55 protein-coding genes, 1 other RNA gene, 2 pseudogenes and 2 other annotated features (1 of these 60 running past the window's edge) are annotated in these 57671 nt (G+C 38.8%); of the genes and pseudogenes, 55 read left to right on the forward strand and 3 right to left on the reverse strand.

The features are described 5' to 3' along the window. Positions 1–145 precede the first annotated feature (145 nt). Positions 146–1243 (reverse strand): N-acetylmuramoyl-L-alanine amidase family protein, encoded by a 1098-nt coding sequence (locus DES38_RS04345; protein WP_110250881.1) that lies wholly within the window; start codon positions 1241–1243, stop codon positions 146–148. Between the two features lie 180 nt (positions 1244–1423). Then, positions 1424–1649, forward strand: a binding site (T-box leader). Positions 1650–1709: 60 nt separating this feature from the next. Here DES38_RS04345 and hisS point away from each other — a divergent pair. From hisS to ssrS, 3 genes are all read left to right on the forward strand, one after another. Next, the gene (hisS, locus tag DES38_RS04350; RefSeq protein ID WP_110250882.1) at positions 1710–2975 is read left to right on the forward strand and encodes a histidine--tRNA ligase; all 1266 of its coding nucleotides are present in this window, start codon (positions 1710–1712) and stop codon (positions 2973–2975) included. 18 nt (positions 2976–2993) lie between these two features. After that, positions 2994–4769 (forward strand): aspartate--tRNA ligase, encoded by a 1776-nt coding sequence (gene aspS, locus DES38_RS04355; protein ID WP_110250883.1) that lies wholly within the window; start codon positions 2994–2996, stop codon positions 4767–4769. A gap of 56 nt (positions 4770–4825) precedes the next feature. Further along, a non-coding RNA gene (gene ssrS / locus DES38_RS04360) (6S RNA) lies at positions 4826–5009 on the forward strand. A gap of 506 nt (positions 5010–5515) precedes the next feature. Here ssrS and DES38_RS04365 read toward each other — a convergent pair. Beyond that, positions 5516–6787 (reverse strand): replication-associated recombination protein A, encoded by a 1272-nt coding sequence (locus DES38_RS04365; protein WP_110250884.1) that lies wholly within the window; start codon positions 6785–6787, stop codon positions 5516–5518. A 230-nt stretch (positions 6788–7017) separates the two neighbouring features. Between DES38_RS04365 and cymR the strand changes: the two genes are divergently transcribed. The 27 genes and pseudogenes from cymR to holA all read left to right on the forward strand — a co-directional run bounded on the left by cymR (position 7018) and on the right by holA (position 32120). Further along, positions 7018–7437, forward strand: a complete 420-nt coding sequence (gene cymR / locus DES38_RS04370; protein ID WP_110250885.1) for a cysteine metabolism transcriptional regulator CymR — start codon at positions 7018–7020, stop codon at positions 7435–7437. A gap of 33 nt (positions 7438–7470) precedes the next feature. Continuing rightward, positions 7471–8622: a cysteine desulfurase family protein gene (locus tag DES38_RS04375; protein WP_110250886.1), complete on the forward strand. Its 1152-nt coding sequence runs from the start codon at positions 7471–7473 to the stop codon at positions 8620–8622. Positions 8623–8634: 12 nt separating this feature from the next. Continuing rightward, a complete protein-coding gene (gene mnmA / locus DES38_RS04380) occupies positions 8635–9744 on the forward strand; it encodes a tRNA 2-thiouridine(34) synthase MnmA (protein ID WP_110250887.1) in 1110 nt (369 codons plus the stop codon). Between the two features lie 16 nt (positions 9745–9760). Beyond that, a complete protein-coding gene (locus DES38_RS04385) occupies positions 9761–10423 on the forward strand; it encodes a tetratricopeptide repeat protein (protein WP_110250888.1) in 663 nt (220 codons plus the stop codon). Positions 10424–10435: 12 nt separating this feature from the next. After that, the gene (recD2, locus tag DES38_RS04390) at positions 10436–12757 is read left to right on the forward strand and encodes an SF1B family DNA helicase RecD2 (protein WP_110250889.1); all 2322 of its coding nucleotides are present in this window, start codon (positions 10436–10438) and stop codon (positions 12755–12757) included. Positions 12758–12837: 80 nt separating this feature from the next. Then, positions 12838–13050: a binding site (T-box leader), on the forward strand. Positions 13051–13147: 97 nt separating this feature from the next. Next, positions 13148–15781: an alanine--tRNA ligase gene (alaS, locus tag DES38_RS04395; protein ID WP_110250890.1), complete on the forward strand. Its 2634-nt coding sequence runs from the start codon at positions 13148–13150 to the stop codon at positions 15779–15781. Between the two features lie 90 nt (positions 15782–15871). Beyond that, positions 15872–16138, forward strand: coding sequence for an IreB family regulatory phosphoprotein (locus DES38_RS04400; protein ID WP_110250891.1), 267 nt, complete (start codon positions 15872–15874; stop codon positions 16136–16138). Between the two features lies 1 nt (position 16139). Beyond that, positions 16140–16556, forward strand: coding sequence for a Holliday junction resolvase RuvX (ruvX, locus tag DES38_RS04405; RefSeq protein ID WP_110250892.1), 417 nt, complete (start codon positions 16140–16142; stop codon positions 16554–16556). Positions 16557–16572: 16 nt separating this feature from the next. Continuing rightward, positions 16573–16854: a DUF1292 domain-containing protein gene (locus DES38_RS04410; protein WP_110250893.1), complete on the forward strand. Its 282-nt coding sequence runs from the start codon at positions 16573–16575 to the stop codon at positions 16852–16854. A gap of 434 nt (positions 16855–17288) precedes the next feature. Continuing rightward, positions 17289–18497, forward strand: coding sequence for an endolytic transglycosylase MltG (gene mltG, locus DES38_RS04415; protein WP_110250894.1), 1209 nt, complete (start codon positions 17289–17291; stop codon positions 18495–18497). Between the two features lie 56 nt (positions 18498–18553). Continuing rightward, positions 18554–19201 (forward strand): O-methyltransferase, encoded by a 648-nt coding sequence (locus tag DES38_RS04420; RefSeq protein WP_110250895.1) that lies wholly within the window; start codon positions 18554–18556, stop codon positions 19199–19201. A 2-nt stretch (positions 19202–19203) separates the two neighbouring features. After that, positions 19204–19851, forward strand: coding sequence for a uridine kinase (udk, locus tag DES38_RS04425; RefSeq protein WP_110250896.1), 648 nt, complete (start codon positions 19204–19206; stop codon positions 19849–19851). 164 nt (positions 19852–20015) lie between these two features. Beyond that, positions 20016–20492, forward strand: coding sequence for a transcription elongation factor GreA (gene greA, locus DES38_RS04430; protein ID WP_110250897.1), 477 nt, complete (start codon positions 20016–20018; stop codon positions 20490–20492). 143 nt (positions 20493–20635) lie between these two features. After that, a complete protein-coding gene (locus tag DES38_RS04435) occupies positions 20636–21406 on the forward strand; it encodes a YrrS family protein (RefSeq protein WP_110250898.1) in 771 nt (256 codons plus the stop codon). A gap of 29 nt (positions 21407–21435) precedes the next feature. Then, positions 21436–22131: a 5'-methylthioadenosine/S-adenosylhomocysteine nucleosidase gene (gene mtnN, locus DES38_RS04440; RefSeq protein WP_110250899.1), complete on the forward strand. Its 696-nt coding sequence runs from the start codon at positions 21436–21438 to the stop codon at positions 22129–22131. A 194-nt stretch (positions 22132–22325) separates the two neighbouring features. Continuing rightward, positions 22326–22841: a YqeG family HAD IIIA-type phosphatase gene (locus DES38_RS04445; protein WP_110250900.1), complete on the forward strand. Its 516-nt coding sequence runs from the start codon at positions 22326–22328 to the stop codon at positions 22839–22841. Next, positions 22829–23941, forward strand: coding sequence for a ribosome biogenesis GTPase YqeH (gene yqeH / locus DES38_RS04450; RefSeq protein WP_110250901.1), 1113 nt, complete (start codon positions 22829–22831; stop codon positions 23939–23941). Before DES38_RS04445 ends, yqeH begins: the two co-directional genes overlap by 13 nt. 17 nt (positions 23942–23958) lie before the next feature. Next, positions 23959–24792, forward strand: coding sequence for a shikimate dehydrogenase (gene aroE, locus DES38_RS04455; protein WP_110250902.1), 834 nt, complete (start codon positions 23959–23961; stop codon positions 24790–24792). A gap of 13 nt (positions 24793–24805) precedes the next feature. Further along, the gene (gene yhbY, locus DES38_RS04460; protein ID WP_110250903.1) at positions 24806–25096 is read left to right on the forward strand and encodes a ribosome assembly RNA-binding protein YhbY; all 291 of its coding nucleotides are present in this window, start codon (positions 24806–24808) and stop codon (positions 25094–25096) included. A gap of 12 nt (positions 25097–25108) precedes the next feature. After that, positions 25109–25678 (forward strand): nicotinate-nucleotide adenylyltransferase, encoded by a 570-nt coding sequence (locus DES38_RS04465; protein WP_110250904.1) that lies wholly within the window; start codon positions 25109–25111, stop codon positions 25676–25678. Beyond that, positions 25665–26216 (forward strand): bis(5'-nucleosyl)-tetraphosphatase (symmetrical) YqeK, encoded by a 552-nt coding sequence (yqeK, locus tag DES38_RS04470; RefSeq protein WP_110250905.1) that lies wholly within the window; start codon positions 25665–25667, stop codon positions 26214–26216. Before DES38_RS04465 ends, yqeK begins: the two co-directional genes overlap by 14 nt. Before the next feature lie 14 nt (positions 26217–26230). Beyond that, positions 26231–26584 carry a ribosome silencing factor gene (gene rsfS / locus DES38_RS04475; RefSeq protein WP_110250906.1) on the forward strand — a complete coding sequence of 118 codons (354 nt, stop codon included), beginning with the start codon at positions 26231–26233 and terminating at the stop codon, positions 26582–26584. 4 nt (positions 26585–26588) lie between these two features. Next, positions 26589–27329 carry a class I SAM-dependent DNA methyltransferase gene (locus tag DES38_RS04480; RefSeq protein WP_110250907.1) on the forward strand — a complete coding sequence of 247 codons (741 nt, stop codon included), beginning with the start codon at positions 26589–26591 and terminating at the stop codon, positions 27327–27329. A 175-nt stretch (positions 27330–27504) separates the two neighbouring features. Further along, positions 27505–28143, forward strand: a complete 639-nt coding sequence (locus DES38_RS04485) for a helix-hairpin-helix domain-containing protein (protein ID WP_170114330.1) — start codon at positions 27505–27507, stop codon at positions 28141–28143. Between the two features lie 16 nt (positions 28144–28159). After that, positions 28160–28603: pseudogene (locus DES38_RS04490) on the forward strand (ComE operon protein 2); the annotation flags it as partial. 93 nt (positions 28604–28696) lie between these two features. Beyond that, positions 28697–30949, forward strand: coding sequence for a DNA internalization-related competence protein ComEC/Rec2 (locus DES38_RS04495; protein ID WP_110250910.1), 2253 nt, complete (start codon positions 28697–28699; stop codon positions 30947–30949). 109 nt (positions 30950–31058) lie between these two features. Then, positions 31059–32120 carry a DNA polymerase III subunit delta gene (holA, locus tag DES38_RS04500; RefSeq protein ID WP_245881958.1) on the forward strand — a complete coding sequence of 354 codons (1062 nt, stop codon included), beginning with the start codon at positions 31059–31061 and terminating at the stop codon, positions 32118–32120. 92 nt (positions 32121–32212) lie between these two features. On the opposite strand, the gene rpsT is transcribed toward holA, so the two are convergent. Next, positions 32213–32479, reverse strand: a complete 267-nt coding sequence (gene rpsT, locus DES38_RS04505) for a 30S ribosomal protein S20 (protein ID WP_110250911.1) — start codon at positions 32477–32479, stop codon at positions 32213–32215. 325 nt (positions 32480–32804) lie between these two features. On the opposite strand from rpsT, the pseudogene DES38_RS04510 reads away from it, so the two are divergent. The 25 genes and pseudogenes from DES38_RS04510 to glyQ all read left to right on the forward strand — a co-directional run. Next, positions 32805–33418: pseudogene (locus tag DES38_RS04510) on the forward strand (IS1634 family transposase); the annotation flags it as partial. Positions 33419–34050: 632 nt separating this feature from the next. Beyond that, positions 34051–34335, forward strand: a complete 285-nt coding sequence (locus tag DES38_RS04515) for a hypothetical protein (protein ID WP_110250913.1) — start codon at positions 34051–34053, stop codon at positions 34333–34335. Positions 34336–34384: 49 nt separating this feature from the next. After that, the gene (locus DES38_RS11970; RefSeq protein ID WP_170114331.1) at positions 34385–34531 is read left to right on the forward strand and encodes a hypothetical protein; all 147 of its coding nucleotides are present in this window, start codon (positions 34385–34387) and stop codon (positions 34529–34531) included. Between the two features lie 30 nt (positions 34532–34561). Continuing rightward, complete coding sequence (locus DES38_RS12170; protein ID WP_281267683.1) at positions 34562–34687, forward strand: hypothetical protein; 126 nt, start codon at positions 34562–34564, stop codon at positions 34685–34687. Between the two features lie 814 nt (positions 34688–35501). After that, positions 35502–37316: a translation elongation factor 4 gene (gene lepA, locus DES38_RS04520; protein ID WP_425450530.1), complete on the forward strand. Its 1815-nt coding sequence runs from the start codon at positions 35502–35504 to the stop codon at positions 37314–37316. A gap of 266 nt (positions 37317–37582) precedes the next feature. Next, entirely contained in the window at positions 37583–38752 is a 1170-nt protein-coding gene (gene hemW, locus DES38_RS04525; RefSeq protein WP_110250915.1) for a radical SAM family heme chaperone HemW, read from the forward strand. 91 nt (positions 38753–38843) lie between these two features. Then, positions 38844–39863, forward strand: a complete 1020-nt coding sequence (hrcA, locus tag DES38_RS04530; RefSeq protein ID WP_110250916.1) for a heat-inducible transcriptional repressor HrcA — start codon at positions 38844–38846, stop codon at positions 39861–39863. Positions 39864–39911: 48 nt separating this feature from the next. Further along, positions 39912–40484 carry a nucleotide exchange factor GrpE gene (gene grpE, locus DES38_RS04535; RefSeq protein WP_110250917.1) on the forward strand — a complete coding sequence of 191 codons (573 nt, stop codon included), beginning with the start codon at positions 39912–39914 and terminating at the stop codon, positions 40482–40484. A 47-nt stretch (positions 40485–40531) separates the two neighbouring features. After that, positions 40532–42355 (forward strand): molecular chaperone DnaK, encoded by a 1824-nt coding sequence (dnaK, locus tag DES38_RS04540; protein ID WP_110250918.1) that lies wholly within the window; start codon positions 40532–40534, stop codon positions 42353–42355. A 169-nt stretch (positions 42356–42524) separates the two neighbouring features. Next, on the forward strand, positions 42525–43655 hold the full coding sequence (dnaJ, locus tag DES38_RS04545) for a molecular chaperone DnaJ (protein ID WP_110250919.1): 1131 nt from the start codon (positions 42525–42527) through the stop codon (positions 43653–43655). A 25-nt stretch (positions 43656–43680) separates the two neighbouring features. Continuing rightward, positions 43681–44622 (forward strand): 50S ribosomal protein L11 methyltransferase, encoded by a 942-nt coding sequence (gene prmA, locus DES38_RS04550; protein ID WP_110250920.1) that lies wholly within the window; start codon positions 43681–43683, stop codon positions 44620–44622. 19 nt (positions 44623–44641) lie between these two features. After that, positions 44642–45391, forward strand: coding sequence for a 16S rRNA (uracil(1498)-N(3))-methyltransferase (locus DES38_RS04555; protein WP_110250921.1), 750 nt, complete (start codon positions 44642–44644; stop codon positions 45389–45391). Between the two features lie 5 nt (positions 45392–45396). Then, positions 45397–46737, forward strand: coding sequence for a tRNA (N(6)-L-threonylcarbamoyladenosine(37)-C(2))-methylthiotransferase MtaB (gene mtaB, locus DES38_RS04560; protein ID WP_110250922.1), 1341 nt, complete (start codon positions 45397–45399; stop codon positions 46735–46737). 147 nt (positions 46738–46884) lie between these two features. Next, on the forward strand, positions 46885–47058 hold the full coding sequence (gene rpsU / locus DES38_RS04565) for a 30S ribosomal protein S21 (RefSeq protein WP_090794468.1): 174 nt from the start codon (positions 46885–46887) through the stop codon (positions 47056–47058). Between the two features lie 46 nt (positions 47059–47104). Further along, positions 47105–47551 (forward strand): GatB/YqeY domain-containing protein, encoded by a 447-nt coding sequence (locus DES38_RS04570; RefSeq protein WP_110250923.1) that lies wholly within the window; start codon positions 47105–47107, stop codon positions 47549–47551. A 143-nt stretch (positions 47552–47694) separates the two neighbouring features. Continuing rightward, positions 47695–49032 (forward strand): NfeD family protein, encoded by a 1338-nt coding sequence (locus tag DES38_RS04575; protein ID WP_110250924.1) that lies wholly within the window; start codon positions 47695–47697, stop codon positions 49030–49032. 3 nt (positions 49033–49035) lie between these two features. Continuing rightward, entirely contained in the window at positions 49036–50037 is a 1002-nt protein-coding gene (gene floA, locus DES38_RS04580; RefSeq protein ID WP_110250925.1) for a flotillin-like protein FloA, read from the forward strand. A gap of 32 nt (positions 50038–50069) precedes the next feature. Beyond that, positions 50070–50540, forward strand: coding sequence for a hypothetical protein (locus DES38_RS04585; RefSeq protein WP_110250926.1), 471 nt, complete (start codon positions 50070–50072; stop codon positions 50538–50540). Positions 50541–50681: 141 nt separating this feature from the next. Further along, positions 50682–51641: a PhoH family protein gene (locus tag DES38_RS04590; protein ID WP_110250927.1), complete on the forward strand. Its 960-nt coding sequence runs from the start codon at positions 50682–50684 to the stop codon at positions 51639–51641. Positions 51642–51807: 166 nt separating this feature from the next. Continuing rightward, positions 51808–53991 carry an HD family phosphohydrolase gene (locus tag DES38_RS04595; RefSeq protein ID WP_245881959.1) on the forward strand — a complete coding sequence of 728 codons (2184 nt, stop codon included), beginning with the start codon at positions 51808–51810 and terminating at the stop codon, positions 53989–53991. Then, positions 53981–54451: an rRNA maturation RNase YbeY gene (gene ybeY / locus DES38_RS04600; protein WP_110250929.1), complete on the forward strand. Its 471-nt coding sequence runs from the start codon at positions 53981–53983 to the stop codon at positions 54449–54451. The genes DES38_RS04595 and ybeY overlap by 11 nt, the downstream gene beginning before the upstream one ends. Then, positions 54426–54806: a diacylglycerol kinase family protein gene (locus DES38_RS04605; RefSeq protein WP_110250930.1), complete on the forward strand. Its 381-nt coding sequence runs from the start codon at positions 54426–54428 to the stop codon at positions 54804–54806. The genes ybeY and DES38_RS04605 overlap by 26 nt, the downstream gene beginning before the upstream one ends. A gap of 18 nt (positions 54807–54824) precedes the next feature. Then, entirely contained in the window at positions 54825–55730 is a 906-nt protein-coding gene (gene era, locus DES38_RS04610) for a GTPase Era (protein ID WP_110250931.1), read from the forward strand. Positions 55731–55759: 29 nt separating this feature from the next. Further along, the gene (recO, locus tag DES38_RS04615) at positions 55760–56503 is read left to right on the forward strand and encodes a DNA repair protein RecO (protein WP_110250932.1); all 744 of its coding nucleotides are present in this window, start codon (positions 55760–55762) and stop codon (positions 56501–56503) included. 294 nt (positions 56504–56797) lie between these two features. Then, a protein-coding gene (gene glyQ / locus DES38_RS04620; protein WP_110250933.1) for a glycine--tRNA ligase subunit alpha crosses the window boundary here: on the forward strand, positions 56798–57671 show its 5' portion. The gene runs 14 nt beyond the window's last position; only the first 874 of its 888 coding nucleotides appear in the window; the start codon lies at positions 56798–56800; its stop codon lies off the right edge, out of view.

Raw genomic sequence — 57671 nt, forward strand, 5'->3', positions numbered from 1 at the left:
TTCCGTAGGAAGAAAAAAGACTTATGCGATAGGCATAAGTCTTATACAACAAAGTTTTTATTTTTAATACTGTCTACTTGACACGTATCAGTTCATATTCTGATGACGTCTTTTTAATGCCGTTGGGTTGCTTTTAAAAAAGTTTTTATCTAGAAAAGTATTTTTCAACACCATTGCTGATGCCTTCAGCTAGTTTATCTTGGTAGCTACGTTGTAAGATTAAACGCTCCTCTTGAGTGTTGGATAAAAACCCAAGCTCAAGTAACAATCCTGGACGGCGATTATTACGTAAAACACTGTAGTTCCCTGAAGCAACGCCCCGGTCATTCGCACCAGTCTCTGTTAGTATCGCTTGGTGAACATCGTTTGCTAACTCAATCCGCGACGCGTTTCGATAATAAGTGTCGATGCCGTTAGCTGTCGGGTAACTGGGTTCAGAGTTGTAGTGTAAGCTTAAAAATAAATCAGCTTTCAAATAATTAGATAGCGTTGCGCGTGGTGTTAATGGGTAATAAAAGTCGTCATCACGAGTCATGCGTATCGTTGCACCACGAGCTTCTAATTTGTTTTTTAGGTGATTTGCCGTAATAAGTGTATGAATGCTTTCGTATTCATCATCTAAACTAATCGCACCAACATCGATGCCTCCATGGCCGGGATCAATGACAATCGTCTTTCCTACGAATGGTGAAACACCGATCGGTTCGGTTTGCTTTAAATCGAGAATCGCTTGCTTAACGTAACCAACTTCTTCGTCGGTTTCAACGTGATACCATTCACCGTCTACTTGATCAATGACTGTTACGTTCGTTTTCTTTTTGAGTTTTGCGATGCGCTCAGAGAAGACATCTGGTTCAGCCCGCAAATGAATTACGGCTAGTTCAACCGTTGTTTCATAAGGGAAAGAGACGGAGTCACTCTTGGATGTTTCTATTACCGTATCGTCCGTACTTGAAGTTTCTTCATCAGGATTAGCTCCGTCATCACTGACTGAAAGAACAAAATCTTGGTGGACCCAGCCGGTTGATCCTTGATAATTGATTTGGATCCAGCCGTCCTCCAGGTCTAACTGTTCAAAGGTATCACCTGTATTGACATGGCCAATCGGATCAAAGTTTGTCCCTGGGCCACTTCTTACCCGTAAGTCATCCGCATTAATTTTAATACTGTCTGCGGTGAGTACGAGTGGGGACATGAAAAGAATAAAAACGATAAGTATTACTAATGGCTTGATGTAGCGCATATGTGAGTGCTCCTTTTAGCGTGCTTTTGAATGATTGGATATGTTCATGATACTCAATGTTGACACCAAAAGTCAAAGACTATCGATCAATCAGACCATATTGAAAAAAAGTCTCGATTGCTACTTGACATTAAGTCTGTTAATCAGTAATATTATAAACAATTCTAACAATTTGATCGTGTCAAACTGATGAAGAGAAAAGTAGTTAAAAGAAGCGAATGAAGAGAGGAGATCTCCTAGGCTGTAAAGATCTCTATGGCGCATTTTAATGAAAGACATCTCCGAGGTGCTATATTGAAGCGTATGTGTAAATATAGCCGCTAGCAGGCGTTATTGTGTAAAGTGGAGGATAAGGCTTGTTTATCCTCAACTAGGGTGGCAACACGGGTAATCGCTCGTCCCTTTTCAGGGAGGCGTTTTTTTTATGTCTAAATTGTAAAAATATAACATAACAGGGGGATTTACTATGATTCGATTACCGAGAGGTACACAAGATATTTTGCCAGGAGATTCAGAGAAGTGGCAATATGTTGAACAAGTGTTTGTTGATCTATGTCGACGTTATAATTATCAAGAAATTCGCACGCCAATTTTTGAACACACCGAATTATTTGAACGTGGTGTCGGTGATACAACGGACATTGTTCAAAAGGAGATGTATACATTTACTGACCGTGGTGATCGGAGTCTAACACTACGTCCAGAAGGAACTGCTTCTGTTGTGCGGGCCTTTGTTCAAAATAAACTATTTGGTTCAAATCAACAGCCGCAAAAATTATTCTATAATGGACCGATGTTTCGCTACGAACGTCCGCAACAAGGACGGATGCGTCAATTTGTCCAACTGGGTATTGAAGCACTCGGTAGCAAAGATCCAGCTATTGATGCCGAAGTCATTAGCTTAGCAATAAATTTTTATCAAAGTTTAGGTTTAAAATCTTTACGCTTAGTGATTAATACATTAGGCGATAAAGAGAGTCGTGAACAGCATCGTCAAGCGTTAGTTAATCACTTTCATCCCTATCGGGAAGAACTTTGTCAAGATTGTCAACTGCGTTTAGATAAGAACCCAATGCGTGTACTAGACTGTAAAAAGGATAAAGAGCATCCTGCAATGCAGACTGCACCAAAAATTTTAGACTACTTAACACCTGAAGCGAAAGATTATTTTGAGAAAGTGACAGCGTATCTTGATGCGGTTGGTGTTGAGTATGTGATTGATAGCAACCTCGTGCGTGGTTTAGATTATTATAACCATACTGCATTCGAGATTATGAGCGCTGCTAGTGGTTTTGGATCGATTACGACACTTTCAGGTGGTGGTCGATATAACGGACTTGTAGAAGACCTCGGGGGGCCAGAGACAGCGGGGATCGGTTTTGCATTGAGTGTCGAACGCTTGCTGATGGCTTTAGAGGCAGAAGACGTAGAATTACCACTAGAACAATCATTAGATGCGTATGTTGTTGCGATTGGTGAAAAAGCCGAAGCGAAGGCTTTTGAAATCACACAAACATTACGCACAAATGGTTTAAAAGCAGATAAAGATTACCTTAAGAAAAAAATTAAGGCGCAATTTAAAGCAGCTGATCGTAATCAAGCAGCCTATGTTATTGTGATTGGTGAAAATGAATTAACGAATGGTCAAGTTTCGATTAAAACAATGACCACGGGCGAGCAGGAAAATATCGCATTTGATCAAATCGTATCATATATCAAACAAAAGGGTTAAGAAGAGGGGATGAGTGTAATGGAAAGAACCAGGCAGCTTGCAGGTACAATTAGAGAATCAGATGTTGAACGTGCAGTTATATTAAAGGGGTGGGTGCAAAAACGCCGTGACTTAGGTGGACTAATTTTCATTGATTTACGTGACCGTTCTGGCGTTGTCCAAACTGTATTTTCACCAGCACAAAGTGAAGATGCATTAAAAATTGCTGAATCGATTCGTAGTGAATATGTTGTTGAAATACATGGTCAAGTTGTTAAACGTCAGGCAGGTACTGTTAATGATAAAATGGACACGGGTACGATAGAAGTACTTGTTAGTGACGTCACGATACTTAACGAAGCAAAAAACCCGCCGTTTACTGTTCTTGATGGTGCAGAGATTTCTGAGGATGTGCGCTTGAAATATCGTTACCTTGATTTACGTCGTGAATCAATGCAAGAAACATTTAAACTAAGACACAAAGCATCACAAGTTATGCGTCAATTTTTAAATGACGAAGGGTATTTAGAAATGGAAACGCCGATGTTAACGAAATCAACACCAGAAGGCGCAAGAGACTATTTGGTTCCTTCACGCGTTCATGAAGGTCATTTTTATGCCTTGCCGCAGTCTCCACAATTATTTAAACAATTAATTATGGTGTCCGGCTTTGAACGTTACTTTCAGTTTGCTCGTTGTTTCCGTGATGAGGACTTACGCGCTGATCGTCAGCCCGAATTTACCCAAATTGATATTGAAACGTCATTTATGACTAGCGATGAAATCATGGCTATGACTGAACAAATGATGGTCAAACTGATGAAAGAAGTGAAAGGTGTCGATATTGAAACGCCTTTACCACGCATTTCTTACGATGATGCGATGAATCGGTTTGGATCTGATAAACCAGATACACGTTTCGGATTAGAATTGGTTGATTTATCAGAACTTGTTAAAGATGCTGGATTTAAAGTCTTTAGTGATGCGGTTGAGGGTGGTGGTAAAGTCAGTGCAATTAATGTTAGCCAACAAGCTGCTGCCTTTTCACGAAAAGATATTGATAAACTAACCGAATTCGTAAAAATTTACGGCGCGAAAGGCTTGGCATGGCTTAAAGTTGAAGATGAAGGGATTAAAGGTCCAATCGCTAAATTCTTCACTGAAGCAGCAAGTAATGCAATTGTGCAATCGATGGACGCAAAACCAGGTGATTTACTTGTGTTTGTTGCTGATAAAACCCAAGTGGTTCATGATAGTTTAGGTGCATTGCGTCAGAAGTTAGCAAAGGAGCTTGATTTAATTGATCAAAGCCTATTTAATTTCTTATGGGTTACGGACTGGCCATTGTTAGAGTATGACGAAGACCATGGGCGTTACTTTGCAGCACACCATCCGTTTACATTACCTGTAGAAGAAGATTTAGAAAAATTAACATCAGATCCTGCTAACGTCAAAGCAGCAGCTTATGATATTGTTTTAAATGGATTTGAACTTGGTGGTGGTTCACTGCGTATTTATAAAAAAGAATTACAAGAACGCATGTTTGAAGTGTTAGGCTTCACTAAAGAAGAAGCTCAGGAACAGTTTGAGTTCTTAATGCAAGCTCTTGAATACGGGGCGCCACCACACGGTGGGATTGCACTAGGTTTTGATCGCTTAGTGATGTTATTGGCAGGGAAAACAAACCTTAGAGACACGATTCTCTTCCCTAAAACAGCGTCAGCATCAGACCCTCTAACGAATGCACCAGGTACGGTCAGTGAAGCACAACTTGATGAATTACATTTACAACTGAAGAAAAGTAAAGGCATGTAACCCCTTTCAAAAATGGTTGCAGGTTTTGATGAGATATGCTATTATAAGTGTACAAGTTAATCCTGATGTGTCCGTTGATAATTATTAATGTTTTGACCGAACATTTTAAAGTCGGGAGCCTGTGTTTCCTTGCAGATTACATGCCCCATTCGTTGAGGACGTAAAAACCAAGGGGCAGGGCACCCACCTGCCTAGAGCGGGATCAAAACTTTCTATTTAGACGGCACGATCGGGATTACTTAACACATTGCTAAACAAACCCTTACTCATGCGAGTGAGGGTTTTTTCTGTGTGTCCGGCAGGGGCGAACAGTCGTAAAGGATATTGGCGTCTTTCTAAAAGTCCTATATGACACAGAAACCTTTGGAACGCCTTCTGGCGTTCCAAAGGTCTTAAAAGTCTGCATAATCGGTATGAAACTTTGCGTCAGCTATCTTAATTGAACCGCCATATACCGAGCGGTACGTACGGTGGTGTAGGCGGACGGGAGCTAGTCACTCCCTCCTACTCGATTGATCATTGTTAAGTCAGTTTAATCAGTTATTTCAAGTCTTTAACAGACACGATTTCATGCACTCAAGCTGTAGAAATAAAACAGTAAAGACAAGGAACCGAAAGGCTGTAGACTAATCCTTATGTTAAGTGTATAAGGTCAAGAAACCAGTAACTCATAATACTCGATACTGTCGTTGTTTTTCTGTATGCCACCCCTTTCGGTTGCGAGCAGCTATGCGTTTTGTGAAGACTTAATCTTGTCTTTCAATAAATGTGTACATTTGCTTTAAAGCGCGCTCAAATTTCCCTGTTTCTAATGGTTGGTAATATTTTTTTTGCTTGATTTTATCAGGTAAATATTGCTGCTTCACCCAAGCGTTTTGATAGTTGTGTGGGTATTTATAAGTCGTCCCTCGCCCTAGCTTCTCAGCACCCTTGTAGTGACTATCTTTTAGGTGAATTGGAACTTCACCCGTGTCAGTCTTACGAATATCTGTTAAAGCTGCATCAATGCCTTTATAGGCTGAATTAGATTTTGGTGACAAACATAGTTCTACGAGTGCAACGGCAAGTGGAATGCGCGCTTCTGGGAAACCAACGCGCTCAGCCGCTTCAATTGCAGCTAGTGTCCGAGGTGCTGCTTGTGGATTAGCAAGACCAATATCTTCGTAGGCAATAATCAGCATTCGTCGCCCAATGCTTTCTAAGTCACCCGCTTCAATTAATCGGGCAAGGTAATGCAAACCAGCATTGACATCTGATCCGCGGATTGATTTCTGAAAGGCAGACAAGACATCATAGTGAAGATCACCATCTTTGTCATGTGTGAAGCTTTTCTTTTGCATGCATTGTTCAGCAACTGTTAAATCAACCTGTGTCAGTCCATCAGCATCGGGTGCAGTTGAATACGCAGCAAGCTCTAGGCCGTTTAAAGCTGCGCGCAAATCTCCACGAGAAGATGTTGCGAAATGATCAATCGCTTCATCCGTAATCTGAATGTCGAGCTGTCCTAATCCCTTTTTTTGATCAGCAATCGCCCGGTGTAAAGCTATTTTCACATCTTCTTCTGTGAGGGATTCTAGTTCAAACAAATGGACACGACTTCGGATGGCCGGGTTAATTGAGTGATACGGATTACTTGTTGTACAGCCAATTAAAGTAATGATGTTGCTTTCTAAATGCGGTAATAAAAAATCTTGTTTTGCTTTATCTAAACGATGAACTTCATCCATAATTATGACTAACGTGCCAGAAAACTTTGCTTCTTCGACGGCAATTTCCATATCTTTCTTCTTATCAATCACAGCATTTAACACTTTGTATCGTAACCCTAACGTTTCACAGATCGCGATTGCCATCGATGTTTTACCGGTACCAGGAGGACCGAATAGAATCATTGAGCTAAGCCGCTTGGCATCAATCATTCGATGAATCATCTTATTTTCCCCAACCAAATGACTCTGTCCTAGAACATCTTCAATATGTGTCGGACGCATCCGATAGGCTAAAGGTTGTTGTGCCATTAAAATTCCTCCTTCTTGCTAAAATTGCTAAAGGTGTTTACTTGACGAATCTTTTAGCTTTCATATAAAATATACTACATTTGCAATGAACATTATAGCAATTAGACTGTCCATGGATAGGTTGAAGCAATTCACCTACAAGACCACTAGTCTTCATGCTATAATGGTACGTATTCGGGTAAGAATTATATTAATTAATAATGACAAATATAACATAGGAGTGGCGTATCGTGAAAATTTCAACAAAAGGACGTTATGGATTAACAGTGATGATTCAATTGGCAAAGCATGTCGGTGAAGGCCCACTTTCATTAAAACGGATAGCTAAGGAACACGATTTATCGGAGCACTATTTAGAACAACTTGTACCCCCACTGAGAAATTCGGGACTTGTTAAGAGTGTGCGCGGCGCATACGGTGGCTATGTTTTAGCAAAGCCTGCCAATGAAATCACTGCGGGTGATATTATTCGTATTTTAGAAGGGCCGATTACACCGGTTGAAGGCATTGAAGATGAAGAACCTGCCAAACAACATTTATGGATTCAAATTCGAGATGCAGTGAAGCATGTGTTAGATACGACAACATTAGATGATTTAGCCAATTATGAAACAAATCAAGAAAATGAACCGTATATGTTTTACATCTAAAGCATTTTGAGGTACGGAAGGGGGATAAGAACGATGAATGGAATCTATTTGGATCATGCAGCCACTACACCAATCCATCCTGAAGTGGTAGCAACAATGGCCACATTTTTAGCAACGGACTTTGGCAATCCGTCAAGCATCCATAGCGCAGGTCGACAGGCGCGACACCGTTTAGATGACAGTCGTCGACAAATCGCTAAAACAATAGGTGCCAATGAAAAGGAATTAATTTTCACAAGCGGTGGCACTGAAGCTGATAATTTAGCAATCATTGGGACAGCGTTACAACAGCAAACATTTGGTAAACATATTATCACAACACAGATTGAACACGCTGCGATTCTTGATGCCTGTAAGTATTTAGAGAGCATCGGCTTTGAGGTGACTTATTTACCGGTTAATAAGGATGGTATTGTCAGTGTCGACGCACTTGTTGATGCGTTGAGACCTGACACCATTTTAGTTTCGGTTATGATGATTAATAATGAAGTTGGCTCAATCCAACCCATTCAGGCAATTGGTGAGCGGTTGCTGTCACATCCTTGTTGTTTTCATACCGATGCTGTGCAGGCCTACGGCATTACGGATATTGATGTAAATGCTTTGCAGGTCGACTTATTATCGATTACAGCACATAAAATAAACGGACCTAAAGGGATTGGTTTGCTTTATAAACGTGAGCAAGTCAAAATTAAACAACGCCAATTTGGCGGGTCTCAAGAACGTTTAAAACGACCTGGTACCGAAAACATGCCAGGGATTATCGGCTTTGAAAAGGCTGCCGTGATGGTTTACGGTAAAGAAAACGAACGGTCCAGCTATTATCACCAATTAAAAGCATTAATGATTTCATTATTGGATGAAGCGGCAATCGATTTTACCGTCAATGGTGCGGTCACCTTAACAACGCCACTGATTTTAAATATTAGCTTTAAGGGAACAAAAGTCGAACAGTTACTAATGAATTTAGATTTAGCTGGTGTGTATGTATCGAGTGGAAGCGCCTGTACCGCAGGTTCAATTGAGGCATCACATGTATTAACGGCAATGTTTGGGGAAAAACATGAGCGGACCACTAGTGCAGTACGGTTTAGTTTTGGGTATGACATTGATGAAGCAGCAATCAAAGAGACAGTACGACGAGTGACTGAAGTGGTGAAGCGACTTCGGACACTCAACGAGTAGGGGGAAGATAGAATGAATGAAAATAGTAAGACACGCGTTGTGGTCGGCATGAGTGGAGGGGTCGATTCATCAGTTACTGCGTTATTATTGAAACAACAAGGCTATGAAGTCATTGGTATTTTTATGAAAAATTGGGATGATACAAACGATGAAGGATTTTGTACCGCAACCGAAGACTATGACGATGTGGTCAGAGTATGTAATCAATTAGATATCCCTTATTTTGCGGTAAATTTCGAAAAACAATATTGGGATAAAGTCTTTACCTACTTTTTAGATGAATATAAGTTAGGACGGACGCCGAATCCTGACGTGATGTGTAATAAAGAAATAAAATTCAAAGCATTTTTAGACCATGCGCTTTCACTCGGCGCTGATTATGTGGCAACCGGTCACTATGCACAAACACGTACGGTCAATGGCGAGGTCCAATTATTGCGCGGGGTTGATGACAATAAAGATCAAACCTACTTTTTGAATCAATTATCAAGTGACGTTTTAAAAAAGGTGATGTTCCCACTTGGACATTTGCCTAAAAAAGAAGTTAGACAGATTGCCTTAGATAATAATTTAGTTACAGCAACAAAAAAAGATAGCACGGGTATTTGTTTTATTGGCGAACGTGATTTTAAAACGTTCCTTAGCGAATTTTTACCAGCTCAGCCAGGACGGATTCAAACGATGACTGGTGAAGATAAGGGTGAACATGATGGCCTAATGTATTACACGATTGGTCAGCGTCAAGGCCTTGGAATTGGTGGACCGGGTGGCCCTTGGTTTGTTGTGGGGAAAAACTTAGCGACAAACGTTTTATATGTAGAAGCGGGTTACCACAATCCTTACTTGAAGTCAGATGCCTTGTTAGCAACAGAGATGAACTTCATTCAACCCATTGATGCTCAAACCTTTGAATGTACCGCTAAGTTTAGATATCGGCAAAAAGACAGTCCAGTTATTGTTGAGCAATTGGAAAATAAGCAAATCATGGTTCGGTTTGTCAATGAAGAACGAGCAATCACCCCGGGACAAGCTGTTGTTTTATATCAAGGTGATGTTTGTTTAGGTGGCGGCACCATCGACCAAGTCTTTAAAGACAACCAAACACTTAATTATTTAGGGTAAGACAAGGGAGGACGTTATGACATTTATTGAACAAGGCATTGCCCATATGAAAAAAGATGAGCTTGAAGAGGCGGCAACAGCCTTTAATCAAGCCATTGAAACGGAACCAAACAACCCGGCAGGGTATATCAACTTTGGGAATCTCTTGGTACACATGAAAGATTACCAGCGAGCCGAACGATTTTTTATGCGTGCATTAGTGAAAGATTCTAACGCCGCCACCGCTTATTATGGACTAGGCAACCTCTATTTTGAATCAGAACAATATAAACGCGCCATCGAACATTATCAACAGGCACGAACACTCGGTTTAGATGAAGCGGATGTACACTTTATGATTGGGCTAAGTCACTTAAATCGTCACGATTCTACCCGTGCACTACCGTTTATGATGCGCGCGAAAGAACTAGCACCAACCGATCAAGATATTTTAATGCAATATGGTATTTTACTAGCCGAAACAGGTGAATATAAAGAAGCGTTGCAACAATTTCAGGCGGTATTAAACACGGATCATTTTCATAGTGATGCACGTTATAATCTTGCCTTAGCATACTTGTATTTAGAAGAAACCGATCAAGCAATCAAAGAATTGGATCAAACGATCGCCATTGATCCAGAACATGTCCTTGCCAAGCAAACAAAAGCACAAATTAATCAAATACTCGATCAAAATTAAGGAGTTAGGCTAATGGAAGAGCAACAAGTGGACAAATTTATACGCGGTGAATTAATCCATACGATTTATTCAAACCCAGCTGAGCACTTTTCCATTGCAAAGGTTAAAGTGTTGAAAACGAATGAAGATTTTGATGAAGACGACTTAGTAATTAAAGGCTACTTTAGCGAACTTTATCCTGGTGAAGTCTATCAGTTTACCGGTAAATTTATTGACCATAAGAAGTTTGGTCGTCAGTACCAAGTTGATTTTTATGAGCGCTATGTACCAAAAACAGAAGATGGGTTAATGAGCTATTTATCAAGTGAACTATTTCCTGGCATCGGAAAAAAAACGGCAGCGCGTATTGTAGATAAGTTAGGACCAACGGCCATTAATAAAATCATTGATCAACCGGTCTTACTCGATGACATTAAAGGATTAACTGCAGAACGGAAGAACACCTTGGTTGAGCAATTACGGGCCCATCAAGGTTTTGAGTCGATTGTTGTTAAGTTAGCTGAAGTTGGCATTGGTCTAAAGCTAGCTCAAAAAATTTACCAAGCGTATAAAGATGAAGCATTGACATTATTAAAAGACAATCCTTATCAGTACGTCTTCGATATTGAAGGTTTTGGTTTTCATCGTGCGGATTTGATTGCAACACGTGAAGGCATTGCAATGAATCACCCCTCACGTCTCCGGGCTGGGATTCTTTACTGTCTAAATGATGCGATGAATGACGGTCATGTCTTTTTACCGAAGGAAACGTTAATCAAACAAGTGTTAGAAGTACTAGAGGGTAGACGTTATCAGATTGAAACTGATGCACTCAATCAACAAATCACCGAAATGGATGAAGAACATTATCTCGTTGAACGCGACCCGAATATTTATTTGCCTGTGCTCTATTATGCTGAAGCGGGTTTTGTTACTCAACTCAAACGGATTTCAGAGACAGAGATAGAAGAAACGGTTGTTGAAGCAGATCTTTTAAAAGTTGTTGGTGAGATAGAAGAAGAGGATCATCTTACTTATGGCAAGGAGCAGTATGAAGCGATTAAACAAGCCCTGAATGAGAAAGTTATGATTTTAACTGGTGGACCTGGGACAGGTAAAACAACGGTTATTAAAGGGATATTAAAAGCTTACAGCACCATTTACCAAGTCAGTATGAACGTGAAAGATTATGATTCAAAAGCGAAATTTCCTTATATTTTAACGGCACCAACGGGGAGAGCGGCAAAACGGATGACAGAATCGACAGGCTTACCCGCTTATACGATTCATCGCCTGCTTGGTTGGGATGGTCATGTTGGTTTTGATAAGAATGAAGAGAATCCGTTAACCGGTAAAATTTTGATTATTGATGAGTTTTCTATGGTCGATATTTTCTTAGCAAATCAATTGTTTAAAGCGATTCCTAATGACATGCAAGTGATTATTGTCGGCGATGAAGACCAACTACCATCAGTCGGACCAGGTCAAGTGTTAAGTGATTTACTAGAAAGCAAGCAAGTATACGCTGTGAAACTGGATGAGGTCTATCGTCAAAAAGAAGGATCAAAAATCATTACCTTGGCGCATCAAATTAAACATGACACGTTAACCAAAGATGATTTAGAAAAAGCAAATGATTTTAATTTTTTAGCATGTCATCATGATCAGTTAATTGATGTGGTTGAAAAAGTAGTCATGCGGGCACTTGAGCGAGGCTTTGATATCCGAGATATTGAGATACTCGCACCGATGTATAAAACGGAAGTAGGCATTCATCAAATTAACCAACGGATCCAATCAATTGTGAACCCTAAGAAAAAAGACGTGCGGGAAATTCATGCCAAAGATACCGTGTTTCGCACGGGTGACAAGGTGATTCAATTGGTTAATCAACCAGAAGATAATGTGTTCAACGGTGATATTGGGCAAATCACTGCCATTTTTCGTGAAAATGAAAACATTGATAAACAAGAACAAGTCGTTGTCACCTTTGATGATGAAGACGTTGTTTACTTGCGCAATGATTTATTGAATATTACTCATGCTTACTGTATCTCAATCCATAAATCTCAAGGTAGTGAGTTTCCGATTGTGGTTATGCCAGTTGACTATACTTACCGGCGCATGTTGCGAAAGAATTTGCTTTATACGGGAATGACCCGCGCTAAGCAATCACTCATTCTTTGTGGAAATAAAGAAGCTTTTTTAAGTGGCATACATCAAAAGGATACGCATGAACGGCATACAACCTTGGTTGAGAAATGTGTTCAGGTCTTTACTGATAATGCTTACCGCGAAGCTTTAGAAGAAGCAATTGAAGAAGAAGAGAAGCTATCGCCATTTGATTTTATGTGATCAGAAGGTGTTTTATGCTTCGGTTAAAAAACAATTGACAGCAAGGCTATGATTCTCTATAATATCGATAGAATAATATCATGAAAACGTAGAAAAACATGAGTACATATCAGCCCCTTTTAAGAGAGACTTATCCTTTGGCTGCAAGATAAGTTAAATGAAGAGATATGGAAGCTAGTTTATGAGTGTGAGTCAATCCTCACCGGTGAGATACCGTTATCAGCTTTTAAGGTGATAGTTACGACGTAACTATAATCAGGGTGGTACCGCGATGTTAGACTCTCGTCCCTGCAATTATTGCAGCGATGGGAGTTTTTTGTTTTTTAAAGCGCCTTGAAGCCGATTTAAATGAAACTAAACGTAAGATAAAACAATAGAGGAGCGAGTTAAATGAAAAAATTAACATCTAGCGAAGTAAGACAAATGTTTTTAGATTTTTTTGAATCAAAAGGGCATCGGATTGAACCTAGTGCCTCACTTGTACCAAAAGATGACCCGACCTTGCTGTGGATCAATTCTGGTGTGGCAACACTAAAAAAATATTTTGATGGTCGGATTGTTCCTGATAACCCAAGACTAGCAAACGCACAAAAATCTATTCGAACCAATGATATCGAAAACGTGGGTTACACACCAAGACACCATACTTTCTTTGAGATGTTGGGTAACTTTTCAATTGGTGATTATTTTAAAGAAGAAGCGATTCAGTACGCTTGGGAATTCCTCACGAGTGAGCAATGGATTGATTTTGATGCTGATAAAATCTCAGTCACTGTTCATCCAGAAGATGATGAAGCATTTCATTACTGGAAAGATGTCATTAAGTTGCCAGAAGAACGAATTATTCGTTTGGAAGAAAACTTTTGGGATATTGGCGAAGGCCCAAGTGGTCCAAATACGGAAATTTTCTTTGATCGTGGCGAAAAATATGGCAATGATCCCAATGATCCAGAATTATATCCAGGGGGCGAGAACGATCGCTACTTGGAAATTTGGAATTTGGTGTTCTCGCAATATAACCACAATCCAGATGACAGCTATACCCCATTACCCAAACAGAACATTGATACAGGTATGGGGCTTGAACGAATTGTTTCAGTTATTCAAGAAACGGAATCCAATTTTGAAACGGATTTATTTTTACCAATCATCAAAGAGATTGAAAAGTTAACGCCGTATAACTATGGAGATGATGTGCAGCACGATACAGCTTTTAAAGTTATTGCTGACCACATTCGCACAGTCAGTTTTGCAATTGGTGATGGTGCATTACCATCGAATGAAGGACGGGGATATGTACTAAGACGACTCCTCCGTCGTGCAGTACGTTATGCGAAACAATTAGGTATTAACCATACATTTATGTCCGGACTTGTACCAACAGTGGCACGAGTCATGGATGCTTTTTATCCAGAAGTGACAGCAAAATTAGCGTTCATCAAAAATGTCATTGAAACGGAAGAAGATCGCTTCCATGAAACGTTAAATGATGGATTGACAATTCTTAATACAATTATTGAAAAAGAAACAGAAAAAGGCTCATCGGTATTTCCTGGTGTAGAAGTCTTTAAATTATACGACACCTACGGTTTCCCTAAGGAACTAACTGAAGAATATGTCGAGGAACAGGGCTTTACAATTGATGAAGTAGGGTTTCAAAAAGAGATGAAAAACCAACGGGATCGCGCTCGTCAATCGCGACAAAAAGTAGATTCAATGCAAGTCCAATCCGATGTTTATCGTAATCTTGACGTTGAAAGTACCTTTGTTGGCTATCAACAGCTAACCGTGGAAACAACGATCGAAGCAATTATTGAAAATGAACAACTCGTTGATAAGTCAACGACAAACCATGTATATGTCGTACTGAAAGAAACACCATTTTATGCAGAAAGTGGCGGACAAGTGGCTGATATTGGTCAACTGGTCAACCCGACCACCGCGGCTGAAGTAAGTGATGTTAAACGTGCACCTCTTGGCCAACACCTTCATGACGTCAACATCGAAGAGGGCCAGCTTAAAGTCGGTGAAACAGTCTTAGCAACGGTAACCTTTGGGCACCGTCAAGCTGTAATAAAAAACCACACAGCAACACACTTATTGCATCAAGCATTAAAAGACATTGTGGGCACGCATGTTAATCAAGCAGGTTCATTGGTTAATGCAGAGCGCTTGCGTTTTGATTTTTCGCATTTTAATGCGATGACTGAAAGTGAGTTAAAAGAAATTGAAACAACGGTTAATCAAAAAATATGGGATGGATTAATTGTTAACATCGGTTCGTACCCAATTGAAGAAGCGAAACAAATGGGGGCAATGGCATTATTTGGTGAGAAATATGGCGATGTTGTCCGCGTGGTACAAGTTGATGACTATAGTTTAGAACTTTGTGGCGGTTGTCATGTAAAAAACACTGCTGAAATTGGGTTGTTTAAGCTTGTTTCTGAATCAGGGATAGGTGCAGGAACACGTCGGATTGAAGCTGTGACAGGAAAAGCTGCTTATTTCTATACGGCCGAAAAAGAAGCGCGCTTAAAAGAGGTAAGTCATTTGTTGAAAACAAATGAAGTGACAATCACTGATAAAATTGGTCAATTACATTTAGAACTAAAAGCATTGCAAAAAGAGAATGACCGCTTAAATCAAAAAATTTCTAATCAAGAGGCTGCAAATATTCTTGACCATGTCGAACAAATAAATGGTATTGATACTTTAATTGAAGCTGTCAATGTCAAAGACATGAATCAACTTCGTACGATGGTTGATGAGTTAAAACAAAAAATGGGTTCAGGTGTGATCTTATTAGCAAGTGTGAATGATGGAAAAGTCCAACTGGCAAGCGGCGTTTCAAAAGACTTGATCGATAAAGGGTATCATGCTGGAAAGCTGATCAAAGAAGCGGCCATGATTTGTGGTGGCGGCGGTGGAGGTCGTCCGGATATGGCTCAAGCAGGTGGTAAAGATCCTGACAAAGTAACTCAAGCTTTAGCCAAAGCAAAAGAATTTATTTCTTCTATTGGATAACTTGTACTTTATCCCTAAGTAACGGTATAATGTAGACAAGTCTTTATAAGATGAACCAAGGTAAACAAAGTTAAGGATGGGGTGTTAAGCGTGGATGAAATGGATAAAACCATGAAATTTGACTTTACAGAGGAAGTTGTAGAGTACAACGTCAAAGATGTATTATTAACGGTGTACCATGCCCTTGAGGAAAAAGGCTACCATCCAATTAATCAAATTGTTGGTTACTTATTATCAGGAGATCCAGCCTACATTCCGAGATATAAAGATGCGAGAAATCTGATTAGAAGATTAGATCGTGATGAGCTAATTGAAGAATTGGTCAAACACTATATCGACCAACATAAAGAGGTATAAGATGAGGAAAATGGGTTTAGATGTCGGTTCCAAGACAATTGGTGTCGCAATGAGTGATTTAATGGGATGGACAGCACAAGGGATTGAAACGATTCGTTGGAACGAAGCAGAAACGCAATCAGCTGATGAACGTTTACAAGCTTTGATTGATGAGTATGAGGTTACAGAAGTCATAGTCGGGTTACCGAAACATATGAACAATGATATCGGTGAACGTGGCGAAAAAGCCATTCTATTTGCGAAGCATATTGAGGATAGTTTTGGGTTGAAAACCGTGATGTGGGATGAACGTTTATCCACAATGGCAGCAGAGCGCGTCTTGTTAGAAGGTGATGTCAGTCGCAAAAAACGCAAAAAAGTGATTGATAAACTGGCTGCAGTGATGATACTACAAGGCTATCTTGATAGTCAAAAATAAAGGGAGGCACTACATTATGGCATTAACAGAAAGCGAACGTATTATTATACCGGACGAAAACGGCGAAGAGCATTTATTTGAGGTGATTTTCACCTTTGATATTGACGTCAATCAACAATCGTATATTGCTGTTGTTCCAGTTGAGCAAGCAGAAGATGAAGAACAAGAAGTCTTTGCTTTTCGTTATGAAGAAAAAGAAAATGAAGACGACCTAGCATTATTCGCCATTGAAACGGATGAAGAATGGGAAATGGTTGAAGAAATGTTAAACACCTTAATTGATGAAGAAGACCTCTAAAGAGGATACGCCCCCTGCCAAATATGGTGGGGGTGCTTTTTTTGACGCCTTTTATTAATCCTGACTTCTTTCGTATAAACGTCAAATCATAGGTTGGTCGGCAATGCAAATAGTCGTTGCTACAATGCTAAGTGTAGTAACGACTATTTGCATTGGGTCTAACCCTTACCCTTCCAACATGGAAGATGTTTTAAAATTTCCGCAGTGGAATTTTCTTGATCGGGCAGTTTTTCAAACACTTATATAAATGTTTGAAAAGTGTCGAAGCAATTGGCTTTCACTGTTTGATCAGGTGAGGAATGAAGGACTGAATTGAGAATCACTGCTACTCGGTGAAAATCACCTAACCAAAAACCGTTCGTGAGAATATAATAAAAAGAATGGAAATAGTAGAGTGGTTTGTAGTATAATGTACCGGATGAGGAGGTAGAACGTTGACAAATCAAAATGATGAACAAGAAAATAAACCAAATAACTTAAAAGAAAAAAATGAGCAAGACCCCGTTGTATCAAATGAAGAAACAACAGACCAACCGAGCTTTAAAGCTAACTTTTTAGTGCGGGCAAAAGAAGCAAGTGTTGTTCGTAAAATTGTCTTTGTTGCAATTATCTTACTAATTGTGGGGATGTTCTTTGCCGGACGTTTTATTTACGATTATATCACCGATGGATTAAATCCTGTTGACCCTGATAGCAATGAACAGATCAGCATCGAGATTCCTTTAGGCTCCTCTTCTGCTAACATTGCGGAAATTTTAGAAGAGAATGGGATCATCAATAATTCATTGATGTACCGTATCTATATTAAAGTTAATAATGTGACAGGTTTCCAAGCGGGTGAATATACGCTGTCGCCATCAATGTCCTTGGATGAAGTTTCAAGTGAACTTTTATCAGGTGTAATTATGGAGGAAGCACTTTATAATGTGACCATACCTGAGGGGAGGACAATTGAACAGATTGCAGAACTTTTAGAAAATGGAGCGAATATCGATCAAGAAGAATTTCTAGACTTGATGCAAGACGAAGAATATATTCAATCGTTAATAAACTTGTACCCAAGTATTTTGTCGGATGTTATATTAGATGATGATATTCGTTATCCACTAGAAGGTTATTTGTTTGCTGCCACATATCCAATATATTCAGAAAAACCTGCAGCAGATAATGTAATCCGTCAAATGTTAGATCGTACGGAACAAGTTTATCAGACACATTTTGCTGAGATCGATGCTTTAGAACAATTCTCTTTCCATGAAATTATGACGTTCAGTTCACTTGTTGAGCGAGAAGCCCGTGACGAAGAAGAACGAAGGTTAATTTCAGGTGTCTTTTACAACCGTTTAGAAGAAGGCATGCGGTTAGAAACGGATCCAACTGTACTTTATGCTTTAGGTGAGCACAAAGATCGTGTTTTATTCTCTGATTTAGAAATTGACTCACCTTACAACACATACGTTGTTTTTGGCTTACCTATTGGTCCGATCTCAAACTTTGGAGAAAGTTCTCTTGAAGCGGTCTTAAATCCAACAGATACGAATTACTTATTCTTTGTTGCTGCACCAGATGGTAACATTTATTATTCAGAAACATTTGAAGAGCATCGCAGAAAAGCAAATGAATATTTAGATCGTGATATTTAAAAAAAATCAGGGAATCTTCTTCCCTGATTTTCTCTGTAAACAAAGGGGTAATTCAGATGGATGCACTAATTAATCAATATATTTTAAACCTAGTTGGTCAACAATCGGATCATGTATTTGCAAGCATGGAAAAAGAAGCACAAGAGACATGTGTACCGATTATGGAACGCGACGGCATTGAGTTTTTGAAACAGTTGATTCGTCTGCATCAACCGGCGCGCATCTTAGAGATTGGAACGGCCATAGGCTACTCAGCACTACAAATGGCTGATGCTAATAAACGGGCTGAGATTGTAACGATTGAACGTGATGAAGAACGTTTTCAACGGGCGGTTGATTATGTGGGACAGTTTGATGTTGATCAGCAAATTGATCTCTTATTCGGCGATGCGTTTGAACATCAAGAGCTGTTAATAAATAAAGGGCCTTATGATATGATTTTTATTGATGCAGCTAAAGGACAGTATCAACGTTTTTTTGAAACATTTGCTGTGGCGTTAGGTGAAAAAGGGGTTATTATTACTGACAATGTTTTATTTAAAGGTTACGTTGTCGATGATGGCGCAGCTTCAAAACGTTTAAAAAAGTTGAGTGAAAAAATTGACCGCTACAATCAATGGTTAATGCATTTAGAACAATATCATACAGTCATTGTCCCCGTAGGAGACGGGGTCGCAATAACTTGTAAAACTAAAGGGGTATAACTATGACAGAAATTAGTGATCGACCAATTGTAATCGGCGTAGCAGGGGGATCTGGTTCCGGAAAAACATCAGTAACACGTGCAATTTGTGATCGTTTTGAAGATAAATCAGTCCTCGTTATTGAACAAGATTTTTACTATAAGGATCAATCTGAGTTGCCGTTTGAAGAACGATTAAGAACGAACTATGATCACCCATTCGCATTTGACAATGATCTATTGATTGCACACCTTAAGCAGTTATTAAAGCATGAACCGATAAAGAAACCTGTCTATGACTTCAAGCGTCACACGAGAAGTGAAGAAACAATGGCGATTGAGCCTAAAGAAGTTATTATTGTAGAAGGTATACTTATTTTGGAAGATCAGCGCTTGGTTGACATGATGGACATTAAGGTATTTGTTGATACGGATGCTGATTTACGTATTATTCGTCGGCTATTGCGTGATATTAACGAACGCGGGCGTACGATTGATTCGGTAATTGAGCAATACTTAACAGTCGTAAGACCCATGCATCTTCAATTTATAGAGCCAACAAAACGTTATGCAGACATCATTATTCCTGAGGGCGGCGAAAATCATGTCGCAATTGACTTGATGGCAACTAAAGTTGAAACAATTCTGCAAAAAAAGCAGAAAAATCTTTAATAAATATGTTGAATTTTAAAATATCTTTACAAAACTATTGAAATCACATCTAAAATCTGCCATAGTATGGATTAGTATCATTTCATTTTTTATGAAATGACATACAGATATAGATAATGAAAGCTATCGAAGTGGTAGTTTTGTTGTTAAAGGAGTGTAAGGAAATGGCTAGTGATAAAAGCTATTATATGACACAAGAAGGTTTAGAAAAATTAAACAAAGAATTAGAGCACTTGAAATCTGTAAGACGTCCAGAAGTAGTTGAACGTATCAAAGTTGCCCGTGATTTTGGCGATTTATCTGAAAACTCCGAGTATGATGCAGCTAAAGATGATCAAGCATTTGTCGAGGCTCGTATAACACAAGTGGAAACGATGATTCGCAATGCGAAGATTATTGAGAAAAATGATGCTGATTCAACCACCGTTCAATTGGGACGTAAAGTGATCTTTCAAGAATTACCGGATGGTGATAAAGAAGAGTATGTCATCGTCGGAAGCGCTGAAGCTGATCCGTTTGAGGGTAAAATATCAAATGATTCACCGATCGCAAAAGCTTTAATCGGTTGTGAAGTGGGGCAAGAAGTAAGTGTTCCAACTCCCGGTGGCGATATGCGCGTAAAAATAATTGAAGTAAAATAGCAAAAAAGTGGCCAAAAGGTCACTTTTTTTATGTTATGATATTGTATAATAGAATGACTAAACAGTTAGAGTAGGTTGAGCTGTTTAAGGTTGATTTTCTAATGACGTAAAGGCGCGTTAAAAAACGTTTGGAGGTACATGATATGAATGATTATGATTCAACGTATTCTCGTTCGAGACGGTTCGAAAAAAAACGCAAAAATCGCAAATTGCTTATTATTTTCGTATCCTTAGCAGTCATCGGCATCCTACTTTTTATTGGTTCACAAGTGACAGCATACTTAATGTTTCAAGACACAGACGCAAACGATGCTGTAGAAGAAACGGTGACGGATGAAAATGTAGAAACGAGTGAAAGCTCTAGTGAGGATTCGGAAGGTGAGAGTCAATCAGGATCAAATGAAAAAACGATTGATGAAGGTGATGAGGAAGAAGTGTCTGCGCCTGAAACAGAAGAGGCAGTAGAACCTAGTTTAAATCCAAATGACTATGAATTAACATTTCAAGAATCAAATGAAGACGAAAATGTAATCTCAAGTTATTCTTCTGCATGGCCAGCGATTGAAACTGCACAATCAGAACCGCATGTCACAAGTTGGGAACAAGACTCGGTTGACTGGCAAGAGATGCTGGAAGCTGCTACTTTAGCAACTGATATTAAGGCAGCAGATATGCTTTATTTATGGGTGTCTGGTAACGGTGCTGATTCAGTAAGTGCGACTTTTACCAAACGAGGAACGGATGAACATTTCCGTGTTGACATTGACTGGGTAGAAAATCAAGGGTGGCAACCTCAAAAGGTCGATCTATTAGTCGAACATGATCAGATGGATCGGTTTAACTCTGATTCTAATGAAGACGGAACGAATACTGAAGCAACCGAAGAAACAGACACATCTGAAACAGCCGAATAACGAATTGAAAGAGAAGGGACGTAACTTGCGTGACTATTGGAATTATTGGAGCGATGGACCAAGAGGTTCAGCTATTAAAAGATCATATGAACATCTCGAAAGAAACAACGATTGCAAACTGTCTATATATTGAAGGTCAACTCGATGGAATTGAGGTTGTTTTATTAAAATCTGGTATTGGAAAAGTGAATGCTGCACTGGCCACAACAATTTTACTTGATCGCTTTAAGGTTGAATGGGTAATTAATACCGGTTCTGCTGGTGGTTTAGATCAATCCCTATCTGTTGGTGATGTGGTGATTGGAAAGGAAGTAGTGCATCATGATGTTGATGTCAGGGCATTTAATTATCAGTATGGCCAAGTGCCTGGCATGCCTGAACGTTATCTGGCAGACTTACGATTGATCGAAGCAACAGAAGCAGCCATCAAAGATAAGAATGAAGTGACGGCTAAACAAGGATTAATTGCAACAGGTGATAGTTTTATGCAAACAGAAGCTCAGACCTATGTTGTCTTAAATCACTTCCCGGAGGCAATGGCAGTTGAAATGGAAGCGGCAGCGATTGCTCAAGTCTGTTATCAATACCAGGTGCCATTTGTGATCATACGTTCTTTGTCTGATATTGCCGGTAAAACCTCATCGGTATCTTTTGATCAATATCTAGACCAGGCAGCGACCCATGCGGCTACGTTAATCATGCGTGTAATTAAAAAAATCAAATAAACATATTCAAGCTATGTCATTCATTGCAGTGACATAGCTTAAAATATGCGTTAATCTCTGTTGTGTTGATAAACAGTGTTTGTCGTACGTTTTAAGGCGTGTTATGATAGTATAATGATAAAATGACCGTTTGTGTGTTTAGTCCCAGTAGATTGATAAAACCAAATGGATTTAATAGTTGAGGTGAGTATAACGTGTTAAAAAGATTTTTACCCGATCAACATGTCAAAGATATATTTGAAATCACACCAGAGTCGTTAAAAGAAAAGAACATTAAAGGTGTGATTACTGACTTGGATAATACACTTGTTGCTTGGAACGAGCCACATGCAACCGACAAAATAAAAATCTGGCTTAAAAGCATGGAAGATAGCGGAATTAAAGTGACCATTGTTTCGAACAATGATAAAAAGCGGGTCAAACTTTTTTCGTCCCCGTTAAATCGTCCTTATGTGTATCGTGCAAATAAACCGTTACGTGGTGCTTTTTTAAAGTCTAGCAAGAAAATGGACTTAAATAAAGAGGAGATTGTCGTCATTGGGGATCAAATCATGACAGACATTTGGGGTGGTAACCGGAGTGGCTTCCACACCATTCTTGTGGTGCCGATTTTACAAAGTGATGACAAGGCGACAAAATTAAATAGAAAAATAGAACGATTTATTTTACGTAAGTTAGAAAAAAGGGGTTGGATGAAATGGCAGGGATAGAAGAAAAATTGGTATGTCAAGGGTGCGGTGTAACCATTCAGTCAGACAATAAAGAAAAACCAGGTTTTGTGCCACAATCAGCACTGAGCAATGAACCAGTTATCTGTCAGCGTTGTTTTCGATTGAAGCATTATAATGAAGTGCAAGATGTGCCATATACTGACGGTGACTTTCTTGAGATGATCAGTCAGATTGCTAAAACAAAAAGTCTGGTTGTTAAAATCGTTGATGTGTTTGATTTTAATGGTAGTTTTATCAAGAGTTTGCATCGCCTGACGGGTAATAATCCGATTATATTAGTTGGGAATAAAATTGATTTGCTTCCGAAATCAACAAACCTTAGTCGTTTAAAACAGTGGATGAAAAAGTCTGCAAAAGATATGGGTTTAACTGTACAAGATGTCTTTTTAGTGTCTTCTAAAACAGGACGTGGATTCGATCAAGTGAAGCACGGAATAGAGTCATATCGCAATAAGCGCGATGTATATGTGGTAGGTTGCACCAACGTTGGTAAATCGACCTTTATTAATTATCTTATTAGTGAATCAACAGGTGCAAAAGATGCGATCACAACCTCCTACTTCCCGGGAACAACACTTGGTTTTATTGATATTCCCTTAGATGAGCGTTCAAGTCTGTATGACACCCCAGGGGTAATCAATCGACAACAGTTAACCCACTATTTATCAAGTGAAGACATCAAAATGATTACACCGACCAAAGAAATTAAACCACGGGTCTATCAAATCAATTCACAACAAACGCTCTTTGTCGGTGGATTAATTCGGATTGATTATATTAAAGGTGAAAAACAGCCATTTGTCTTATATTTTGCAAATAGTTTAAGTATTCACCGAACTAAATTGGAGAAGGCAGATCAGTTGTATTACACCCATTTAGGTGAGTTGTTGACACCTCCTTCAAAAGATTCAAGGGGAGAATATCCCCCCCTTCAAGAACGTACGTTTAAGCTTTCGGGTGAGAAAACCGACATCGTTTTACCGGGGCTTGGTTGGATTGCTGTGCCTGCAGAACCGATAACGATTACAATCTCTTCACCTGCTGACGTATCTGTTTCCATTCGGACCGCATTGATTTAAAGAAAGGACTGTGCCAGATGCGCTTATTATTAATCGGGTATCCGTTAGGGCATTCGATGTCGCCATGGATTCATCAACAATTTATTTCACAACATCAATTAAATGCAAGTTATCACTTAAAAGAAATTAAACCAGATCAGTTTGCACAAACAATTGCAGCACTGAAACAATCAGGAATTGATGGTTTTAATGTGACGATTCCTTATAAAGAAAAGATCATTGACTATTTAGATGATATGGATGAAACGGCGAAACGGATTGGGGCTGTGAATACTGTGGTTTGTAAAGATGGGAAATGGTCCGGCTATAATACAGATGGTGCTGGTTACTTGGCTTCTTTAAAACAACACTTCCCAGATGCTTTACACAGTGATACACGGATATTGATTATCGGCGCTGGTGGTGCAAGCCGAGGAATTGTGTTTGCATTACTTAACGAACCATTCCAGTCACTGACTGTGACGAACCGAACCGAGGCGCGTGCGCAGACGTTAGTTGAGCAATTAGAAAGTGATCGTTTGATTACCGTACAATCGATTACAGAAGCGGAACATAATCTAAAGAAGTTTGATCTCATTATTAATACGACATCTGTTGGCATGGACCCCCAAAGTGACGAACTACCACTTGACTTGGCTCAGCTCCAACCACAAGCGATCGTAAGTGATATTGTTTATAAGCCACTAAAAACGAAGTTTTTAACAGAGGCTGAGTCCATTGGTGGACAGATTCACTACGGCCATGAAATGCTAATTAATCAAGCAAAATTAAGCTTTCAACTATGGACGGGTAAAATTACAGACTTAACACCAATCTTACCTGAATACACGAAAAAAATTAAATTAAAGTAAGGATGACTAAATCATGTTAACGGGAAAACAGAAACGCTATTTAAGAAAAACGTCTCACCCACTACGTCCGATTTTTCAGGTTGGAAAAGAAGGCGTCAATGAAAATATGCTGATTCAAATAAATGAAGCATTAGAAAAACGCGAACTAATTAAGGTAAATGTATTACAAAACTGTCCGGAAGATAAAGATGACGTTAAAGAAGCGATACTGGAAGGTACTGAAGCTGAACTTGTTCAAATGTTAGGTAACGTGATAACCTTATACAAACTGTCAGCAGAGAATAAAACCATTCAACTTCCTTAAGGTGGCTTTTAAATGAAACGAATAGGAATTTTAGGCGGTACCTTTGATCCGCCACATATCGGACATTTAGTGATAGCTGATGATGTCTATCATGCATTGAATTTAGATGAGATTTGGTTCATACCGTCACAAGTACCACCGCATAAGCAGGCTGCAAGAGTTTCAGCAGCAGAGCGTTTATCAATGATTGAAGCTGCGATTCAAGACACGTCGTATTTCAAAGTGAATCCCATCGAACTAGAACGAAGTGGCAAGTCTTATACTATTGATACAATTGATGTTTTGAAAGCAATGCATCCAGATATTACGTTTTATTTTATTATTGGCGCTGATATGGTTGAATATTTACCGCACTGGCATCAAATTGATCAACTTGTTAAATCTGTCCAGTTTGTCGGTGTAAAACGCCCAGAATATCAACTGCAAAGTACGTATCCTCTCATTTTTGTTGAAAGTGTCGGAATTGATCTGTCATCGACGATAATTAGAGAAAGAATTCGGGATGATAAACCGATACGTTATTTGCTACCAACACCTGTTTATCAAAGAATTAAGGAGCGACAACTCTATGAAAAAACGTGAAGCATTAAATTTAGTTAAACCACATCTAACTGAACAACGTTTTCTACACACAGAGCGTGTCACTGAAACAGCGCTTGATTTAGCAGCGCGTTTCCATGTTGATGCCCAAAAAGCAATGCTAGGGGCAGTCTTTCATGATTATTGTAAATACCGTAATCTTGAAGAAATGAAACAGGTCATTCTGCAGTCAGCGTTACCTGATCTGCTATTGGAATTTCATCATGAACTTTGGCATGGTCCGGTTGCTTCAATCCTAGTTAAGTCAGAGTTAGGTATCGATGATGATGCCGTCTTATCAGCGATCTATTGGCATACAACTGGACATGCTGAAATGACTACACTAGAAAAAATCGTCTATCTAGCTGATTATATCGAACCTGGAAGAGAAATACCTGGTATTGATAAGATCAGGACCATCGCTAAATCTGATTTGGATGAAGCTGTTTTTCATGCTGTTCGCAATCAAATGTTATATTTAATCGGCAAGTCAAGAAAAGTATATCCAGAAACATTAAATTTATATAATGCGTTAGTATAATTGGAGGATTTTTAATGAATAATGAAGAACTAGTACAACAAATTGCAGAAGTGATTGATAATAAACGTGGACGCGATATTTTAGCACTTGATATGCGTGAGTTAACCACTGTAGCGGACTATTACCTTATAACAGATGCGTCAAATGAGCGTCAGGTTCAAGCCATCGCACGAGAAATAAAAGATCAAGCTGAAAAATTAGGGATCACAGTAAATCGCTTAGAAGGCTTTGACAAAGCACGTTGGATCTTGGTTGATTTAGGTGATATTATTTGTCATATCTTCCATCAAGAAGAGCGTAGCTATTATAATTTAGAACGTTTATGGGGAGATGCCCCTTTGGTCGATTTAAATTTAAGCGAGGAATAAAGAGATGGCTTATCAACAATTAGCAGTTATTTATGATTTGTTGATGGAGGATACGCCATACCAAGAATGGCTAGCTTTCACAAAAAAACACCTAAAACCCTCAGCAAGACGTGTGTTAGATTTAGGATGCGGTACGGGGAAGATGAGTGTATTGTTAAGTAAAGCCGGTTATCAGATGACGGGTGTTGATCTATCTGAAGATATGCTCGTTGAAGCAAGTCAACGCGCTTTAACTGAAAAACAATCCATTCAGTGGATTCAGCAAGATATGACCGCACTTGAAGGATTCAATAACTATGATGCAGTTGTTAGTTATTTGGATGTTGTTAACTATTTGCCCGATCTTTCGTCCGTGACTCAAGTGTTTTCAAACGTATATCACGCCCTTAATGACTCAGGCGTCTTTTTGTTTGATGTGCACAGTATGGGCCATGTAGAGAAGATGGTGAATGAAATCTATTCCGTTGTTGATGAGCGATATAGTTATATTTGGTTTTGTGAGCCAGGTCAATACCCTGGCGCCATGCGCCATGACCTGACCTTTTTTATCCAGGACGGGGAGCTGTATCAACGTTTTGATGAAGTGCATCAACAGCGCACCTTTACTGTGTCTGCATATATGGATGCCTTAAGACAGGTCGGTTTTAAAGCAGTACATCTTTATCAAGATTTCGAACCGAATGAACGCACGTTAGAAAATATCGATAATGAAGATGCACGCTTCTTTTTTGTCGCCAAAAAATAATAGTTATAACGATCAGCATGTCGATTTTTAGGAATATGCTGATTTGTTTCAATTAAAGCAGTGCCTCGAGAGGTGTACTGCTTTTTTCTATTCATTTGAGGTTATACGTTTAAGGCGACCTATGTTATAAAAGAGTTAACATATCGTTATGACATATCTCATGAGGGTGGGGACTATGAAAAGTTGGTTCAAAGATAATCACATTTTTGTATTGATAGTGAGCATCATCGTGTTCGGTTTATTGTTTGAGTTGATTTTAAAGCATTTATCGATTCAGACTGTGGAGTCAGAAGCAAACATTGACCAGACTGAAGGTCTTTCTCAGTCTGAAACGGTTGTCAGTGATAACGTTTCAGCTGTTGTGACCCAAACATTCGTTAGTGAAGAGACGATGTATGTCGACATAAAAGGAGAAGTGAATCAACCGGGTGTTTATCGGGTTAAGGGTGAGGAAAGAGTTGTTGATGTTGTAGAGGAAGCTGGTGGGTTCTTGAAAACAGCAGATTTGTCTAAAGTTAATTTAGCGGCACGTGTGAGTGATGAAATGATCATTTATGTACCTCATATTGATGATCAAGAAGATAGCGAGAAGTTGGACCTTTATTCAACAACGTTTCATGATAAAATAAATGTTAATGTTGCGACGCAAGAACAACTTGAAACCTTACCCGGCATTGGTGCAAGTAAGGCTCAAAAGATCATTGAGCACCGTGAAATCAACGGACGATTTGAATCGGTAAGTGACTTAACACAGGTGTCAGGAATCGGTGAAAAGATGGTCGCGAATTTTGAAGAGTTAGTAACTGTTCAATAATCAAGGAGGAATTCAGTTGAATCGAATATCATGGCATCAATATTTTATGGCGCAAACACATTTAATTGCCTTAAGAAGTACCTGTGAAAGATTGACGGTAGGGGCGACCATTGTACGGGATAAGCGTATTATTGCTGGGGGATACAATGGCAGTGTCTCAGGAAGTGCTCATTGTGTTGATGAAGGTTGTTATGTCATCGATGGTCATTGTGTACGGACCATTCATGCAGAAATGAATGCCATATTGCAATGTGCTAAATTTGGTGTGGCAACAGACAACTCTGAAATTTATGTGACGCACTTTCCCTGCTTACAGTGTTGTAAGTCAATCATTCAAGCAGGTATCGTGAAAGTTTATTATGCTAAAGACTATAAAAATCATCCTTACGCGATTGAGTTGTTTGAAGAAGCTAGTGTGAAAACGGAACATGTACCCCTGGATGCCGCAGCCCTTGATCTCGTGCGGAATTTAGAATAATTGAAACCTTGATGAGAAGCAGCGACAATTTGTCGTTGCTTTAATCTAGACAAAAAAGCGATATAGAGGTGAAGGGTGAAACATAAAAGTCATGTGTTTGTTGGGCTCATTTGTGGATTATATGTTTTCCATTTATATAACATGGGAAAGCCGTTTTTAGTTGTTTCTCTGCTTTTCTTAGCTTTACTATATTATGACCGACGATTGTTTTTAAAAGAAGCCCTTATAGGAGCCTTACTTTTACTTATTGTCTTGATCCGTTTTGATGCACTAAATCAAACAGAAGAACGCGTTCAAATGGTCGTAAATCAGCCGTTTACTGTCGAAATTGTTGAAGTATTGCATCATCGACATGACTATCAACAGGTGGTTGCCAAGCGGAGTGGTACAAATGAGAAGGTGATGATTAGTTATTTTGATACGATAACTACACCACTTTATCCAGGACTATTATATACAGTTGTTGGAGAAGTAGAAGCAATTGAAAAAGCGACGAATCCTGGCCAGTTTGACTATCACGACTACCTTAAAACCAAACAGATTCGAACACTTATTCAAGCAGAACGATTTGCGTATGATCGGGCGCAATTTTATCATGTTCCTTTTAAATGGCGAGCACAATTAATGGAACGTATGTCGGAGCGCTTAAGTGATACAGCGAATAAGTGGGTTCAAGCACTTGTGTTAGGAGAGAAATCTGACCTTAAAGAAGAAGCACAGGCGCTTTTTTCGCGTTGGCATATTTCGCACTTGTTAGCGATTTCAGGCTTTCACTTAAGTTTAATTATTATTGGACTTAGCTTTTTATTATCGAGACTATTGGGCATTACAAAGGAAACAATCAGTATCGTTCTTGTGGTGACATTTATTGTTTTCCCTTTTATTGCAGGTGGTTCTCCATCAATTGTTCGTGCTAGTTTAGTGGGAGGATTATCAGCGCTTGCGCTGATTATCAAGACAAGATTTGATGCAATTGATGTCTTAAGTCTGGTCTTTATCTTCCTAGTAGTTATCCAACCTTCATGGCTTCAGCAATTAGGGTTCCAGTTTTCTTTTCTTGTTACGTTTGCGATATTGCTGTCGCGACCTATACTCATACGCTTGCAAGATAACTATAAACAAGTGTTATTTATTGGATTGCTCGCGTTTTTAATGACGTTACCGCTACAAATTTTCCACTTCTATTTAATAAATCCACTCAGTCTTTTACTTAATCCTCTTGTTAGCGTTTTTTTTTCGCTGCTCTTTTTACCGGTTATCTTCATCACATTTGTTGTGGCGCATGTTTTTCCGATAGGCCTTTATCTTTTAGATCCTTTGATAATTGTGTTAGATGCGGTACTCATGAAGGGGATAAGTGTAGTTGATCAAAATCTCTATTACCCCTTAGTTTTAGGTGAAATACCGATGTATATTATTCTTTTATTAGGCCTTGTTACCTTTTTCTTAATGGTTGAAATTGAACGTTGGCGGTCACGAAAAATTGGATGGTGGTTAGTGTTATTGATAACCGTATTAGTGATCGTTAAAATACGTCCTTATTTAAATCCGTTTGGTCAAGTGACAATGCTTGATTTCACACAAGCGAATGTTTTAGTAATTGAGCGACCTTATCGAGAGGGGGTCATTCTTTACGACGTGGGTGGGACGATGTTAAACGATTATCAAACCCCCTCGGATGAGCTCTATCAAACTCGGCTAAAGCCATTTTTAATAAATAGAGGAATTACCGAAATTGATGCGGTTATTTTGTCACATGGCCATCATGACCATATCGGCTCTTTAGCTTTTTTAAGTCAAGACTTTAAAATTGATCAATTAATTACGAGTAACCACTTTGATGCAACGTTATTAAACGGCATTAATATTCCTCATATTCAAGTTGATCAAGGAAAGAGATTTGAAATACGCGGTCAGATATTTGAGGTGTTATCTTCGACAAGTGATTCGGCAGATGAAAACAATCAATCTCTTGTTTTAAAAACGACGATTGGTCCAAAGGATTGGTTATTAACGGGTGACATTACAGAAAAAATTGAGCTAGAAATGATTGTTCGCCATCCTGAACTTGACATTGATATCCTAATGGTTCCACATCACGGCAGTAGAACGTCTTCAAGTTTACAATTTCTACGTCAGATTACACCAAGTGTCGCATTCATTTCAGTAGGTAAGGATAATCGCTTTAATCACCCACATCCTAAGGTGGTTGAACGTTTCTTGCACGAGGGGATTGACCTTTATCGTACAGATCATAACGGTGCAGTAACCTACCGTTATCATATTAAAGAACCAGAAGGAAGCATTGAAGTCTTTTCTAGTAAGTAAGGTAGGAAACACCTCTTGTCAAACCGCATCATCCACGCTAGTATTAAAAGGAATCCTTCGACGTGTAAGACAAGTAAAGGATAGAGAGAGGGGGTGCGTCATTAGGCGGATGACGTCTAATGACCAAAAGATGAAGTATCTTGAAGCTAAAAAGCAAATGAACACTTTAAAGAAATCAGCGGTCTTTGTTTTATATGGTGAAGAGCGTTATTTAATAGAGTCAATGATTAAAGCAATAGTAGAGCAACGATTAACAAATGATGAGCAGACAGAACAGTGGATAACCTATGATCTAGAAGAACAACCGGTCGAAGAAGCGATAATGGAAGCGGAGACTTTCCCGTTCTTTGGGGATAAAAAAGTTGTTGTTTGTGAAAATAGCATGTTTTTAACTGCTAAGCCCTCGAAATCTAAAGTCGAACATAATAGTGAGATCTTGTTGAGTTATCAAGAGCAGCCTGTTGATTTTTCAACACTCATTTTAGTTGTGCCGTATCAAAAGCTGGACGAGCGTAAAAAAATTACTAAACAGCTAAAAAAGAACGCCACTTTTATTGAATGTCAAGCCGTTAATGATTGGGATATCGATAAATGGGTGACTCACTTTGAGGCACAGTTTTCATTAAATTTAGATGGCCAAACAAAGAAATTAATCCAAGAAGAGATTGGTCCGCGTTTGCAACTGTTAGAGAATGAAATGGAGAAATTAGCACTGTTTAAAGGAAATGACGAAACGATTAGTTATGAAGATGCGCAGGCGTTAGTCTCACATTTAGGACAATCATCAGGCCTTAAGTTAGTCGATGCTGTTATCGAAAAGGATATAAAAAAAGCCATAGAGATTTACAAGGATTTGAGTCGATCAAACGAGGAAGAAATTGCATTACTGGCCTTGTTATCGTCACAATTACGTACCATTTATCAGGTTAAAATTTTGATGCAAAAAGGTTATCAACAACAGCAAATTGCTCAACAATTACGCGTGCATAGTTTTGTGGTAAAGATGTCAATGGAGCGAGCAAAACGATTTACAATTGAAGACTTATACCGCGCAATTGATTATTGCGGAGAAACAGATCAGTTGATAAAACAAGGGAAAATGGATAAACCCTTAGCATTTGAAATGTTACTGTATCAGTTGATTCATTGGAAAGTAAAACCAGTCATGTAAAGATATTTAAGGATAACATTAGTATACTTAAATGCAAAAAACGATCCTCTTTAGAAAAGAGGATCGCTTTTAACGTTGGTCATTACTGGTCATTATGCACCAAGTTGGTTAACTTTTTTAGTTAAGCGTGATTTTTGACGATCACCATTGTTGCGATGAACGATACCTTTTGAAACTGCTTTGTCAATTTTTTTAATTGCATTTTTAAGTGCAGTTTTAGCATCTTCAACACTATGTTCAGATACGAATTGTTCAACACGTTTGATGCTTGAACGCATTTCAGATTTAACTGGTGCGTTAAGTGTATGACGATCTTCGTTTAAACGAATACGTTTTTTCGCTGATTTGATATTAGCCATTTATTTTCACCTCCACTTATAAACATCCATAAATATATTATGGAACAGATGATATTGTACCAAAGGTTGGGCGTATTTTCAATATAAATATATTTTTCAAGTAACAATAGCAAGAATAATGAATGAACTGTTCTTGAACAATGCTAAAGATCTGTTAACGTGTAGTTTCAAGAAAAGAATTCGTGAGTTTGATACTTCATTTCTCTAAAAACACGCATAAGCCCTGATACGGCTTATTTTTTATATCGAGTACTCTTTTGTACTATATTGTAATAAGCGTAAAAAAATACCGAAACGAGGTCTTGATTATGCGTATTTTAAAAGTACTTCTAAAAATAATCGTCTTTACAATACGTTAGGTAGCCGTGGATTTATTACCACACAATCCATTAAAAAATTGAAACAACACCTTAAAGAATGGGCACTAGACCCTTCGGGTTGGCGGACGAAAGCAAGTGACGAACCGATTCATTTAACGGCTATTAAAGACGTTCAAAACAATAAAGAAACGTATTATAAAGAAAGATGGATAAAGGAAAATGATTTAGAACAGCGACTCCTTGTAACCTTCTCACCGAAATACAAGCACTATCAAGAAACTATTCGTAAGCGTCAAATTGAACGCGCCTTAAAAAAAGTGGATCATCCTTCGTCACTAAAAAAGAAACGTGCCAATGATCCGTTACGTTTTGTCACAGTTAAACACGCAACAACGGACGGTGAAACAGCTGAAAATATGCAGGTAACACTTGATGAATCCCTTATAGAAAAGGAAGCGCAATATGATGGATTCTACGGTATGTGTACGAACCTAACATCTGATCCTTTAGCATTGATTCGCGTGAATCAACAGCGTGGGAAATCGAAGAGCGCTTCAGAATTATGAAAACAGAGCTGAAATCACGGCCGGTCTATGTAAGATCAGTACGGAAAACAGAACGGGAAAAATGGTAATGGACACGGGGGAAAGGGTGAAGGTATTATGAGTTGATGTTTTAGTAGGATCACTAAATTTTAAATAAAAAAATAAGACTAATATTTGGAATTAAGGGTATTCATATTTATGTAGCTGATTTAAAAATCATATAAAGGAGTGTGGTTATGTGACTTGGTTATATATCGTTTTTGGTATTATATTGTTAACGTCAGGTCTCTGGGGATGGATGGCTAGATTAAAGTGGATGGAGAAGCAGACTAATAAATTAAAAGATTAAGTTTAGATCAATTATTTATCAGGACAATTAAATTAGTAAGTGTAAAATGTTTCTCGAAGGGATCAATTATTGGTAGACACAAATAGAGAGCATTCTATTATTAATGTAGGTCACCACACCAACATTAGAAAAGAGGCTCTCTCATGAGGAATATTATATCAAATATCCAAGAAATGATAAAGAATGGATGGTTGTCCGTTCGGACAATAAACCGTTAACTTTACTTTGGAACCTGTGACGTTTAAATATACAGCGATGCGCGATTATAGGGGTATGAGCCAATTCCCACTAGACGTTTATTTAAGTATGGCTAAATATTAACGCTATAGTGTGCTTGTTGAAGTTAAGGTTGCAGAGATGGAATCAGAGACAGATTATCGTGAAACAGCGCCCGTGATTAGTGAATGGACGACTGTCGACATAAGTCACACGAGTGTCGCTAACATTGTTAAACGAGTCGGTAAAGCTCAAGCAATCGCTGATGCGCAAATGTTAGAAGAACTTGAGATCGCAGATCAATTACCAGAGGGCAAGCCGGTGGATTTTTTATTCGCGGAAGCAGATGGTGTCTATGTAAAAAGGAAATCGAAGTTTCTCAAGCGATTGTTTATGAGGGATGGCATACGAGCGGTAAACGTGTAGCCTTGAAGCACCACATGGTCATGATGAGCACTGAAGTTATGGATGGTTTTTGGAAAGACGAATAAGCGCTAACCGCGCACAAATTGTTACAAATAGTGATGGTGGTGCAGGTTATGGAAGCGAACGATTTCAAGAGACGTTCGCTCAATCTGTGTATCCAGTCTTAGCACAACTTGACCGTTATCATATCGCTTAATCCATTGTTCGCACCTTCGGTGCAAAGCGCTTGACGATGAAAGATGGTGTTAAAGAAGCTATCGAAAATCATGATTTAGATGGTTTTCGACTGTGGGTGGATACATTTGAAAGCACAATTGAAGACGAAACTCAATTAAAAAAACCATGTATTTAGAGGTTATATTGAAAACCAATGGGACCGTATTTTTGATTGGAAAAAGAGAATGAAAGACTCACCTGAAGGTGTTAGAAGTTTGGGAGCGATTGAGTCAAACCAGCGTCGTGTATCTTATCGCATGAAAAAAAGAGGGATGCATTGAAGTAAATCCGGTTGATTAGATATGGTTAAGATATTACAAGGACGTGCAAATGAGACGCATCGCGACGCCTGTATAGCCTCTAACCAGTCAAGTGCTCGAAAGCAGCGTTTAATCAATAAAAGTGTTAGAATGAGTTATTATTTAGCGCAACCTACAAAACCATCTATCGGCGCAAAAAAAGATTGTATAAGTTTGCATGGCGCACATTCAAGTTCGATTGGTACTTTAGTGTAGATAGGGCCAGCAAGCGAAGCGCGGTGGCCGATGGTGTACAAAATAGAGTGCTTAAATAATTGTTTTAATAAGAACATTGAGAACATGTTTACATATATTTAATAAAATGGAAAATAATTTAAATCTATCCCGAAATACGAAATAGTACTCACTTTTATAACAACACAAAACCTCTCTAAACCCTTGTTTTTGAAGGGTTTAGAGAGGTTTCCTTTAAATTAAGTGTCAAACTCGAGATAATGTACCAAAGGTTGGGCGAATTTCAATATAAATATATTTTTCAAGTAACAATAGCTAGAATAACGAATGAACTGTTCTTGAACAATGCTAAAGATCTGTTAACGTGTAGTTTCAAGAAAAGAATTGAATCCTTCGCCGCACACTGATATAATCAAGCTAGTATGCGTGTCCGACGAAAATAGGAGTTGAATGATTTTGACAAAAGCAAGAGACCAAAAACGCGTGCGTAATTTTTCAATTATTGCACATATTGATCATGGAAAGTCGACATTGGCTGACCGTATTTTAGAGAAAACAAAAGCATTAACACAACGTGAAATGAAAGAACAGATGTTAGATGCGATGGATTTAGAACGTGAACGAGGCATCACGATAAAATTGAATGCCGTTCAATTAAAATATCAACATACAGATGGTGAAGAATATATCTTTCACTTAATTGACACACCAGGGCATGTCGACTTTACTTATGAAGTATCGCGTAGCTTAGCGGCTTGTGAAGGTGCGATTCTAGTCGTGGATGCGGCTCAAGGCATTGAAGCTCAAACATTAGCTAATGTATATTTAGCTCTAGATAATGATTTGGAAATCATACCGGTTATTAACAAAATTGATTTACCCAGTGCTGATCCTGAACGTGTTAAACAGGAAATTACCGATGTAATTGGTATTGATGGAGATGAAGCATTACTTGTAAGTGCAAAATCCGGTATTGGCATTGATGCTATCTTAGAAGCTGTCGTTGACCGTATTCCGGCACCAGAAGGCGATGTTGATCATCCTTTACAAGCGATGATTTTTGACTCTCTTTATGATCCGTATCGTGGTGTCGTTTCTTATGTGCGAATCAAGGAAGGAACCGTCAAGTTAGGTGATAAAATTCGCATGATGGCGACGGGGAAAGAGTTTGAAGTAAATGAAATCGGTGTATTTAGTCCGAAGCCAATTAAGTTAGATAAATTAGAAGTCGGAGACGTTGGTTATTTAACAGCATCCATTAAAAATGTTGGTGACGCACGTGTTGGTGATACGATAACACTTGCCAATAATCCAGCATCAGAAGCTTTACCTGGATATCGACGTTTAAATCCGATGGTTTTCTGTGGGTTGTATCCAATTGATGCTAATAAATACAATGATCTACGTGAAGCACTTGAGCGTTTGGAACTAAACGACTCAGCTTTGCAATATGAAGCTGAAACATCACAAGCTCTTGGATTTGGATTCCGTTGTGGTTTCTTAGGACTGTTACACATGGAAATTATTCAAGAACGCATTGAGCGTGAGTTTAACATTGAACTGATCACGACCGCACCAAGTGTAATTTATCAGGTTGAAAAAACAGATGGAGAAGTGATTTCAATTGATAATCCTTCCTATATGCCTGATAATCAAGCGATTGAACGCGTTATGGAACCTTATGTTAAAGCAACAGTAATGGTTCCAAATGATTATGTTGGACCAGTGATGGAGTTGTGCCAGAACAAGCGTGGCGATTTTATCGACATGAAATATCTTGATGATAATCGCGTCAATGTGGTTTATGAGATTCCTTTAGCTGAAATTGTTTATGATTTCTTTGACAAATTAAAATCTCAAACAAAAGGTTATGCCTCATTTGATTATGAGCTTGTTGATTATAAAACATCGAAACTTGTGAAAATGGATATCTTATTAAATGGTGAAACCATTGATGCCTTGTCATTTATCGTACACCGTGATTTCTCATTTAATCGCGGTAAGCAAATTGTTGACAAACTGAAAAGTCTGATCCCACGTCAACAATTTGAAGTCCCGATTCAAGCTGCTGTCGGCAATAAAATTGTTGCGCGTTCAACGATTAAAGCAATGCGTAAAAATGTATTGTCTAAATGCTATGGTGGGGATATTTCACGTAAACGTAAATTACTCGAAAAGCAAAAAGAAGGTAAGAAACGAATGAAAATGGTTGGTTCGGTCGAAGTACCGCAAGAAGCCTTTATGGCCGTACTACAAATGGATGATGAATAACCGGACGGTACAATTTTGAATAGCCCTCACCTAGTAAACATCTGTTTGTTAGGTGGGGGATTCTTTATCGTTCTTGGTACAATCTATCAGGGGTGAAAACACAAGGAAAATGGTGGGGATCGTTCAAAAACCAAGTAGAAATAAGCAAGTTGACCGAACGATCCGTCTATCAATCATCATATTTCGTCTAACTAGTCGTACGACTGGTCAGATCATAGTGAAATATGTTTAACTATAGTCAACATATAAGAAAAGAGGTAATTGTAATGATTACATCCGCATATATCCACATCCCCTTTTGTGAAAAAATTTGTTACTACTGTGATTTCACAAAATTTTTCTATGAAGAGAAAATGGCAGATGATTATTTAGAAGCACTAGCAAACGAAATGAATTATTACCTATCAGATAAACGGCAATCGATGCGGACCATTTATGTTGGTGGTGGAACACCAACAGCCTTAAACATCGAGCAACTCAATCGTTTGCTTGAAATGATTGATGCTCATTTTGATGTGGATAACGTTGAAGAATACACATTTGAAGCAAATCCTGGTGATTTAAATGAAGAAAAAATTATTGCTTTGAAATCACATGGCGTTAACCGTATTTCGATGGGTGTTCAAGTGTTTGATGATGCGCATTTAGAGATGTTAGGGCGATTGCATCGGGTCAAAGATGTCGATAAAAATATAGCTGATTTAAAAAAACATGGCCTTACTAATATTAGTATTGATTTGATGTATGGGTTACCAGAACAAACGCTTGAAGGATTTAAGTATTCGCTTGAAAAAGCCTTAAGTTATGATTTACCGCATTATTCATCCTATGCTCTGCAAATTGAACCAAAGACGATTTTTTATCAACGACATATGAAAGGGAAGTTGCACAAAGCCCCTGAAGAACTTGAAGCGCAAATGTTTGAGGTATTAATTGCAGAAATGAAGAAACATGGAAAACAGCAATATGAAATAAGTAATTTCGCAAAACAGGGTTTTGAGAGTAAACATAATTTAACTTACTGGGACAATGCCCATTACTACGGTTTTGGCGCCGGTGCATCTGGCTATCTACCAGGAATACGTACGATTAACTTACGACCGTTTCCTGCTTATCTTAAGGAAGCAAACAGATCAGGAAAACCAGTACTCCATGAAGAAATCATTGGGAAGAAAGAAGCGATTGAAGAACACCTCTTTCTAGGTTTACGGAAACGCTCGGGTGTAAGTCGAGAAACATTTAAAAAGCATTATGGCTTTGATTACTATCAACTTTATCAGCAAGAAATTAATGACCTCTGTGATAAGGGATGGCTCGAAGAATTTAGAGATGGAATTCGGATGACTGAGCACGGACAACTCTTTGGTAACTCAGTCTTTCAACAGTTTTTATTGCCAGAAGATCTAGATTTAAATAAAGTGATTAAAGATTTTTAAGGCAATTGGATTGACAAGTGGTGATGAATTTGATAATTTATTATTAGAATTAGCACTCGAAAGAGGTGAGTGCTAACAGGAGTGATCATCCATGTTATCGAAGAGACAATTACTGATTTTGCAGGTGATCATCGATGAGTTCATTAAAACAGCCCAGCCGATTGGATCACGTGCGATTTCAAAAAAAGAAGAAGTGACCTTCAGCCCGGCCACAATTCGTAATGAAATGGCTGATTTAGAAGAAATGGGTTTCTTAGAAAAGACGCATTCATCATCAGGACGAATTCCTTCAGAAAAAGGCTATCGTTTTTATGTTGATCATTTGTTGAATCCCGTTCATTTATCGACTGAGGATCGTCATGTGATTTCAAGTGTCTTTGACCGAGATATGGTCGAGTTTGAACAAGTAATTCAAAACTCAGTATCCATGCTGAGTGACTTGACCAACTATACCTCAATTATTTTAGGTCCTGAAGTCTATGAAACAACGTTGAAGCAATTGCAAATCATCCATCTATCGACGACAACGGCTGTAGCTATTTTAGTAACTAGTTCAGGTCATGTGGAGCATCGATCGTTTACGATTCCGCAAGCGATTAATCCGCATGATTTGGAAAAGCTCGTAAATATATTAAATGAGCGACTTGTTGGTGTGCCCATCATTCACTTGGATAAACGGCTTAAACAAGAATTAACGCATATCTTAGATCATTATATCCAAGATATCAATACAGCCTTCAACTATTTAAAGGGTGCACTGCTTGATCAACAGCCAACGAATATCTATGTTGGTGGGATTACAAACATGTTACTTCAACCTGAATTTAACGATGTTGCTAAAATTCACTCACTGTATTCTGTAATTGAGAAAGAAGACATTATGGCGAATATTCTGCGGTCCGAAGACCGAGGGATTCATATTTCAATCGGTCACGAAAATCAAATGATTGAGATGAGCGATTGTAGTTTGATTACCGCCACCTATTCCTTAAAAGGAAATCAATATGGCACAATTGCCTTATTGGGACCAAAGCGAATGGAATATTCAAGAGTCGTTGCGCTACTTAATGCTTTATCAGGGCAAATGACGAATACGTTTCATAATTGGTAGAGATCGTTGATTAACTAGACAATTTATTTTAACTAGGAGGTGACCCTCATGTCGAAAGAAAAAGAAACAATGCATGATGAGGAAACTGTAGATACAAGCAATGACGATATTGAAATCATTGAAGATGAGGCTACGGAGACTGATGAGTCAATAGAAGCAGAGGTAGTTAGTATGGCTGATTATCAAGCTGTTCTAAAAGAAAATGAAGAACTAAAAAATAAGATGTTGCGTATTCAAGCGGAGTATGATAATTTCCGTAAACGTACGCAGCGAGAGAAAGCAGCTGACTTAAAGTACAAATCTCAAGATTTAGCAACTGAACTACTTAATGTAGTCGATAACTTTGAGCGAGCACTTGATACCAAGCCAGATGATGAAAAAGTTCAATCTTATTTTGAAGGCATTGAAATGGTTTATCGCCAATTAATCACAGCATTAAATCAAGCGGGTGTTGAGCCAATTGAAACTGACGGCGAAACCTTTGACCCGAACTTACATCAGGCAGTTATCCAAGTAGAAGATGATTCACAACCAACCAATACGGTGATTGAAACATTGCAAAAAGGGTATCGGTTGAAAGACCGTGTCATTCGACCAGCAATGGTTAAAGTAAATCAATAACTAGAGATTGAAAACATAATCAACAAATATGAGGAGGAAATTTTAAAATGAGTAAAATTATTGGTATTGACTTAGGAACGACAAATTCATGTGTGGCAGTAATGGAAGGCGGGGAAGCAAAAGTTATCCCTAACCCAGAAGGTGCCCGTACAACAGCTTCTGTTGTATCATTCAAAAATGGTGAACGCCAAGTGGGTGAAGTAGCTAAACGTCAAGCAATTACAAACCCTAACACGATTCAATCAATCAAACGACACATGGGTACAGATTATAAAGTAGAAGTGGATGGAAAAGAACATACACCACAAGAAATTTCAGCTGCGATATTACAGTACATTAAATCTTATGCTGAAGACTATCTTGGTGAGACGGTTGAAAAAGCAGTAATTACAGTTCCAGCATACTTTAACGATGCTGAACGACAAGCAACAAAAGACGCTGGTAAAATTGCTGGTCTAGAAGTAGAACGGATCATTAACGAGCCAACTGCAGCAGCTTTAGCCTATGGTATTGATAAAGGTGATCAAGATCAAACAGTGCTTGTTTATGACCTTGGTGGTGGTACATTTGACGTGTCTATCCTAGATATCGGTGATGGTACGTTTGAAGTTGTTGCAACTGCAGGGGATAACCGTCTTGGTGGTGATGACTTTGACCAAGTAATCATTGATTATATGGTTAAAGAATTCAAGAAAGAAAATGGCATAGATTTATCAAAAGATAAAATGGCATTACAACGTCTTAAAGATGCAGCAGAAAAAGCGAAAAAAGATTTATCTGGTGTCGGACAAACACAATTGTCATTGCCATTTATTACAGCTGGTGACGCAGGCCCGTTGCACTTAGAAATGAACTTAACACGTGCTAAATTCGAAGAGTTGTCCGCAGATTTAGTTGAGCGTACAATGGGACCAACACGTCAAGCACTCCGTGACGCAGGCCTGTCAGCTAAAGATATTCACAAAGTATTACTTGTTGGTGGTTCAACACGTATTCCAGCCGTACAAGAAGCAATCAAAAAGGAAACCGGACAAGAGCCTTCTAAAGGGGTTAACCCAGATGAAGTTGTTGCACTTGGTGCGGCAATTCAAGGAGGTGTCTTACAAGGTGATGTAAAAGACGTTGTCTTACTTGATGTGACACCATTGTCACTTGGTATTGAGACCATGGGTGGCGTGACAACCAAATTAATTGAACGTAACACAACGATTCCTACAAGTCATTCACAAGTGTTCTCTACAGCAGCGGATAGCCAAACGGCCGTAGACATTCATGTCTTGCAAGGTGAGCGTGAAATGGCACAAGATAATAAAACGCTGGGTCGCTTCCAGTTAACAGATATTCCACCAGCGCCACGTGGTGTGCCACAAATTGAAGTATCATTTGATATTGATGCAAATGGTATCGTAAATGTTCGTGCTAAGGATTTAGGTACAAACAAAGAGCAATCAATTACCATTAAATCATCTTCAGGCTTATCAGATGAAGAAGTAGAAAAAATGGTGAAAGATGCTGAAGAAAATGCAGAGGCAGACAAAAAGCGCCGTGAAGAGATCGACTTACGTAACGAAGCTGATCAATTAATCTTCCAAACAGATAAAACATTGAAAGATTTAGCTGACAACGTTTCTGAGGAAGAAAAACAAAAAGCTGAAACAGCGAAAGATGAATTAAAAACAGCACTAGAATCAGAAGATCTAGAAGATATTAAAGCGAAAAAAGAAGCACTAGAAGCTGAAGTACAAGCATTATCTGTGAAGCTTTATGAGCAAGCACAGCAACAACAAGAAGCACAAGGTGAAGGTGAAGCATCTAAATCAAGTGATGACGACGTTGTTGATGCAGATTATGAAGAAGTTGACGAAGATTAATTTATAAATAGGTGACAGATAAGGTCAAAGTCAGGTTTTACTTGGCTTTGACTCTTTTCTTGTTATGACTTGCCTCAATCCATGGACAATTGTGAAAACCTATTGTTTTTACTAAATAACTAATGTTATGATAAACTTTATGCTATACAAGAGACGGGAGTGACAGTAATTGAGTAAACGAGATTATTATGAAATTTTAGGTCTATCTAAAGATGCCTCAAAAGAAGAAATAAAAAAAGCGTACCGAAAACTGGCACGAAAATATCATCCAGATGTGAATAAAGAAGATGATGCACAAGATAAATTTAAAGAAGCAAAAGAAGCTTATGAAACACTAAGTAATGATCAGAAGCGTCAACAATATGATCAATTTGGTCATGCCGGCCCACAGTCACAAGGATTTGGTGGCGGATTTGGCGGGGGCGCTGAAGACTTCGGTGGTTTCAGCGATATCTTTGATATGTTCTTTGGTGGTGGTGGCGGTCGACGAGATCCAAATGCACCACGCCAAGGGAATGATCTACAGTATACAATGGTGTTGAATTTTGAAGAAGCTATCTTTGGTAAAGAAACAGACATTACGATTCCAAAAGAAGAAACCTGTGAAACATGTGCTGGTTCCGGTGCAAAACCAGGCACGCAACCAGAAACATGTCAACATTGTCATGGCTCAGGTCAACTTAATGTTGAACAGAATACGCCATTTGGCCGTGTGGTAAATAAACGGGTCTGCCATCACTGTAATGGTACCGGAAAGCAGATTAAAGAGAAATGTGAAACCTGCCATGGTCGTGGTAAAGTTAAAAAACAAAAGAAAATTCACATTAACATTCCAGCAGGGATTGATAATGGTCAACAAATTCGTGTGCCTGGAAAAGGGGAACCGGGTGCAAACGGAGGGCCAGCAGGTGATTTGTATGTGGTCGTCCAAGTAAAACCGCATGAGTTTTATCAACGTGAAGGCGATCATATTTTCTGTGATATGCCAATTACTTACTCACAGGCAGCGCTAGGTGATGAGATTGAAGTACCTACCGTTCATGGTAAAGTGAAACTGAAAGTACCGGCTGGTACACAAACAGGTAAGACATTCCGGTTAAAAGGTAAAGGCGCACCGAATGTAAGAGGCTATGGTCACGGTGATCAACATGTCAAAATTCGTGTGATTACACCAACAAATCTTTCAGATCGTCAAAAAGAACTTTTACGCGAATTCAATGAAATAAGTGGCAATGAGCCAATGGATGAGCATGGTGATTCTTTTTTTGATCGGGTGAAACGTGCTTTTAAAGGTGAATAAATTATAGAGAAATGAGTGAAGCGTCATGAACTGGTCAGAATTTTGTATTCATACGACAAATGAAGCAATTGAACCGATTTCGAATATTTTGCACGAGGCAGGTGCAAGTGGTGTTGTGATTGAAGATGCTGAAGATCTTTTAAAAGAAAGACCGACAACCTTTGGTGAAATGTATGAGTTAGACCCAAACGATTATCCTGAAGAAGGTGTCATTTTAAAAGCGTACCTTCCAGTAAATAGCTTCTTAGGTGAGACAGTTGAACAAATTAAAGAAGCAATTAATCAGCTGTTAATCTATAATATTGATTTAGGTATGAACAAAGTTTCGATCAGTGAAGTGAATGAAGAAGCATGGGCAACTGCGTGGAAAAAATATTATAAGCCGGTGAAAATTTCAAATAAAATCACAATTACACCGACCTGGGAAGATTATCAGCCGGTGTCAACTGATGAGATTATTATTGAGTTAGATCCAGGGATGGCATTTGGTACAGGTACACATCCAACGACCGTTTTAAGCATGCAAGCGCTAGAAAGTTACATTAAACCGGATCAAACAGTCATTGATGTAGGGACAGGCTCTGGAGTTTTAAGTATCGCAGCGGCTAAACTTGGGGCAAAGACGGTCTACGCATATGACTTAGATCAAGTAGCTGTTGACTCAGCGCGTATCAATACAAAAATCAATCAAGTTCAGGAACAAATCACTGTAAAGCAAAATAACTTATTGGACGACATCGCGATCATTCCTGACGTGATTGTTGCTAATATTCTCGCTGAGATTATTCTTCGATTTGAAAAAGAGGCGTTCCATCTATTAAAGCCAGGCGGTATCTTTATCGCTTCTGGAATTATCAGCCAGAAAAAAACGCAAGTGAAAGAAGGTTTAATTGCAGCTGGTTTTACCATTTTAGACGTGAATGAAATGGAAGATTGGGTGTCAATTACAGCCCGAAAATCAGAATAATAAATGAGGATGACGATAGATGCAACGTTATTTTGTTGACTCGAAAAATTGGCAAGGTCAGGATGTTTTAATTTCTGGAGAGGATGTCCATCATATCACTCGGGTAATGCGCTTGACCTTAGGTGATAAGGTGTTGTGTAGTGATAATGCAGCTAGACAGGCAATTTGTGTTATTACTGTGATGGGTGAAGCTGTTCAACTCACTGTTTCAGAATGGTTAAGTGAAAAGACGGAGTTAGCTGTTAAAGTGACCTTGGTACAAAGCTTGCCGAAAGGTGATAAACTGGAATTGATTGCACAAAAAGCAACAGAACTAGGTGTAGCAGCTATCATTCCTTTCCAAAGTGAACGAGCAATTGTGAAATGGGATGAAAAAAAACAGAAAAAAAAGATAGAACGTCTGCAGAAAATCATTAAAGAAGCGAGTGAACAATCACACAGAAGTCATATGCCGGTTATTGAGCCGGTTCACCACTTGAAAGATCTGTTAGAGAAGGCGCCGGCATATGATCATTTACTGATTGCTTATGAGGAAACAACACGTGCGTTATCTTCAAAACGGTTAAGTCATTACTTTAATCAAATGACCCCAGGGGATACAGTGCTTGTTGTGATTGGACCTGAAGGTGGTTTAACAGAAGCAGAAGTTGCGGCATTTTATCAGCATGCGTTTTACCCGGTTCGTTTTGGGACACGTATTTTGAGAACTGAAACAGCGCCTTTATACTTTTTAAGCGCACTATCTTATTACTTCGAGGAAATGGAGTGAAGACAATGACCAGCGTTGCTTTTCATACATTGGGTTGTAAAGTGAATCAATACGAAACAGAAGGTATTTGGCAGTCATTTAAAAAACAAGGCTATGAACGGGTTGATTTTGAGTCGATTGCTGATGTGTATGTGATCAATACGTGTACCGTCACTAATACAGGGGATAAGAAATCTCGACAAATCATTCGACGAGCGATTCGTAAAAATCCGGAAGCCGTTGTTTGTGTAACAGGGTGTTATGCACAAGTCTCACCCGGCGAGGTCATGGAAATTCCTGGTGTTGATGTCGTTGTAGGGACGCAAGACCGGAATAAAATGATTGCCTACATAGAAGAACATCAAGAGACACGTCTGCCTGTTAACGGGGTGTCAAATATCATGAAAAATCGTATCTTTGAAGAGATGGATGTACCAGAATTTTCCGATCGAACCCGAGCAAACCTTAAAATTCAAGAAGGGTGTAACAATTTCTGTACGTTTTGTATCATTCCGTGGTCAAGGGGATTGTTACGTTCTAGAGAACCGGAACATGTAATTGAACAAGCACAGCAACTGGTTGACGCTGGCTATAAAGAAGTGGTCTTAACAGGGATTCATACAGCTGGGTATGGTGAAGATTTTACTGATTATGATTTTGCTGATCTATTGAATGATTTAGAAACAAAAGTGCAAGGATTAAAACGGATTCGGATCTCATCAATTGAGGCCAGTCAGATTACAGAGAAAGTCATGCGGGTGATTGATGATTCCGAAAAAATTGTTAGACACTTGCACGTGCCCTTACAAGCAGGGTCAGATTCCGTTTTAACAAGAATGCGCCGCAAGTACACCACAGCTTTCTACCAGCAACAAATTAATCGCTTAAAAGAAGCCTTACCTGGACTTGCTGTCACATCAGATGTCATTGTCGGTTTCCCCGGTGAAACGGAAGCAGAATTTAATGAAACCTATCAATTCATTCAAACAATTGGCTTCTCTGAGTTACATGTTTTTCCATTTTCTAAACGTACCGGCACGCCAGCAGCAAAAATGGAAGACCAGGTTGATGATGAAGTAAAACATGACCGGGTACATCAGTTGATGACGCTTTCTGAACAACAGGCTAAACAGTATGCGTCAAATTTTGAAGGTGAAATTGTGGAAGTCATTCCAGAAGAAGTTGAAACAATTGCTGGTGAGAATTATCTGATTGGCTATTCTGATAATTATATGAAGCTCAGGTTTAAAGGAGAAAGAACGCTAATTGGTGAAATTGTGAGAGTTAAACTCACAAAAGCTGGTTATCCCTTCAGCGATGGAGAATTTGTTAAACTATTAGTAGACCCGCAATTAACCACACTTTAAAGCAAGATTAGCTAAGAAATATCTGCATCATTTAAATTAAAGCATTGACCTTGAAATCGCTATATATTATAATGTCATAGAGACATTTTACCAGTAGGTAAAGTGTCCGTAAAAACTGTTGGATGCTTCGGAGGGAGGGAAATTAGCATGTCAAATACTACTCGCGTACGTAAAAACGAGTCTCTTGAAGATGCTCTTCGTCGCTTTAAACGCAGTGTGTCAAAATCAGGTACAATCTCTGAATACCGCAAGCGTGAATTTTATGAAAAACCTAGTGTTCGTCGTAAGAAGAAATCAGAGGCGGCTAGAAAACGCAAGTAATATCATATAAGAAATTATATTTCTTATTAAGAGGGTGTAGGAAGAAATGTCATTACTAGAAACTCTTAACCAAGATATGAAAGACGCCATGCGAAGTAAAGATAAGCAAAAGCTTAGTGTAATTCGCATGGTCAAAGCTTCACTTCAAAACGAAGCGATAAAACTTGGAAAAGATACTTTATCAGAAGAAGAAGAATTGACGGTGTTAGCTCGTGAGCTAAAACAACGTAAAGATTCCCTCCATGAATTTAAAGAAGCTGGTCGTGACGATCTTGCAGATAATCTTGCTAAAGAGATTGAAATTTTGCAAGTCTACATGCCAAAACAGCTTACGGAAGAAGAGCTAGAAGCGATTGTTGTTGAAACAATTGCATCCGTTGGTGCAACTTCTAAGCAAGAGATGGGTAAAGTGATGGGTGCGTTGATGCCGAAAGTAAAAGGCAAAGCGGATGGAACTGAAGTTAATAGACTCGTTCAAAAACATTTATCATAGACGATTGCGAAATCTCAAAAAAAGTAAAAAAGTCCTTATTCGATTATTGAATAAGGACTTTTTTTTTTCTTCATGATATACTGATAAAGTAACCTGGAAACAATCGTCTTTGTTAGGAATTTTTTAAAACAGGAGGTGAAAACATGAAGAGGAAACTGACGTTATTTTTCTTAAGTTTAGTGATGATTGTTGGAATAAGCGTCGCTTTTTTTACTAGCGTTGCTGATGCTTCAGGTGAAGGTAAATTGGTGTATGTTGTGCCGCTTGAAGATGAAGTTGAACGTGGTTTAGAAGCATTTTTAAGACGTGCAACTGAAGAGGCAACAGAAAATAATGCTGATCACATCATCTTTGAAATTAACACGCCCGGAGGAGTCGTTAATGCTGCGAGTAACATTGGAGATCTATTGAGTGGTATTGAGATTACTACCACAGCTTACATAACGAATCGTGCATTATCAGCAGGTTCTTATATCGCCTTATTCGCAGACAACATATATATGAGTCCACAAGCAACAATGGGGGCTAGTGGCATCATCACTGGTGACGGAAATGCTGCGGATGATAAAGCGCAGTCATATTGGTTAGAAGCGATGGGAAGTGCTGCTGAAGCTAAGGGGCGTGAACGTATTTATGCTGAAGCAATGGCAGATGCGAGCATCGATCTACCAGAATACAATGCACCTGAAGGTAGTTACTTAACGCTTGGGCCCACAGCAGCACTTGAAGTCGGTTATTCTCAAGGTACAGTGAACCATCGAACAGAGCTTTTAGCAGAACTAGATTTGACTGGTGCTGAAATTGTTGAGGTCGAGGTCACATTGGCTGAGAATGTTGCGCGGTTTTTAACCAACTCTGTCGTGATTTCAATTCTCCTATCTTTAGCTGGCTTAGGTTTGATTGTTGAACTGTACTCACCTGGATTTGGTGTCGCTGGGTCAACGAGTATTATCGCATTGATTTTATTCTTTTATGGCCATACCGTTGCGGGTCTTGCTGGCTATGAAGTGTTTGTATTACTGATCGTAGGTATTGCCCTGGTTGCCATTGAATTCTTTGTCCCTGGTGGGATTTTAGGTGGAATAGGGACACTGAGTATTATTGCCTCGCTATTTATGGCATCAGGGAACGTCGCAGCAATGAGCTTTAGTATTTTAATCGCTATGGTTGTCAGCTTAACGTTAGCTGTGATTCTTTACAAACGAATTGGCCTACAAAAAGGATTATTGCGGTACATCATCTTATCTGACCAAGAAACAACAGAGAGAGGCTATGTCTCGAACCAAGAAAGAAAAGATTTAGCTGGACAAGTCGGGGTTACCTTAACACCACTAAGACCTGCAGGGACAGCGCGATTTAATCATGAACGTGTCGATGTTGTTACTGAAGGGGGATTTATTTCCCAAGACCAACCTGTTATGATTGTAAAAGTAGCGGGTGGTAGAGTTATTGTTCGCGAACAAGAAACTAAGGAGGAATAAAACATGGATCAAGGATTTAACACAGCAGCAGATTTCTTACCAATTATTTTAATTGGTGTCATTATCATTGCACTCGTTATTTTGTTAACGTTTATTCCAGTTGCGCTATGGATTAGTGCGATTGCAGCAGGGACAAAAGTAAGTATCTTTACACTAGTCGGTATGCGCTTACGTCGCGTTGTACCAGCACGGGTCATCAACCCATTAATTAAAGCACATAAAGCGGGTGTTGATGCCGATACGAATCAATTAGAGTCCCACTATTTGGCGGGTGGTAATGTTGACCGCGTCGTTAATGCTTTAATTGCAGCGCAACGAGCAAACATTGAGCTTAGCTTTGAACGTGCGGCGGCGATTGACTTAGCCGGTCGTGATGTTTTACAAGCGGTTCAAATGAGTGTTAACCCTAAAGTTATTGAAACGCCATTTATTGCAGGTATTGCTATGGATGGTATTGAAGTTAAAGCAAAAGCACGTATTACCGTCCGTGCAAATATTGATCGCCTTGTCGGTGGTGCCGGTGAAGAAACAGTCATCGCACGTGTTGGTGAAGGTGTTGTTAGTACAATTGGTAGTTCAAATTCACATAAGCAAGTATTAGAAAATCCTGATTCGATTTCACATAATGTTCTAAATCGTGGTTTAGATGCTGGGACAGCATTTGAAATTCTATCGATTGATATTGCTGATGTTGATATCGGTAAAAACATTGGTGCCATTCTGCAAACGGATCAAGCAGAAGCAGATAAAAATATCGCCCAAGCAAAAGCGGAAGAACGTCGTGCGATGGCTGTGGCAGAAGAGCAAGAAATGGTTGCGCGTGTTCAAGAAATGCGTGCGAAAGTGGTTGAAGCAGAAGCTGATGTACCACTTGCACTTGCAGAAGCATTACGCTCAGGTCATATGGGTGTCATGGACTACATGAACTATAAAAACATTGGTGCAGATACTGAAATGCGTGATTCAATCGGTAAAATGACTGAAGACGATTCAGATGAAGAGTAAACAATGCAGATAGAAAGAGAGGAGTTTTAACGATGGAAGATGTTCTAATCCCATTAATCACCTTTCTTTTGGTTATCGGTTCAAGTGTATTTAAGTCAAAAAGTAATCAGTCTAAAGAAGATCAACGACGCTCTGAACAAAGGCCAAAACAAACACCAACGGTTTCAAATCCGAATCCAGGCCGTGTCGACCCAATCAGAGGTGAGGCAGAGACTGAGATGGTGATGCCTGACGGAGATCATCAAGATCAATTAGAACGGCTGAGAGAAAGTTTGAACCTTCAATCAGAACAAAAACAGGCGCAAAAAAATTCGCAAGCAAAGAAAATTGAGCGTCGAACACCATTAAAAAGTAGAACAAACAAAAAAAGAAAAACTGCAAATTCGTCTCAACCACTCAAAAAGCAATTATTACGTGGTGGTGTAAGATCTAGTGTTGTTATGGCTGAGGTTTTATCAAAACCTCGTGCAAAACGACCTTATGGCCGTAACAATCAAATTTAGTATTTTAAGCAGCAAATCCTGTCTAGGATTTGCTGCTTTTTTTAGCAGTGATCAAATTTTTGCAACTAAGTGAAGAGAATGGTAAAGTAAACGTACGCATCTTCGCTGATGTGAATATGTATTTTGCAAGGAGCTTACAGTATGTCAGAACCGATTCATTTAATCGATTTAGCATTAAACGACCAACATGAAGGTCAAATGTTATTTGGAACTGAAGATAATCATTTGAAAATAATAGAAACAGCGCTAAACATATCAATTATTACCCGCGGGGAAGAAATTCGTGTTCAAGGTGATGAAGCGGATGCAAAAGTAGTTGAAGATGTTTTACATGCGTTGTTAAGCATTGTACGTCGGAATATTATTATTTCTGAACGCGATGTAATTTATGCGATTGAATTAGCAAAAAAAGATAATATTGATCAACTGTATACCTTGTTTGATGAAGAAATTATGCGCAACAATCTAGGGAAAGCAATCCGTGTTAAAACAATCGGCCAACGTGATTACGTCAACCAGATGCGTCATAATGATTTGGTCTTTGGAATTGGCCCGGCTGGTACAGGGAAAACGTATTTAGCGGTTGTGATGGCTGTACGGGCTTTGAAAAAGGGTGAGATTAAGCGAATTATCTTAACACGCCCAGCTGTTGAAGCAGGAGAAAGCTTAGGATTTTTACCTGGTGATTTAAAAGAGAAAGTCGATCCGTATTTACGACCGTTGTACGATAGTCTGCACGATGTGCTTGGTAATGAACATACCACCCGTTTAATTGAACGTGGAACAATAGAGATTGCTCCACTTGCCTACATGCGTGGACGTACCTTAGATGATGCTTTTGTTATCTTGGATGAAGCGCAGAATACAACACCTGCGCAAATGAAAATGTTTTTAACGCGTCTAGGGTTTGGTTCTAGAATGGTGGTAACTGGTGATATTACTCAGATTGATTTACCACGAGGGATTGAATCTGGGTTACGCTATATTGAATCGCGATTAAAAGGTGTCGAAGATATTGGTTTTACTTACCTAAAACAACAAGATGTTGTGCGACATCCCATCGTCCAAAAAATTATTGCAGCATGTGAAGATGATGCATAAGTTAGGGCTTTGTTAAGAAGGTCATCAATTAAACTGATGGCTTTTCTTTTTCGTTAAGGTGCTTTATTTTAAAAAATTAATAACTCACTAGTCATTTTGTGGTAAAATATAGCTATTAGTGACTAACTTAAGTATTCAAAAGATGCGAAATGAGGGAGTACTTATCGTGAAATCTTTAAAAGAAAGCTTAAAAGCGTATCGGCATATTATCGAAATCTTATTAACGTTATTCGTGATAGCACTTGCGTTATTTGCGATTACTTTTTCTAACGTGTCTACAGAGACCTATGAAGTGGAACGATTTAGTATAGCAACTGAGACAATCCGTTCACCGATTACGATTGAAGACCAGCAAGCAACTGAACGTCAACAACGTGAAGCTGTTCAATCTGTTGAGGATCGTTACGTTACCCTAGGTGACATAACGACGGAACAGTTGGCGATGGTGGAGGAATTTTTTAATGCGATTGAGGTTGTTAATCAGCCAGTCTTAGTTGAAGAAACTGAAGAAGAACCAACTTCAACTGGGGATGAAACAGCTCCGGAAACTGAAGACGAAGAAGTCTATCGCAGTTTATCGATGACTGAGAAATTACAACAAATGAACGAACTTATCTCAAGTGACTTATCAACAATTTTATCTGAAGAAGAATTAACACGTTTGATCGACATGGATGCAGGTGAGCGCAGTAGCAGTTACACGTTACTTACCACGACGCTGAACGAATTGTTTAATGAAGGTATTACTAGAGAAGATTTAGTTGAACAAAAACAAGAACTAGCCTCTCGGTTCCAGTATGCTTCCTTACCTAATGATATCCGTGATGCGCTAGAAACGTTAGGGCGATCGATACTCGTTGAGAATTCATTTTTCTCGATAGAACGAACAATGGATGCAGAACGACAAGCGCTTAACAATGTTGAACCGCAAATGATTCGCGCCGGCGAGGTCATTGTGAGGGAAGGACAAACCATTACGAATGATATATATTCTAAACTAGAGCTCGTAGGGTTACTTAACAGTGACCGAAATGTATATCCAATCGTCGGCTTAGGTTTATTTGTTATATTACTAACGGGCTTATTAGGTTATAGTTATTTCACTTACATGAGAAAAACAAGAAGACAATTGAAACAATGGATCGCTATCTTAATTATTGTACTGCTTAGCCTAGTTGTAATGAAATTTAGCAGTTTCTTCTATACAGATAATAATCATATTTATTTGTTGATGCCAATTGCGGGTTCGGCAATGTTATTAAAATTGTTATTTAGAGAAAGAATTGCAATTATTCATGCGATTTTCTTTGCCATTGTGGCAACAATTATTTTTAATGGTGAAATCCCTGGAGCCTTAAACTTGGAAGCCGGTATTTATCTATTATTGTCACAGTTAAGCGGGTTGGTGTTATTAAAACAAATTGAGGGAAAAGTAACACTTATTAGAGCGATGGTGTTAACTTTAACTGTAAATGTGCTCGTTGTGACAAGTTTTATTTTAATGGCTTATGAGAGTTACCAATGGATTAACTTACTTCAATACAGTGGTTATGGGGTTGCAGCAGCTGTTATTGCAGGTATCGTTACAATTGGGACCTTACCTTTCTTTGAGTCGATTTTGGGAATATTATCGGATGCGAAGTTACTTACCTTGGCGAACCCAAACCATCCTCTGCTAAAAAAAATATTGACAGAAGCCCCAGGCACCTATCATCATAGTGTCATGGTAGCAAACTTAAGTGAAGCAGCCTGTGAAGCGATTGGTGCAAACGGATTGTTTGCGCGTGTAGCCTCCTATTTTCATGATATCGGTAAGACTGATCATCCCCATTACTTTATTGAAAACCAAATGGGCATTCAGAACCCGCATGACTTTTTAGCGCCCGAACAAAGTGCAACCATTATCTTGTCACACCCACTGGATGGGTCACGCATTTTGAAAGAGCATCATTTGCCAAAAGAAATTATTGATATTGCCGAACAACATCATGGCACATCGCTAGTGAAATACTTTTATTATAAGGCGAAAGAGACTAAAGATGATGTACGCCCTGATCAATTCCGTTATCCAGGACCAAAACCAAAAACAAAAGAAAGTGCTGTGATTTCAATTTGTGATTCGGTCGAAGCGGCAGTCCGCTCGATGGATGACCCGAGTAAAAAACGAATTGATGCACTTATTGATAACATTATTCAAGATCGCTTACAAGATCATCAGTTGGATGATTCGATGTTAACCTTTAAAGAATTATCAAAGGTGAGGGATACGATCAGTGAAACGTTAAACGGTATTTATCATTCAAGAATCAAGTACCCAACAGGCAAGGAGGAAGATAAAGATGTTAATTGAATATAATGACGAAACTAATCAAGTCACACAAAAACATCTTGATTTAGTTGAGCAGTTATTGCAACATGCTGCAAAAGAAGAAGCAATCAAGGGAGATACCGAAGTAGCCGTTAGCTTTGTTGATAATAAAAAAATCCAAGAAATTAACCGCGATTATCGTGGGATTGATCGTCCAACCGATGTGATATCCTTTGCTTTAGAAGATGAACATGAAGAAGAAATGGTGATTGCTAACACCCCAGATATGCCTGTGGTGTTAGGTGATATAATTATTTCAATTGATCGCACAACAGAACAAGCTAGGGAGTACAATCATAGTTTTGAACGTGAACTTGGTTTCTTAGCTTTACATGGGTTTTTGCATTTATTGGGTTATGATCATATTGAAGCGGATGACGAAGAAATGATGACAAAAAAACAAGAGGATATTCTCCATGGCTTCGGATTATCAAGAAATTAAAAAGAAGAGTGTCGGATTAAAATATGCAGCCAACGGATTGAAATATGCCCTGACCAATGAAATTAACATGCGTGTTCACGCATTAATTGTCTGTGTCGTTATTGTGTTTGGTTTTATCTTGCGTGTCAACTTTACGGAATGGGTCTTACTCTTTTTAACATTTGGATTAGTATTAACAGCGGAAGTCTTTAATACCGCCGTTGAAGTAATGTTAGATCACCTGGCGCCTGAGCGTCATCCAAAGGTAGGTATTATTAAAGATTTAACTGCTGGTGGGGTATTGGTCGCTAGTTTGATTGCGTTTATTATCGGATGTATTATTTTTATACCAAAAATCATTAGCTATGTATTTTAAGAATATGGAGGAACAACAATGACAGAACAACCCTTTAAATCAGGATTTATCACAATTGTGGGACGACCTAATGTTGGAAAGTCAACATTTTTAAACCGTGTGATTGGTCAAAAAATTGCGATTATGAGTGATAAAGCGCAAACGACACGTAATACGATTCAAGGTGTACTTACCTTAGATGATGCCCAAATTGTGTTTATTGATACACCAGGTATTCACAAGCCTAAACATAAACTAGGAGATTTCATGGTCAAACTTGCAGAAAATACATTAAATGAAGTTGATGCAATTATGTTCATGATTAATGCTGAAGAAGGTTTTGGCCGTGGTGATCAATACATCATAAATCGTTTAGAAAACATTAAAAAACCAGTTTATTTAATTATAAATAAAATTGATCGTATTCATCCAGATAAACTATTTGAATTAATCACGATTTATAAAGATAAGTACCCATTTAAAGAAATCGTACCGATTTCAGCACTCGAAGGAAATAATGTCGATCACTTGCTCGACGTCTTAAAAGATCAGTTATCCGAAGGCCCGCAATACTATCCAGCTGATCAAGTGACCGATCATCCGGAACGATTTATTGTAGGCGAACTTATTCGTGAAAAGGTGCTCGAGCAAACGCGTGAAGAGGTACCGCACTCGATTGCGGTGGTGATTGAAGATATCGAAAAAAACCCTGATGAAAAAATACTCGTTCGCGCAGTAATTGTGGTTGAGCGCAGCACACAAAAAGGTATCATCATCGGTAAACAGGGAAGCATGCTTAAAAAAATCGGCTCCGATGCACGCCGCGATATTGAGCGCCTGCTTGGAAACAAAGTATATCTCGAATTATGGGTGAAAGTTCAAAAAGATTGGCGTAACAACGACCGCTATTTAAATGAATTTGGTTTTAACCGGGAAGATTATTAACCCAGATTGAACTAAAGGATGGCTGAGAAATGTTTGAGAAACTAGAAGGCATTATCATAAGAACGCAAGATTATGGTGAAACGCATAAGATCGTCACGTTATTTAGTAAACGATTAGGAAAGCTAGCAGTCATTGCAAGAGGGGCAAAAAAACCTAAAAGTCGAATGGCTGCTGTTTCTCAAGCATTTATCCACGGGGAGTATTTAATCCAACTTGGTCGTGGCATGGGTGTGATGCAACAAGGGGAAGTAATCATGTCACATCGGAAAATTAGAGAAGATATTGTGAAAACAGCTTATGTCAGCTATCTAGCGGAATTAACTGATAAATTAATTGATGAAAAGAAACCGAATGCATTTATTTTCAACCAGTTAGAGGCATCAATAGCGGGTATTGAAGAAGATAAAGATCCGGATGTAATATTGATGATGTATGAAATAAAGTTGTATGCGCTACAAGGATTTCAACCTATTCTTGACCATTGCATACATTGTGGTCGCACAGAAGACTTGGTTTGTTTCTCTATTCATCAAGGAGGGACGCTTTGTAATCGCTGTGTGAGTCAGGATCAATATGCAGTAAAACTGTCTCCTCAACAATTGAAGCTGTTACGCATGTTTAGTACGGTCGGGCTTGAGCGGGTACAGAACATATCAGTTAAATTAGAAAATAAAGTTGTTTTAAAGCAGTTGCTTGCCGACTATTTAGATCAACACGGCGGTATTTTTTTAAAGTCAAGAAAGTTTTTAGCCCAGCTTAATCAGTTGAATTAGCTTGACAAATTGATGAAGTTCGCTTACGATTTTATGTGATAGTAAGCGTGTGACGATGGAGAAAAGTAAAAAGTAATCGGTTAGTTGAGCGAACTTGGAATGGTGAGAGCCAAGTGTAACCAAACTTTTGAATAGGCACTCTTGAACACGTATTGTAAAAGTGACTAAAGCGCTAATGCTTTAGTAAGTAGGGTGGAACCGCGGAAATCCCGTCCCTATGTCTTAAACACTTAAGACATAGGGACGGGATTTTTAAGTGTTTAAAGCGCGTTCAATTATAAGGAGGATATCACCATGCATATTCAAGAAATGATTTTGACATTACAAGAACATTGGTCAAATCAAGGATGTATTTTAATGCAAGCGTATGATACAGAAAAAGGAGCAGGAACCATGTCACCGATGACATTGTTACGGAGTCTTGGACCAGAGCCGTGGAATGTTGCGTATGTCGAACCTTCACGTCGACCAGCTGATGGTCGTTATGGTGAAAATCCTAACCGTCTGTATCAACACCACCAATTCCAGGTAATTATGAAACCTTCACCAGATAATATCCAAGAGCTTTATTTGGAATCGTTAGAAAAACTAGGGGTTGATCCATTAAAGCATGATATTCGTTTTGTTGAAGACAATTGGGAGAACCCCACACTCGGCGCAGCCGGACTGGGATGGGAAGTTTGGTTAGATGGGATGGAGATTACCCAGTTTACTTACTTCCAACAAATTGGAGGGCTAGAAGCTCGACCGGTTGCTGTGGAAATCACTTACGGAATGGAACGGTTGGCTTCATATATTCAAGACAAAGAGAACGTCTTTGATTTAACATGGACAGAAGGCGTTACCGTTCATGATATCTTTTATCAACCGGAATTTGAACACTCAAAATATACCTTTGAAGTATCGGATACAGACATGTTGTTTGATTTATTTGGAAAATATGAACAGGAAGCAAAGCGTGCGATGGAAGCTGGACTCGTCTTTCCTGCTTATGACTATGTACTGAAATGCTCGCATACATTTAATTTGTTAGATGCAAAAGGTGTAATCTCAGTTACTGAACGAACAGGTTACATTGGGAGAGTCAGAGTGTTAGCGCGTGAGATTGCGAAGCTTTATGTCGATGAACGAGAAAAGCTCGGTTTTCCGATGTTGAAGGAGGATACAA

The organism is Streptohalobacillus salinus, assembly GCF_003201605.1.
Taxonomy (GTDB): Bacteria; Bacillota; Bacilli; order Bacillales; family Amphibacillaceae; genus Streptohalobacillus; species Streptohalobacillus salinus.

Coding starts and splice junctions, on each gene's coding strand:
- aroE (WP_110250902.1), top strand. CDS start 23,959: ATGCGCTTATTATTAATCGGGTATCCGTTAGGGCATTCGATGTCGCCA.
- udk (WP_110250896.1), top strand. CDS start 19,204: ATGACAGAAATTAGTGATCGACCAATTGTAATCGGCGTAGCAGGGGGA.
- alaS (WP_110250890.1), top strand. CDS start 13,148: ATGAAAAAATTAACATCTAGCGAAGTAAGACAAATGTTTTTAGATTTT.
- DES38_RS04585 (WP_110250926.1), top strand. CDS start 50,070: ATGGAAGATGTTCTAATCCCATTAATCACCTTTCTTTTGGTTATCGGT.
- DES38_RS04365 (WP_110250884.1), bottom strand. CDS start 6,787: ATGGCACAACAACCTTTAGCCTATCGGATGCGTCCGACACATATTGAA.
- DES38_RS04590 (WP_110250927.1), top strand. CDS start 50,682: ATGTCAGAACCGATTCATTTAATCGATTTAGCATTAAACGACCAACAT.
- hemW (WP_110250915.1), top strand. CDS start 37,583: ATGATTACATCCGCATATATCCACATCCCCTTTTGTGAAAAAATTTGT.
- DES38_RS04345 (WP_110250881.1), bottom strand. CDS start 1,243: ATGCGCTACATCAAGCCATTAGTAATACTTATCGTTTTTATTCTTTTC.
- yhbY (WP_110250903.1), top strand. CDS start 24,806: ATGTTAACGGGAAAACAGAAACGCTATTTAAGAAAAACGTCTCACCCA.
- DES38_RS04465 (WP_110250904.1), top strand. CDS start 25,109: ATGAAACGAATAGGAATTTTAGGCGGTACCTTTGATCCGCCACATATC.
- recD2 (WP_110250889.1), top strand. CDS start 10,436: ATGGAAGAGCAACAAGTGGACAAATTTATACGCGGTGAATTAATCCAT.
- floA (WP_110250925.1), top strand. CDS start 49,036: ATGGATCAAGGATTTAACACAGCAGCAGATTTCTTACCAATTATTTTA.
- DES38_RS04375 (WP_110250886.1), top strand. CDS start 7,471: ATGAATGGAATCTATTTGGATCATGCAGCCACTACACCAATCCATCCT.
- ybeY (WP_110250929.1), top strand. CDS start 53,981: ATGTTAATTGAATATAATGACGAAACTAATCAAGTCACACAAAAACAT.
- mtaB (WP_110250922.1), top strand. CDS start 45,397: ATGACCAGCGTTGCTTTTCATACATTGGGTTGTAAAGTGAATCAATAC.
- yqeH (WP_110250901.1), top strand. CDS start 22,829: ATGGCAGGGATAGAAGAAAAATTGGTATGTCAAGGGTGCGGTGTAACC.
- rpsT (WP_110250911.1), bottom strand. CDS start 32,479: ATGGCTAATATCAAATCAGCGAAAAAACGTATTCGTTTAAACGAAGAT.
- ruvX (WP_110250892.1), top strand. CDS start 16,140: ATGAGGAAAATGGGTTTAGATGTCGGTTCCAAGACAATTGGTGTCGCA.
- DES38_RS04555 (WP_110250921.1), top strand. CDS start 44,642: ATGCAACGTTATTTTGTTGACTCGAAAAATTGGCAAGGTCAGGATGTT.
- DES38_RS04515 (WP_110250913.1), top strand. CDS start 34,051: ATGGAATCAGAGACAGATTATCGTGAAACAGCGCCCGTGATTAGTGAA.
- yqeK (WP_110250905.1), top strand. CDS start 25,665: ATGAAAAAACGTGAAGCATTAAATTTAGTTAAACCACATCTAACTGAA.
- DES38_RS04420 (WP_110250895.1), top strand. CDS start 18,554: ATGGATGCACTAATTAATCAATATATTTTAAACCTAGTTGGTCAACAA.
- hisS (WP_110250882.1), top strand. CDS start 1,710: ATGATTCGATTACCGAGAGGTACACAAGATATTTTGCCAGGAGATTCA.
- aspS (WP_110250883.1), top strand. CDS start 2,994: ATGGAAAGAACCAGGCAGCTTGCAGGTACAATTAGAGAATCAGATGTT.
- grpE (WP_110250917.1), top strand. CDS start 39,912: ATGTCGAAAGAAAAAGAAACAATGCATGATGAGGAAACTGTAGATACA.
- DES38_RS04575 (WP_110250924.1), top strand. CDS start 47,695: ATGAAGAGGAAACTGACGTTATTTTTCTTAAGTTTAGTGATGATTGTT.
- DES38_RS04435 (WP_110250898.1), top strand. CDS start 20,636: ATGAATGATTATGATTCAACGTATTCTCGTTCGAGACGGTTCGAAAAA.
- DES38_RS04570 (WP_110250923.1), top strand. CDS start 47,105: ATGTCATTACTAGAAACTCTTAACCAAGATATGAAAGACGCCATGCGA.
- era (WP_110250931.1), top strand. CDS start 54,825: ATGACAGAACAACCCTTTAAATCAGGATTTATCACAATTGTGGGACGA.
- prmA (WP_110250920.1), top strand. CDS start 43,681: ATGAACTGGTCAGAATTTTGTATTCATACGACAAATGAAGCAATTGAA.
- hrcA (WP_110250916.1), top strand. CDS start 38,844: ATGTTATCGAAGAGACAATTACTGATTTTGCAGGTGATCATCGATGAG.
- DES38_RS04485 (WP_170114330.1), top strand. CDS start 27,505: ATGAAAAGTTGGTTCAAAGATAATCACATTTTTGTATTGATAGTGAGC.
- DES38_RS04410 (WP_110250893.1), top strand. CDS start 16,573: ATGGCATTAACAGAAAGCGAACGTATTATTATACCGGACGAAAACGGC.
- dnaK (WP_110250918.1), top strand. CDS start 40,532: ATGAGTAAAATTATTGGTATTGACTTAGGAACGACAAATTCATGTGTG.
- rsfS (WP_110250906.1), top strand. CDS start 26,231: ATGAATAATGAAGAACTAGTACAACAAATTGCAGAAGTGATTGATAAT.
- rpsU (WP_090794468.1), top strand. CDS start 46,885: ATGTCAAATACTACTCGCGTACGTAAAAACGAGTCTCTTGAAGATGCT.
- recO (WP_110250932.1), top strand. CDS start 55,760: ATGTTTGAGAAACTAGAAGGCATTATCATAAGAACGCAAGATTATGGT.
- greA (WP_110250897.1), top strand. CDS start 20,016: ATGGCTAGTGATAAAAGCTATTATATGACACAAGAAGGTTTAGAAAAA.
- DES38_RS04480 (WP_110250907.1), top strand. CDS start 26,589: ATGGCTTATCAACAATTAGCAGTTATTTATGATTTGTTGATGGAGGAT.
- DES38_RS04605 (WP_110250930.1), top strand. CDS start 54,426: ATGGCTTCGGATTATCAAGAAATTAAAAAGAAGAGTGTCGGATTAAAA.
- DES38_RS04385 (WP_110250888.1), top strand. CDS start 9,761: ATGACATTTATTGAACAAGGCATTGCCCATATGAAAAAAGATGAGCTT.
- holA (WP_245881958.1), top strand. CDS start 31,059: ATGACGTCTAATGACCAAAAGATGAAGTATCTTGAAGCTAAAAAGCAA.
- mnmA (WP_110250887.1), top strand. CDS start 8,635: ATGAATGAAAATAGTAAGACACGCGTTGTGGTCGGCATGAGTGGAGGG.